Origin of the sequence: Rhizobium sp. RU36D (assembly GCF_900176345.1) — a bacterium.
GTDB lineage: Bacteria > Pseudomonadota > Alphaproteobacteria > Rhizobiales > Rhizobiaceae > Allorhizobium.
Genome location: NZ_FWXU01000010.1, coordinates 54,120 through 111,210 on the forward strand (window position 1 = coordinate 54,120; position 57,091 = coordinate 111,210).

At 62.3% G+C, this 57,091-nt stretch carries 51 protein-coding genes (1 of these 51 running past the window's edge); 24 read left to right on the forward strand and 27 right to left on the reverse strand.

What is annotated here, in order from left to right; translation table 11 throughout:
* From B9A97_RS14265 to B9A97_RS14280, 4 genes are all read left to right on the forward strand, one after another.
* On the forward strand, positions 1–2,559 hold the 3' portion of the coding sequence (locus B9A97_RS14265; protein WP_084366019.1) for a bifunctional diguanylate cyclase/phosphodiesterase. Its footprint begins 591 nt before the window's first position; only the last 2,559 of its 3,150 coding nucleotides appear in the window; the start codon falls outside the window, past its left edge; its stop codon occupies positions 2,557–2,559.
* 115 nt (positions 2,560–2,674) lie between these two features.
* Positions 2,675–3,769, forward strand: a complete 1,095-nt coding sequence (aroC, locus tag B9A97_RS14270; RefSeq protein WP_084366020.1) for a chorismate synthase — start codon at positions 2,675–2,677, stop codon at positions 3,767–3,769.
* A 9-nt stretch (positions 3,770–3,778) separates the two neighbouring features.
* Positions 3,779–4,879, forward strand: coding sequence for a 3,4-dihydroxy-2-butanone-4-phosphate synthase (ribB, locus tag B9A97_RS14275; protein ID WP_084366021.1), 1,101 nt, complete (start codon positions 3,779–3,781; stop codon positions 4,877–4,879).
* A gap of 29 nt (positions 4,880–4,908) precedes the next feature.
* A complete protein-coding gene (locus B9A97_RS14280; RefSeq protein WP_084366022.1) occupies positions 4,909–5,415 on the forward strand; it encodes a DUF1993 domain-containing protein in 507 nt (168 codons plus the stop codon).
* Between the two features lie 27 nt (positions 5,416–5,442).
* Here the strand turns inward: B9A97_RS14280 and B9A97_RS14285 are convergent, their stop codons facing one another.
* The 5 genes from B9A97_RS14285 to B9A97_RS14305 form a co-directional block, all read right to left on the reverse strand.
* Positions 5,443–6,312, reverse strand: a complete 870-nt coding sequence (locus B9A97_RS14285; protein ID WP_084366023.1) for an aldose 1-epimerase family protein — start codon at positions 6,310–6,312, stop codon at positions 5,443–5,445.
* 68 nt (positions 6,313–6,380) lie between these two features.
* Positions 6,381–6,701, reverse strand: a complete 321-nt coding sequence (locus tag B9A97_RS14290; protein ID WP_084366024.1) for a YnfA family protein — start codon at positions 6,699–6,701, stop codon at positions 6,381–6,383.
* 62 nt (positions 6,702–6,763) lie between these two features.
* Complete coding sequence (locus tag B9A97_RS14295; protein ID WP_084366025.1) at positions 6,764–7,018, reverse strand: BrnA antitoxin family protein; 255 nt, start codon at positions 7,016–7,018, stop codon at positions 6,764–6,766.
* Positions 6,996–7,265, reverse strand: coding sequence for a BrnT family toxin (locus tag B9A97_RS14300; RefSeq protein WP_084366026.1), 270 nt, complete (start codon positions 7,263–7,265; stop codon positions 6,996–6,998). Before B9A97_RS14300 ends, B9A97_RS14295 begins: the two co-directional genes overlap by 23 nt.
* A 60-nt stretch (positions 7,266–7,325) precedes the next feature.
* Positions 7,326–8,519 (reverse strand): winged helix-turn-helix domain-containing protein, encoded by a 1,194-nt coding sequence (locus B9A97_RS14305; protein ID WP_084366027.1) that lies wholly within the window; start codon positions 8,517–8,519, stop codon positions 7,326–7,328.
* Between the two features lie 150 nt (positions 8,520–8,669).
* On the opposite strand from B9A97_RS14305, the gene B9A97_RS14310 reads away from it, so the two are divergent.
* Genes B9A97_RS14310 through B9A97_RS14320 form a run of 3 tightly spaced genes read left to right on the forward strand, consistent with a single transcriptional unit; the run spans position 8,670 to position 10,550 of the window.
* Positions 8,670–9,350 (forward strand): energy-coupling factor ABC transporter ATP-binding protein, encoded by a 681-nt coding sequence (locus B9A97_RS14310; protein WP_084366028.1) that lies wholly within the window; start codon positions 8,670–8,672, stop codon positions 9,348–9,350.
* Entirely contained in the window at positions 9,347–9,949 is a 603-nt protein-coding gene (locus tag B9A97_RS14315) for an energy-coupling factor transporter transmembrane component T family protein (RefSeq protein ID WP_084366029.1), read from the forward strand. The genes B9A97_RS14310 and B9A97_RS14315 overlap by 4 nt, the downstream gene beginning before the upstream one ends.
* Before the next feature lie 40 nt (positions 9,950–9,989).
* Entirely contained in the window at positions 9,990–10,550 is a 561-nt protein-coding gene (locus tag B9A97_RS14320; protein WP_084366030.1) for a biotin transporter BioY, read from the forward strand.
* A 21-nt stretch (positions 10,551–10,571) separates the two neighbouring features.
* On the opposite strand, the gene B9A97_RS14325 is transcribed toward B9A97_RS14320, so the two are convergent.
* Complete coding sequence (locus tag B9A97_RS14325) at positions 10,572–11,861, reverse strand: hypothetical protein (protein ID WP_084366031.1); 1,290 nt, start codon at positions 11,859–11,861, stop codon at positions 10,572–10,574.
* Between the two features lie 151 nt (positions 11,862–12,012).
* On the opposite strand from B9A97_RS14325, the gene B9A97_RS14330 reads away from it, so the two are divergent.
* The gene (locus tag B9A97_RS14330; protein ID WP_084366032.1) at positions 12,013–12,930 is read left to right on the forward strand and encodes an aminoglycoside phosphotransferase family protein; all 918 of its coding nucleotides are present in this window, start codon (positions 12,013–12,015) and stop codon (positions 12,928–12,930) included.
* On the opposite strand, the gene B9A97_RS14335 is transcribed toward B9A97_RS14330, so the two are convergent.
* Positions 12,915–13,316: an acyl-CoA thioesterase gene (locus B9A97_RS14335; protein ID WP_084366033.1), complete on the reverse strand. Its 402-nt coding sequence runs from the start codon at positions 13,314–13,316 to the stop codon at positions 12,915–12,917. The genes B9A97_RS14330 and B9A97_RS14335 overlap by 16 nt on opposite strands.
* A gap of 168 nt (positions 13,317–13,484) precedes the next feature.
* Here B9A97_RS14335 and B9A97_RS14340 point away from each other — a divergent pair, with 168 nt between their 5' ends.
* The 6 genes from B9A97_RS14340 (at position 13,485) to dxs (ending at position 18,474) form a co-directional block, all read left to right on the forward strand.
* A complete protein-coding gene (locus B9A97_RS14340) occupies positions 13,485–14,420 on the forward strand; it encodes a histone deacetylase family protein (protein ID WP_084366034.1) in 936 nt (311 codons plus the stop codon).
* 2 nt (positions 14,421–14,422) lie between these two features.
* Positions 14,423–14,671 (forward strand): exodeoxyribonuclease VII small subunit, encoded by a 249-nt coding sequence (locus B9A97_RS14345; RefSeq protein ID WP_084366035.1) that lies wholly within the window; start codon positions 14,423–14,425, stop codon positions 14,669–14,671.
* Positions 14,672–14,715: 44 nt separating this feature from the next.
* Entirely contained in the window at positions 14,716–15,024 is a 309-nt protein-coding gene (locus B9A97_RS14350; protein ID WP_084366036.1) for a nucleotidyltransferase family protein, read from the forward strand.
* Positions 15,014–15,370: a HepT-like ribonuclease domain-containing protein gene (locus B9A97_RS14355; protein ID WP_244564228.1), complete on the forward strand. Its 357-nt coding sequence runs from the start codon at positions 15,014–15,016 to the stop codon at positions 15,368–15,370. The genes B9A97_RS14350 and B9A97_RS14355 overlap by 11 nt, the downstream gene beginning before the upstream one ends.
* A gap of 6 nt (positions 15,371–15,376) precedes the next feature.
* Positions 15,377–16,300 (forward strand): pirin family protein, encoded by a 924-nt coding sequence (locus B9A97_RS14360; protein ID WP_084366037.1) that lies wholly within the window; start codon positions 15,377–15,379, stop codon positions 16,298–16,300.
* Positions 16,301–16,554: 254 nt separating this feature from the next.
* The gene (gene dxs / locus B9A97_RS14365; RefSeq protein WP_084366038.1) at positions 16,555–18,474 is read left to right on the forward strand and encodes a 1-deoxy-D-xylulose-5-phosphate synthase; all 1,920 of its coding nucleotides are present in this window, start codon (positions 16,555–16,557) and stop codon (positions 18,472–18,474) included.
* A gap of 111 nt (positions 18,475–18,585) precedes the next feature.
* Here the strand turns inward: dxs and B9A97_RS14370 are convergent, their stop codons facing one another.
* The 5 genes from B9A97_RS14370 to B9A97_RS14390 form a co-directional block, all read right to left on the reverse strand.
* Positions 18,586–20,088, reverse strand: coding sequence for a PQQ-dependent sugar dehydrogenase (locus B9A97_RS14370; RefSeq protein WP_084366039.1), 1,503 nt, complete (start codon positions 20,086–20,088; stop codon positions 18,586–18,588).
* Positions 20,085–20,525, reverse strand: a complete 441-nt coding sequence (locus B9A97_RS14375) for a DUF2231 domain-containing protein (RefSeq protein WP_084366040.1) — start codon at positions 20,523–20,525, stop codon at positions 20,085–20,087. The genes B9A97_RS14370 and B9A97_RS14375 overlap by 4 nt, the downstream gene beginning before the upstream one ends.
* 172 nt (positions 20,526–20,697) lie before the next feature.
* Positions 20,698–22,647 (reverse strand): methyl-accepting chemotaxis protein, encoded by a 1,950-nt coding sequence (locus B9A97_RS14380; RefSeq protein ID WP_084366041.1) that lies wholly within the window; start codon positions 22,645–22,647, stop codon positions 20,698–20,700.
* A 210-nt stretch (positions 22,648–22,857) separates the two neighbouring features.
* Positions 22,858–23,865, reverse strand: a complete 1,008-nt coding sequence (locus B9A97_RS14385) for a DUF4424 domain-containing protein (protein ID WP_084366042.1) — start codon at positions 23,863–23,865, stop codon at positions 22,858–22,860.
* Positions 23,866–24,040: 175 nt separating this feature from the next.
* Positions 24,041–25,951 (reverse strand): methyl-accepting chemotaxis protein, encoded by a 1,911-nt coding sequence (locus B9A97_RS14390; RefSeq protein ID WP_084366043.1) that lies wholly within the window; start codon positions 25,949–25,951, stop codon positions 24,041–24,043.
* Between the two features lie 220 nt (positions 25,952–26,171).
* Between B9A97_RS14390 and B9A97_RS14395 the strand changes: the two genes are divergently transcribed.
* Both B9A97_RS14395 and B9A97_RS14400 read left to right on the forward strand, forming a co-directional pair.
* Positions 26,172–26,951, forward strand: a complete 780-nt coding sequence (locus B9A97_RS14395) for a TlyA family RNA methyltransferase (protein WP_084366044.1) — start codon at positions 26,172–26,174, stop codon at positions 26,949–26,951.
* Positions 26,948–28,198 (forward strand): class I SAM-dependent RNA methyltransferase, encoded by a 1,251-nt coding sequence (locus tag B9A97_RS14400; RefSeq protein ID WP_084366045.1) that lies wholly within the window; start codon positions 26,948–26,950, stop codon positions 28,196–28,198. The genes B9A97_RS14395 and B9A97_RS14400 overlap by 4 nt, the downstream gene beginning before the upstream one ends.
* A 38-nt stretch (positions 28,199–28,236) precedes the next feature.
* Here B9A97_RS14400 and B9A97_RS14405 read toward each other — a convergent pair whose 3' ends face one another.
* From B9A97_RS14405 to B9A97_RS14420, 4 genes are all read right to left on the reverse strand, one after another.
* Positions 28,237–30,333, reverse strand: coding sequence for a methyl-accepting chemotaxis protein McpU (locus B9A97_RS14405; RefSeq protein ID WP_084366046.1), 2,097 nt, complete (start codon positions 30,331–30,333; stop codon positions 28,237–28,239).
* Between the two features lie 202 nt (positions 30,334–30,535).
* The gene (locus tag B9A97_RS14410; RefSeq protein ID WP_084366047.1) at positions 30,536–30,811 is read right to left on the reverse strand and encodes a hypothetical protein; all 276 of its coding nucleotides are present in this window, start codon (positions 30,809–30,811) and stop codon (positions 30,536–30,538) included.
* A gap of 92 nt (positions 30,812–30,903) precedes the next feature.
* Positions 30,904–31,665, reverse strand: coding sequence for a crotonase/enoyl-CoA hydratase family protein (locus B9A97_RS14415; protein ID WP_084366048.1), 762 nt, complete (start codon positions 31,663–31,665; stop codon positions 30,904–30,906).
* A gap of 313 nt (positions 31,666–31,978) precedes the next feature.
* Positions 31,979–33,754, reverse strand: a complete 1,776-nt coding sequence (locus B9A97_RS14420) for an acyl-CoA dehydrogenase (RefSeq protein WP_084366049.1) — start codon at positions 33,752–33,754, stop codon at positions 31,979–31,981.
* A 251-nt stretch (positions 33,755–34,005) separates the two neighbouring features.
* On the opposite strand from B9A97_RS14420, the gene B9A97_RS14425 reads away from it, so the two are divergent.
* A complete protein-coding gene (locus tag B9A97_RS14425) occupies positions 34,006–35,916 on the forward strand; it encodes a PhoX family protein (protein WP_084366050.1) in 1,911 nt (636 codons plus the stop codon).
* A gap of 333 nt (positions 35,917–36,249) precedes the next feature.
* Here the strand turns inward: B9A97_RS14425 and B9A97_RS14430 are convergent, their stop codons facing one another.
* Positions 36,250–36,816, reverse strand: coding sequence for a DUF6101 family protein (locus tag B9A97_RS14430; protein WP_084366051.1), 567 nt, complete (start codon positions 36,814–36,816; stop codon positions 36,250–36,252).
* Positions 36,817–37,100: 284 nt separating this feature from the next.
* On the opposite strand from B9A97_RS14430, the gene B9A97_RS14435 reads away from it, so the two are divergent.
* From B9A97_RS14435 to modC, 4 genes are all read left to right on the forward strand, one after another.
* Positions 37,101–40,007 carry a DUF1217 domain-containing protein gene (locus tag B9A97_RS14435; protein WP_084366052.1) on the forward strand — a complete coding sequence of 969 codons (2,907 nt, stop codon included), beginning with the start codon at positions 37,101–37,103 and terminating at the stop codon, positions 40,005–40,007.
* Positions 40,008–40,112: 105 nt separating this feature from the next.
* The gene (modA, locus tag B9A97_RS14440) at positions 40,113–40,901 is read left to right on the forward strand and encodes a molybdate ABC transporter substrate-binding protein (RefSeq protein ID WP_084366053.1); all 789 of its coding nucleotides are present in this window, start codon (positions 40,113–40,115) and stop codon (positions 40,899–40,901) included.
* Positions 40,902–40,913: 12 nt separating this feature from the next.
* Positions 40,914–41,606 (forward strand): molybdate ABC transporter permease subunit, encoded by a 693-nt coding sequence (gene modB, locus B9A97_RS14445; RefSeq protein WP_084366054.1) that lies wholly within the window; start codon positions 40,914–40,916, stop codon positions 41,604–41,606.
* Complete coding sequence (gene modC / locus B9A97_RS14450; RefSeq protein ID WP_084366055.1) at positions 41,603–42,697, forward strand: molybdenum ABC transporter ATP-binding protein; 1,095 nt, start codon at positions 41,603–41,605, stop codon at positions 42,695–42,697. Before modB ends, modC begins: the two co-directional genes overlap by 4 nt.
* On the opposite strand, the gene B9A97_RS29395 is transcribed toward modC, so the two are convergent.
* Positions 42,682–43,032, reverse strand: coding sequence for a hypothetical protein (locus B9A97_RS29395; RefSeq protein WP_143530464.1), 351 nt, complete (start codon positions 43,030–43,032; stop codon positions 42,682–42,684). The two genes, modC and B9A97_RS29395, sit on opposite strands and share 16 nt — an antisense overlap.
* Positions 43,033–43,244: 212 nt before the next feature.
* Here B9A97_RS29395 and blaOXA point away from each other — a divergent pair, with 212 nt between their 5' ends.
* Positions 43,245–44,063 (forward strand): class D beta-lactamase, encoded by an 819-nt coding sequence (gene blaOXA, locus B9A97_RS14460; protein WP_084366057.1) that lies wholly within the window; start codon positions 43,245–43,247, stop codon positions 44,061–44,063.
* A 268-nt stretch (positions 44,064–44,331) separates the two neighbouring features.
* On the opposite strand, the gene B9A97_RS14470 is transcribed toward blaOXA, so the two are convergent.
* The 3 genes from B9A97_RS14470 to B9A97_RS14480 form a co-directional block, all read right to left on the reverse strand.
* Positions 44,332–44,688 carry a winged helix-turn-helix domain-containing protein gene (locus B9A97_RS14470; protein WP_244564232.1) on the reverse strand — a complete coding sequence of 119 codons (357 nt, stop codon included), beginning with the start codon at positions 44,686–44,688 and terminating at the stop codon, positions 44,332–44,334.
* A gap of 135 nt (positions 44,689–44,823) precedes the next feature.
* Positions 44,824–46,251, reverse strand: coding sequence for an FAD-binding oxidoreductase (locus B9A97_RS14475; protein ID WP_084366135.1), 1,428 nt, complete (start codon positions 46,249–46,251; stop codon positions 44,824–44,826).
* A gap of 38 nt (positions 46,252–46,289) precedes the next feature.
* Complete coding sequence (locus B9A97_RS14480; RefSeq protein ID WP_084366136.1) at positions 46,290–47,264, reverse strand: L-threonylcarbamoyladenylate synthase; 975 nt, start codon at positions 47,262–47,264, stop codon at positions 46,290–46,292.
* A gap of 224 nt (positions 47,265–47,488) precedes the next feature.
* Here B9A97_RS14480 and B9A97_RS14485 point away from each other — a divergent pair, with 224 nt between their 5' ends.
* Positions 47,489–48,562 carry a GGDEF domain-containing protein gene (locus B9A97_RS14485; RefSeq protein ID WP_084366059.1) on the forward strand — a complete coding sequence of 358 codons (1,074 nt, stop codon included), beginning with the start codon at positions 47,489–47,491 and terminating at the stop codon, positions 48,560–48,562.
* 6 nt (positions 48,563–48,568) lie between these two features.
* On the opposite strand, the gene B9A97_RS14490 is transcribed toward B9A97_RS14485, so the two are convergent.
* A complete protein-coding gene (locus B9A97_RS14490) occupies positions 48,569–49,216 on the reverse strand; it encodes a DUF6656 family protein (RefSeq protein ID WP_084366060.1) in 648 nt (215 codons plus the stop codon).
* A 329-nt stretch (positions 49,217–49,545) separates the two neighbouring features.
* On the opposite strand from B9A97_RS14490, the gene B9A97_RS14495 reads away from it, so the two are divergent.
* Positions 49,546–49,929, forward strand: coding sequence for a BA14K family protein (locus B9A97_RS14495; RefSeq protein ID WP_244564233.1), 384 nt, complete (start codon positions 49,546–49,548; stop codon positions 49,927–49,929).
* A gap of 268 nt (positions 49,930–50,197) precedes the next feature.
* Here B9A97_RS14495 and B9A97_RS14500 read toward each other — a convergent pair whose 3' ends face one another.
* The 5 genes from B9A97_RS14500 to B9A97_RS29400 all read right to left on the reverse strand — a co-directional run bounded on the left by B9A97_RS14500 (position 50,198) and on the right by B9A97_RS29400 (position 56,963).
* Positions 50,198–51,193, reverse strand: a complete 996-nt coding sequence (locus tag B9A97_RS14500; RefSeq protein ID WP_084366062.1) for a transporter — start codon at positions 51,191–51,193, stop codon at positions 50,198–50,200.
* Between the two features lie 135 nt (positions 51,194–51,328).
* Entirely contained in the window at positions 51,329–52,303 is a 975-nt protein-coding gene (gene ubiA / locus B9A97_RS14505) for a 4-hydroxybenzoate octaprenyltransferase (protein ID WP_084366063.1), read from the reverse strand.
* A gap of 858 nt (positions 52,304–53,161) precedes the next feature.
* Entirely contained in the window at positions 53,162–53,959 is a 798-nt protein-coding gene (locus B9A97_RS14515) for a MipA/OmpV family protein (RefSeq protein WP_084366065.1), read from the reverse strand.
* A gap of 471 nt (positions 53,960–54,430) precedes the next feature.
* The gene (locus tag B9A97_RS14525; protein ID WP_084366066.1) at positions 54,431–56,743 is read right to left on the reverse strand and encodes a Tex family protein; all 2,313 of its coding nucleotides are present in this window, start codon (positions 56,741–56,743) and stop codon (positions 54,431–54,433) included.
* A 64-nt stretch (positions 56,744–56,807) separates the two neighbouring features.
* Complete coding sequence (locus tag B9A97_RS29400; RefSeq protein WP_143530466.1) at positions 56,808–56,963, reverse strand: type II toxin-antitoxin system HicB family antitoxin; 156 nt, start codon at positions 56,961–56,963, stop codon at positions 56,808–56,810.
* Positions 56,964–57,091: the final 128 nt, after the last annotated feature.

Sequence of the window (57,091 nt, forward strand, 5' to 3'; positions counted from 1 at the left end):
CGTTTCGATGGCGTCCCGAGTGCCGCACCGCTCGGCCTCGACTATCTGAACATCGCCATCCGCGAGCTGAATGCCGATCGCGCCAACCTGCCCTTCTTCGGATCGGGCGATTTTGGCAGCCGCCAGCCGGTATCCAAGATGCTGGCCTATCCCGGCGGCGCATGGGAAATCCTTGTCGCGCCGAAGGAGGACTGGCAGCCGCCGGCCGAAAGCCAGTTCCCGTTCCGGCTGGTCGCCGTCATCGCCGCCATCTCGATGATCATTCCGATCTTCATCGCCAGCATCCTGATCACAGAGCGTAATCGCAACATCAGCGAATTGAAGCAGCGCGAGGAAAAGCTGATCGAACTGTCGAAACGCTTCAACCTGGCCATGGAAACGTCCAATATCGGCATCTGGGAAATGCGCGAGAGCGACCAGAAATTGATATGGGACAGCCGCGCGGCGGCCCTGCACGGGATCGAGGACGAATGCGAGGAAGGCCTGGATCGTCTTGCGCAATGGACGACGTCCGTCCATCCGCTCGATCGAGACATGGCCGAGGCCCATTTCTTCCAATGCGCATGCCATGATGCCTCAGGCACCTGCGAGATGGTCTACCGCGTGCTGGGCAAGAATGGCGAGGCACGATACCTGCGCTCGGTCGGCTCCTATTCCGGCTCGGCCGGTCAGGGCCGCATCATCGGCATCGTCTGGGACATCACCGCCGACCGCATGGTCACCCAGACGCTGCGCGAAGCCAAGGAAACCAGCGACATCAAGAATGCCGAACTGGAACTGGCGCTCGACGAATTGTCCAGCCGCGAACACGAGCTGGAGGAGCTCTCCAGCCGCTTCGATCTGGCATTGGCCTCCTACAATTGCGGCACCTGGGAAGGTGACCCGGTCAGCGGCGGCGCGGTGTGGGACGAGCGCATGCACCAACTCTACGGCCTGCCCTATACCACCGGGCATGTCAGCGAAGAGATATGGCTGAGCTGCCTGCATCCCGACAGCCGCAAGAGCGTGCTGGCCGATACCCGCAGGGCGATTGCCCGCTCAACAACGCTGCAGAGTGTCCAGCATGTGGTTATGCCCGACGGCAGTTTCCGCTTCGTGCGTTCGGTCGGCCAGATGCACACCACCCGCGACGGCCAGCGCAAGGTCATCGGCATCGGCTTCGACGTCACCGCCGACATGCTGCTGACCGAGGAATTGAAGGTCGCCAAGGAAGAGGCCGATGCCCGCAACCACGAGCTTGAGCTTGCCAAGAACCGCATCGAATACAATGCGCTGCATGATCCGCTGACGGGCCTTGCGAACCGCCGCAAGTTCGACCTTGAGCTTGACGAGATGACCCGTGCAGCTCAGCGGGGACGGGTCAAGTTCTCGATCCTGCATCTCGATCTCGACCGCTTCAAGGAAATCAACGATACGCTGGGCCACGCGGCCGGCGATGCGATGCTGGTGAACGCCTCGAAGATACTGGCGCGCAACGTGCCGGAGGGCGACCTGGTTGCCCGTATCGGCGGCGACGAATTCGTCATCCTGGCCAAGAGCACCACGGACCAGGTGCATTTGGCGGAACTTTGCGAGAAGATCATCCACGAGATGGGTCAGCCCATCGATTTCGAAGGCTTCTCCTGCCGTTGCGGCGTCTCGATCGGCATCGCCCATGGACAGGGCCAGGGGACGGATGCGCGCAAGGTGCTGATCAATGCCGACCTCGCGCTCTACGAGGCCAAGGACCACGGCCGCAATTGCTACGAATTCTTCTCGGAGAACCTGCAGGCCAATATCATCAGCTCGAAGCGAATGGCCGACGAGATCCTGTCCGGTCTCGACAATGACGAGTTCACCGCCTGGTACCAGCCGCAATTCTGCGCCAACACCATGGAACTGACCGGCGTGGAAGCCCTGGTGCGCTGGGATCACCCCACCCGCGGCATCCTTGCCTCCGGCACCTTCCTCAAGATCGCCGAAGACCTGAACGTCATGGCGCGCATCGACCAGTTGGTCCTGGAGCGGACCCTGCGCGACCGGATGCTGTGGATGGCTCGCGGGATTAAGGTTCCGCGCGTTTCGGTCAACGTGTCCTCGCGCCGGCTGCACGACAAGAGCCTGATCGACAGCCTGGAAACGCTGACGATCGACCCCGGCAGCCTGACCTTCGAACTGGTGGAATCGATCTTCCTCGACGAGAGCGAAGACATCGCCACCGAGAATATCGATCGCATCAAGGCCATGGGCATCGATATCGAGATCGATGACTTCGGAACGGGCCATACCTCGATCGTCAGCCTGCTGAAGCTCAAGCCCAAGCGCCTGAAGATCGACCGGCAACTGGTGATGCCCATCGTCAATTCGCCGCAGGAACGGACGCTGGTGCGGTCGATCATCGACATTGCCCGCTCGCTCGGCGTCGAGACGGTGGCGGAGGGCGTGGAAACGCGCGAGCACGCCATGCTACTGCGTGATCTCGGCTGCGATTTCCTTCAGGGCTATGCCTTCGCCAAGCCACTGTCGTCGGAGAATTTCCATCGCTTCGTTGCCGGCGAGGAGTGGCGCAAGGCCTCCTGAGCCGCGCCAAACGCCGCGCGAAAAGGCTTTTGCCTTTACCGGATTTACACTAATAGTGTGCCGCGCCCTGCGGCCCCTGCCCCAGGCAAACCTTATGATGCCCGGTTAAGAAAACATGTCCCATAACACCTTCGGCCACCTCTTCCGCGTTACCACTTGGGGCGAAAGCCATGGTCCGGCACTGGGCTGCGTCATCGACGGCTGCCCTCCCGGTATTAAGCTGACCCTGGAGGATATCCAGGGCTTCCTGGACAAGCGCAAGCCGGGACAATCCCGCTTCGTGACGCAGCGGCGCGAGGATGACCTGGTGAAGGTGCTCTCCGGCGTGATGCCGGGGGATGAGGGTGTGATGATCACGACCGGCACCCCGATCTCGCTGATGATCGAGAATACCGACCAGCGCTCCAAGGACTACGGCGAAATCGCCAAGCGCTACCGCCCCGGCCATGCGGACTTCACCTACGACGTCAAATACGGCATCCGCGACTATCGCGGCGGCGGACGCTCATCGGCGCGCGAGACCGCGGCGCGCGTGGCGGCCGGCGCCGTTGCGCGGCTCGTCGTGCCCGGCGTGACCATTCGTGGCGCGCTGGTGCAGATCGGCAAGCACAAGATCAACCGCGCCAACTGGGACTGGGCGCAGGTGGACCAGAACCCGTTCTTCGCCCCGGACCCCGAGATCGTTCCGGTCTGGGAAGACTATCTCGACGGCATCCGCAAGGCCGGCTCCTCTGTCGGCGCCGTGGTCGAAGTGGTGGCCGAGGGCGTGCCGGCGGGGCTCGGCGCCCCGATCTACGGCAAGCTCGACCAGGATATCGCGAGCCTGCTGATGTCGATCAATGCCGTGAAGGGTGTCGAGATCGGTAACGGCTTCGGGGCGGCCGAAATCACGGGCGAAGAGAATGCCGATGAAATGCGCATGGGCAATGACGGCAAGCCGCTGTTTCTGTCCAACCATGCCGGCGGCATCCTGGGCGGCATCTCCACGGGGGAGCCCATCATCGCCCGCTTCGCCATCAAGCCCACATCCTCGATCCTGACCGAGCGACAGTCGATCGATTCGGATGGAAACAATGTCGATGTCCGCACCAAGGGTCGCCATGACCCTTGCGTCGGGATACGCGCCGTACCGGTGGGCGAGGCCATGCTTGCATGCGCCATTGCCGATCACTATCTGCGGGATCGTGGCCAGACCGGCCGACTGAAGTGAGGGTCCAGAATGGCGTATGACCAGAAGCGTGTCGTCGAGGCGATCAGGGCCTTCGAAGCCGGCGAAATCGTCGTCGTGATGGACGATGACGGGCGCGAGAACGAAGGCGACCTGATTGTCGCGGCCGTGCATTGCACCCCGGAAAAGATGGCCTTCATCGTCCGCCACACCTCGGGCATCGTCTGCGCGCCGATGCCGAAGGAAGAGGCCAAGCGTCTCAACCTCTCCGCCATGGTGGCGGAAAACGACAGCGCCCACACCACGGCCTTCACCGTGAGCGTGGATTTCAAGCACGGAACGTCCACCGGAATTTCCGCCGACGACCGCACGCTGACAGTGCGCAACCTGGCCAATCCGAATGTCGGCGCCAGCGATTTCGTGCGTCCAGGCCATATCTTTCCGCTGGTGTCGCGCGAGGGCGGCGTGCTGATGCGCTCCGGACATACCGAAGCGGCCGTGGATCTCTGCCGGCTTGCGAGCCTGCCGCCGATCGGGGTGATCAGCGAACTGGTCAACGATGACGGCACCGTCATGCGCGGTCCGGAAGTCTCCGCCTTTGCGGAAAAACATGGGCTGAAGCAGGTCTCGGTGGCCGACCTGATCGCCTACCGGCAGCGCAAGGAAACGCTGATCCAGCTACATTCGACCTTTGACATCAACACCGTCCATGGGCGGGCAAAGGGTCACAGCTACTCGCTGCCCTGGGACCCGATGCAGCACCTGGCGGTCGTCTTCGGCGATATCCGGGACGGCGTCGATATTCCGGTCCGGCTGCACCTTGAAAACGTGGCGGCCGATGTCTTCGGCGACAGCAGCCAGCTCGACGCCATCATGAAGCGGATTGCCGAACAGGGCCGCGGCGTGATCGTCTATCTGCGCGAGGGTTCGGTCGGCGTCGGTGTTTCCACCACAGCGCGGGCGGGCAAGCATGATCGCGAGGCCCATAGCGAGGCACAGCAGCGCGAAAGCGAATGGCTTGAAATCGGCCTGGGTGCGCAGATCCTGAAGGATCTCGGCGTGACCTCGATCCGCCTGTTTGCCTCCCGCGAGCGGCATTATGTCGGCCTGGAAGGGTTCGGCATCAAGATCACCGGCACCGAACTCTGCTGACATCCTCCATCTCACAGGAAAATCGATCCATGGCCTTGTCTCTCTACGATGTCAGCGTGCCCGTCTTTATCAGGGGTTTCGACAATCTCGCGGCCATCCTGAACAAGGGTCGCGCCCATGCGGCCTCGACGGGCATGAGCGAGAGCGACCTGCTGGAAGCCCGGCTGTTTCCCGATATGGGCAATCTGATCACCCAGATCCAGCGCGCCAGCGATACGGCAAAGTTTGCCGCCGTCCGGGTCGGCCAGGTGGAAGGACCCGCCATGGCCGACGAAGAAACGACCTTCGACGACCTGCAGGCACGCATCGCAAAGACCGTGGACTTCCTGAAATCCGTGCCGTCAAGCGCCTTCGATGGCCGCGAGGGTGCCCAAGTAGAGCTGAAGAACCGCGGCGGCTCGCGCATGTTCACGGCGGAAGATTATCTTCTGACTTTTGCCCTGCCGAATTTCTTCTTCCATGTCACGACGGCCTATGCCCTGCTGCGCCACAAGGGCGTGCCGGTCGGCAAGGCGGATTATCTCTGGGGCGGGTGAAGAGGCCGCGCCCATCTGCCGGCCGCGTCAGGCCGGCAATTCCACGGTGAAGGCGAAACGCGCGGTGACGCCGGGGGTCAGCATGACGCCATAGGGCCGGTCGGCGATCTCATGGGTGCCACCCAGTTCCGCCGCCATGCCATGCCATGGCTCGACGCAGAGGAAGGGCGCACCCGGCTTGGTCCAGAGCGCCAGGTTCGGCAGGTTCTCGAAGCGGAACTTTAGCGCCGGACCGCCATCCACGCCGTAGCACAGGCCATCCCCCGCACTATCAGGGAATATCATCGCGTCGGCCTCGAACAGCTTGTGGTCAAGCACGATCTCGCCCGCTGCAAACGGCGATGGCAGGCGCCCTGTCAGCAGCAGGCCAGACTGCAGACGCGCCAAGCTGGGTTCTGCACCATTGTCGAGCCTGATCGTGTGGGGTTTTCCCTCCGCACCCGGCAGCGGCCAGACGAAGGCGGGGTGGAAGCCAAGGCCGAAGGGCATGGGCCTGCTATCCCGATTGGTCACCTCGGCCGCCACGGTCAGCGCCCGTCCGTCGATGGAATGTTCCAGCGCCAGCAGGAAATCGAAGGGGTAGACGGCGCGGGTGGCATCGGAGGCCTGGAGTTCATGGCGGCACAGGGTCGCCGTCGATGCGGCAAGCGCAAATTCGCTGCGGCGGGCAAAGCCGTGCTGCGCCATGGGATAATCGACGCCATCGACCGCAACCTTGTCGTCCGGCGCCTTGCCGACGATGGGAAACAGCACGGGCGAGCGTCCGCCCCAGAAGGCGGCATCGCCATGCCACAGCCAGGAACGACCATCGGACGAGGTCAGCGACTGCATTTCCGCGCCAAGCGAGGAGACCTCGACGGACACGTGCTGGTTTCCGATTCCGACGGTGCTTGGCATCCATAATCCTCTGCGAGTCGCTTCTGCAGACGACCATAGACGTGGAAAAAGCCCGTGACCAGCGAAGGTCAGACCCGCGACGGCAGGAGAATGATCGCCGCGCCGATGAGGCATACGGCGGCGCCGGCAAGATCGAACCGGTCCGGCCGCTGGCCCTCCGCGAGCCATGCCCAGATGAGCGACATGGCAATGTAAATTCCGCCATAGGCCGCATAGGCCCGACCCGCGACCGTCGTCGGCACCAGGGTCAGGAGATAGGCAAACAGCATCAGCGAGAGGATGCCGGGCGCCAGCCAGACACCCGATTTCCCCAGGCGCAACCAGGCCCAGAAGGCAAAACAGCCGGCAATTTCGGCGAGCGCAGCGGCGATATAGATTCCGTAGACCATCGGCAGGTTATGGCATAGCCGGGGTCAGCCTTCAAACCAGCGCCAAAGCCATGTCGGTTTGCTCAGAGTCCGGCGATCTTTCGCAACTCGCTATCGATACGCGACTGCCAACCTGGTCCAGTGGCCTTGAAATACTCGACTACTTCGGGGCTGAGACGCAAGGATACCGGAATTTTCGTGGGCGCCTTCTGCGGACCCCGTGTTTTCGGAAAGAAAGCAAGCAAATCCGCGGGCAGTTCAGTGCCCGGCTTCGACAAGGCAAAATCTGCGTCGGACCACTCCGGATTTTCCTGATCAATCCCTGTCTTCGGCGACATAACGGTCAAGCTCCTTCTTGTGAGCACGCCTGAGGCTGATAACTCTCACTCTTGAATCGCGGCAGGTAAAGACGAGGCAGTAGGCTTCGTTATCGACAAGACCCCATGCTCTGCACCGCGCTTCACCATAGGCTTTACGCTCATCTTCAAGAAAGCGCAGAATGTTCATGTCACGAGCGCGGGCGAGCGAAATCCCGTGTTTATTAACATTTGCCTCGTTCTTCGCTTCGTCAAACTCGATATCCATTTATGTAAGCCATATCCGAGCTGACTTCAATCTAATCGTACATACAATAAACCCAGGCAATCACGCGCGCCAGCCAGGCAGGTAGGTGACACGCTCGACGCCGGCGAAGCGGGCGACGCGGTTGAGTTCGGCATCGAGTTTTTCCAGCCGGCCGGCGGAGGGGCGGACGCCTTTTTCCAGCCAGAGGCGCTTGACGTCGAGGCTGCCGGTTTTGCGTTCGGCCTTCATGTCGATGCGGCCGATCATCCGGTCGCCTTCCAGCAGCGGGAAGACGTAGTAGCCGTATTCGCGCTTGGGCTCCGGCACGAAGATTTCGATGCGGTAGAAGAAGCCGAACAGGCGTTCCGCCCGGTTGCGGTCGCGCAGCAAGGGATCGAAGGGTGAGAGCACCCGGACCCGCGCCGGTGGCTCTGGAATATAGCCGAGATGATCAGGAAAACCTGACAACGCAAAGGAAGCGCGGTTCTTTTCGCCATCAATCGATGTGACCTGGATTTCCTCCAGTTCATCCCGGTGAATCTCCACCCAGGTTTTCGCTTCCGTCGGCGTGACAAGATGCCAGAAGGCGGCGATCTCGCCGGAGGTGGCAAAGCCCAGCCGCTTCAGCGCTTCCCGGCAGGCCCAGTCGACGAAGACCTCATGCGCAACTTCGGCCTGGTGATGCTCTGAAGGAATGACCCGTTCGGAGAGATCATAGACCTTCTGGAAATTCTCGCGCGCGGCGATCGATACCCGCCCGGTGCGCCAGAGGAATTCCAGCGCCGTCTTGCTGGGATGCCAGTTCCACCAGCCGCCCGACTTATGGTCTTCCGTCTTCATGTCCCGCGACATGACCGCACCGCCCTCGGCGATGCGCGCATAGGTCTCCTCGAAGCTTTGCGGGTTAAACCCCTCCCCCTGCCACTTGCTCCAGGCCTGCCGGATGCGGGCCTCCTCCCGGATAAATCGATGCTTCCAATAGGGAAAGAAGGCAGAGGGCAGTATCGACGCGTCATGGGTCCAATGCTCGAACAGGGCGCGGTCCTGCTCGATGAGGGCCTGAAGGTCCTCGCGCCGGTAGGTCTGGTTGCGCGAGAACAGGATCTGGTGATGCGCCCGCTCGACCCACTGGATGCTGTCGACCTGGACGAAACCGAGATCATGGATCAGCTGCAGCAGCCCTGCCTTGGACAGGGCGAGATGCGGCGGCCGGGAAAGCCCCTGCCGCTCCATGAAAATGCGCCGCGCCTCGGCATTGGAAAGTAGAATCGCCATGGAACGAGGCTAGGGCATGTTCGCGGTTTGTTCAATGGACTCCTGGACTGCCAGCGGGGCAATCGATGTGGTTGAAGCCGACGGGTGGCCATTCCCCTGCCCTGCCCCGCGGTTTATAGAAGCCGAGTGACGATACTCGAGGGGCACCGCTTGCAGATTGACTTCCATCAGGCCGAATTGCGCTTTGGCGACCGGTTGGCGCTTCGGCCGCTGACGTTATCGCTCCGTGAGCGGCGCATTGGCGTGATCGGTCTCAATGGCTCGGGCAAGACCTCGTTTGCGCGGCTGATCAACGGGTTGGCCAAGCCGAGCAGCGGGCACGTGACGGTGGATGGGCTCGATACAGTCAAAGACTGGAAGGCCGTGCTGGGGCGGGTTGGCTACATCTTCCAGAATCCGGCCAACCAGATCATCCTGCCGATCATCCGCGACGACATTGCCATGGGGCCGAAGGCGCGGGGGCTGAAAGGTGCAGAACTCAACGCCGCGGTGGATGGAGCGCTTACCCGCTTAGGCATCGCCCACCTGGCAGACCGGCGGCCGCACGAGCTTTCCGGGGGTGAGTTGCAGCTTGCGGCTTTGGCGGCCGTCACGGCAACGCGGCCCGATCTCGTCATCTTCGACGAGCCGACGAACCAACTGGACCTGAAGAACCGAGCCCTGGTGGAAGCGGCAATCCGTGACATGCCGGAACAGGCCGTCATCATCAGCCACGATCTCGACCTGGTTTCGGGTCTCGACCGGGTGCTGGTCTTTCACGAGGGAGGCATGGCCTTCGACGGCGCTGCCGCCGCGGCCATCGCCCGATATCGGGAGATTGCACGCACGTGAGGAGCCTCTACCACCAGGGCGACAGCCTGCTGCACCGCCTCCCGGCTCCGGTGAAGATCGCGGGGCTGGCTGCGGCCGCAACGGCGTTGTTTTTCACCCGCGATCCCGCGTGGCTGGTGGCAGCACTGCTAGCGGGCATCGCGCTCTATGCCAGCCTGGGACAGAGGATTGCGGCCGCATTTGCACGCTTGCGCCCCATCCTGCTGACGATCCTGTTGCTTGGGGTGTTTCTGCTGATCTTCTCATCCGCCGAAGAGGCTTTGGTCACGGTCCTGCGCCTGTCCACCCTGATGCTGCTCGGCGCGGCCGTGACGGCCTCGACCTCGATCCAGGCCTTCATGGAGACGATCACTCGCGCGGCAGCACCGCTCGAAAGGCTGGGATTGTTGAAGGCGGCCGATATCGGTCTTGCCGTCGGGCTCGTGCTGCGCTTCGTGCCGGAAGTCCTGGCCCGTTACGAAGATATCCGCGACGCCCATGTGGCGCGTGGCCTCAAACCCCGGGCTTCCACGCTGATCGGACCGCTGATCATTTCAACCCTCAAGGATGCGGATAACATTGCCGCTGCCATTGACGCCCGCGGCATCCGGGGTCAATGAGTCAGGCTCCCGGACTTGAGGGAGCAAGAGGAGTGACCGCATGACCACCCGAGACCTCGTTCTGACAGCGCTGTTTGCCGCCATCATCGTTGCGCTTGGCGTGGTGCCGCCGATCATGCTGCCGCTCAACGTGCCGATTTCGGCCCAGACGCTCGGCGTGATGCTGGCCGGTGTCGTTCTTGGTTCCAGGCGCGGTGCCTTGGCGCCTGTGCTCGTCATCCTGCTGGTTGCCATAGGCCTGCCGGTGCTTTCGGGCGGACGCGGCGGTCTTGCGGTTTTTGCCGGGCCCACCGTCGGCTTCCTGATCGGCTGGGTGCCCGGCGCCTTCGTGACCGGCCTGATCGCCGAACGCTTTGCCAGGCGCGGCATGGCCGCCCTACCGCAGACCCTCGGTTTCCTGGCCGCCTCCATCATCGGCGGCATCGGGGTGATCTATCTCTTCGGGATCGGCTACCTCGCCTTCGGCGCAGGCCTTGGCCTGGAAAAGGCGTTCCTCGGATCGCTGGCCTTCATACCCGGTGACGTGATCAAAGCCGCCATCGCCGCCCTGGCCGGCCGCGCCGTCATGGTCGGCTATCCGCTGCTGCCGTCTCGGGCTTGAGCCGGTGGGCGCAGATCGACATCAGTCGAGCGCCGCAAAATAGCGAGCGCCGGCCTTTGTGAGCAACGGCCTGCTATCCTTGAGCGGCACTTCCACTAGGTCCTCCGTGCAGGCAAAGATCACGTGCGGAAGGCCCTTGAGAGTGAAGACAAGGCTATCCTGCTTGAAATAGACGCCGAGATGGTCCGCCAAGAGATCGTCATAGCCGCAGTCGGCCTCCGTCGCCGCGTCGCTGTGCACGCGGTTGGCCTTGACATAGGCTACCAGTTCCTCAGTTGGGCCGAACCGCAAGGTCTCGCGGTCTATGCCTGCAGCGTCGGGATCGGGTACGACCTTGCCGTCGGGATCGGTATAGACAAAGCCGCGCAGCAGCGTTTCGGGAACCAGGGCCTGCCCAGTCACCGCATCCGCGAGGCGGTGATCGCCGAAATTGTGAGGATGGGCGCCACCGCAATAATAGCTGCCGGATTCCATGAGCCCCATGAGGCGGGGCGTCAGATGCTCCGTCGTCACCGACCAGTTGCCGTCGAAGCCATTGGTGCCGCCGGCTTCCTGGCCATTCCAGCCGAAGCCGAGATAGGCATAGGAGAGACACGAGAAGGCCGGCATCTGCGCCTGCAACCTTTGTTGCGCCAAATAGGCGTTCAGCGGACCGATGTCGACGCCTGCAAGCTTCACCACCACGGGATAGTCCATGCCGACGCGGGGATCGGTATCCATGCGAAGGGTGGCGTCGCCGAAGTCCTGCGTTGGCCCTGCCTTCAACGGAACCGTCATCTTCAGCATGTCATAGGGCAGGCTCGCGGCAGATAGCACGGGCGGATTGCCGATAACGCCGGTGTTGGAATAAAGCGGGTTGAGCGCCTCAAATGGGGCTTCCGGGCTCTCCTCCAGAGGGCGGCGCCCCTTGAACGCGAGGTTGACGGGCAGTTGCCGGCCAGTATCGGGATTGCGCCAGGTGCCGCTGAGAACGGGGTCTCCCACCCGGCCCTTGATGCTCCAGGCGCCTCCGAGCGGTGCATCCGAAACCGGCGCATCGTCCTTGCCCATACACAGTTCCGGAGTACAGGGCTTCTCCTCTTGCAGCGCCAGCCCTGCGGTCTCTCCATTGGCCGGATGCAGCGGAATATCAACGCCCTTCGACAGATAGGCATAGCGACCGAAAGGGCTTCCGCCATCCTCGGGAACCACCAGTTCAACGACAACAGGCAATTTGCCGAGGGTGCCGGAATAGGTAACGGCATCCGCCAAAGCAGGCGTTGCCACCGCAAATGAAAAGGGCAGGAGCAGCACGGATCTTACCAGTTGCATCGGGATATTCCGTATTCGGGTGGAAGAGCGCCGAAGCGTCGATAAGGCATACGGCAGAATCGCGGTCGAGGGAACGGACTTCGTCAGACGGCGCTGTGAAAGACCTGACATGATCAGGGCATAATCACCATCGCCAACAGGGAGCGACCAAATGGCGGACGACCGCCTCGATATTTCAACACCCCTGGTCCGCGCGCTGATTGCGGACCAGTTTCCGCAATGGGTCGATCTGCACATAGCGCCTCTCGTGCCCGGTGGCTGGAACAACAGGTCGTTCCGGCTGGGAGAGGCGATGTCCGTGCGCATGCCCAGCGCCGAGCGATATGCCGCACAGGTCGAAAAGGAGCAGACCACCCTACCCAAGCTGGCGCCGCATCTGCCGCTACCGATCACCAAGGCCATCGCGATGGGCAAGCCAGGGCGCGGCTATCCCTTTCCCTTCGGGATCTATGGCTGGATCGAAGGCGAGACTGCTAAGCGGGACCGCATTCACGACATGGGCCGCTTCGCGCTCGATCTAGCCCAGTTCCTCAATGCCTTGAGGGCGATCAATGCCAGCGATGGTATCCCGGCAGGTGCGCACAACTTCTTCCGCGGCGGCGATCTTGCCGTCTATGAGGCCGAGGCGCGAGCGGCGCTGGCCCTTTTGGGTGAGCATCTCGACCAGAACCTCCTGACCGAGATCCTGGACCTCGCGCTTTCAAGCCGCTGGCAGCACCCGCCCGTCTGGGTACATGGCGACATTGCCTGGGGCAATCTCCTTGTCCGCGACGGACAACTCGCAGCCGTGATCGATTTCGGTAGTTGCGGCACGGGCGACCCGGCATGTGACCTGGCGATCGCCTGGACGCTTTTTGACGGCGAAAGCCGAGCGGTGTTTCGCAAGGCGCTGGGCCTTGAGGCTGACGTGTGGCAGCGGGCGCGTGGCTGGACGCTGTGGAAGGCGCTGATCGTGCTGGCCCAGGAGCAGGACAAAACCTCGGCGGTGGCCGCCGAGCAGCGAGAGGTCATCCAGGCGCTGGCCGAGGACCATGTGCAGGAGCGAGATGGCGCTCAGGGCAGATACTGATACAGCCAGTCGCGGATATCTTCCGGCAGCGGCACCGGATCGCCGGTCTCGCGGTCGGTTGCGCCCCAGATGAAGTCGATTTCGGCAGCGGTACGGTTGCCGCGATCGAACACGACATTGAAGCCGACGGACTTGCCACCGATCTTGTCGACGCGCACCGTCAGCCGCAGCTTGTCGTCCAGGTGGATCGGCTCGTAGAAGCGGCATTCGATCTTCAGGGGTGCGAAGATCGGCTCATCCTCCAGGGGTGGGCGGTAGCGCCAGAAATGACCGATCGCCATCTCTGCATGCTCTATCGAAGCTGATGTGCGCATCCGGCCATTCATATCGATGTCGCGGAAGGGAATAACGACCTCCGTTACTTCCACGCGCTCAACATCATCCATGTCCGACCCCTCGAAACCAGCATTTTGCTGCAGCTTATACAATGCTTTACGGAGGGGAAAGGGCGCCGGGCCAGATACATTCCGACTGTTGACAATGGCTGGCGCCCGGCCTTCCCCTGTGGACCATGACGGTGCGGCGCCCTATGTTGCCCGGCAAAGGGAGAAGCCATGACGACGCGCCTCTACGAAAACACGGTGTTTCTGGAACACATCACGCCCCCCGGCCATCCCGAGCGGCCCGACAGGTTGCGTTCGCTCAATCTGGCGCTGGAACATCCCAATTTCACGGCCCTGAAACGCATCGAGGCCAAGGTTGCCAATGAGGATGCTGTTCTCCTGGCGCATCCGGAATCCCACCTGTTTGGGGTAATGCGGCAGATTCCCGAAGAGGAAGGCGAGATCAACCAGCTCGAAGCCGATACCTATGCCTCATCGAAAAGCCTGCAGGCGGCGCTGACGGCGATCGGCGGGGCGATGGCTGCGGTGGACGACGTGTTTACCGGTGTAGCCGACAATGTCTTCGTCGCATCGCGCCCGCCGGGACACCATGCGGAGAAGGACAAGGCCATGGGCTTCTGCTTCTTCAATACGATCGCGATCGCGGCGCGTCATGCACAGAAGGTTCACGGCGCCGAACGGGTGGCGATCGTCGATTGGGATGTGCATCATGGCAACGGCACCCAGGACATCTTCTGGGACGATCCCTCCGTGTTGTTCTGCTCCACCCACCAGATGCCGCTCTATCCCGGCACCGGTGCCAAGGACGAGACCGGGGTGCACAACAATATCGTCAATGCCCCGCTCTCGCCGAATGTCGGGTCCGACCACTTCCGCGAGGCGTTCAAGTCGCGGGTGCTGTCTGCCGTCAAGGATTTCTCGCCCGACCTGATCCTGATCTCTGCCGGCTTCGACGCGCATCACCGCGATCCGCTGGCGCAGATCAACCTGGTGGGTGATGATTTCGACTGGGCGACCGCACGGCTGATGGAACTCGCCGACCGCAGCGCCGGCAACCGGGTCGTCAGCCTGCTGGAGGGCGGCTATGATCTTGAAGGCTTGGCCGAGTCGGCTGGCCTGCATATCCTGAGACTGATGAAGGGTTGAGTATGACGGACAGCGCCAACGATATCACCAGCTACTCCTTCGAGAAGGCGGTGGCCGAACTCGAAAGCATCGTGGCCCGCCTAGAGCGCGGCGACGTGGCGCTGGATGAATCCATCGCCATCTACGAGCGCGGGGAGCTTCTGAAGAAGCATTGCGAAACGCTGCTTAACGCCGCTGAAAGTCGGATCGAGAAGATCAGGCTCGACCGCGCCGGCAAACCTGTAGGCGTGGAGCCGCTGGATCGGGAGTAGAGGGCGCTCTCGACGGCTGCGGGAAATATCCCTATATTGGTTGCATGGAAAAGGACGCTGTCATTGCCAAGTTGAGGGAGCATGAAGGTGAGCTGCGGGCTGCCGGGGTTCAGGCTTTGTCGCTTTTCGGCTCCGTTGCAAGAGGCGACGCTAATGAACAGTCAGATGTCGATGTCGTGGTTCAGTTGGATGACGATGTCATGGGACGCGGGTTCGATTACTTCGGCTCATTGGCTGCCTTGAAAGAAAAGCTTGAATTCATCCTTGGAAAACCGGTTGATATCGTATCAGAACCGATCCATAAGCCGCGACTCGCCAAGGAAATAGCGAAGGATAGAACGCTTGCCTTCTAGCCGCCCTTGGGTGAGAGTTGAGGATATTTTAGAGAATGCCAGCGCGGTTCTCGAATACACGCAAGGCATGAGTCACGACGACTATCTAGCTGATCGAAAAACGGTGGATGCTTGCGAACGATGTCTCTCGCGAATATCTGAAGCCGCAGTGAAGCTTGGTTCGTTTGCCGAGGAAAGATTGCCTGGCCACAACTGGATCGGCATCCGAAACATCGGGAACATACTTCGTCATGAATATGACCAGCTAGAAGCACCGACCATCTGGGACGTCATCACGATTCATCTGCCGCCCTTGATTGCGGATGCCAGGGCTCTGCTGGCGAACGAAAGACCAGCCGAGAGTTAAAAACCCATGTCCTTTTTTCCCGGAAATGATCCCGAAGCGGGTGATGCCTTTGCCTGCGATGCCATTGAGCAGCTGATCATCCCGCGTTCCAGCGATATCGGCGGCTTTGCTGTGCGGCGGGCCTTGCCGACGGTGCGGCGGCGTCTCGTGGGACCGTTCATCTTCTTCGATCGCATGGGGCCTGCGGTGTTGCGGGCGGGCGACGCGCTTGACGTGAAGCCGCATCCGCATATCGGCCTTTCCACCGTCACCTACCTTTTCGATGGCGAGATCAAGCATCGCGACAGTCTGGGCACCGAACTGGTGATCCGTCCCGGCGACATCAACCTGATGACGGCAGGGCGCGGCATCGTGCATTCGGAGCGCACGCCGGAAAACCTGCGCGGCACGGCGTTTTCCGTTTCAGGCCTCCAGACCTGGCTTGCGCTGCCCGATGACAAGGAAGAGATCGACCCCGCCTTTGCCCATACCGGCCGCGACAACATGCCCGAGTTCGACGACCAGGGCGCGCGTGGGCGGGTCATCATCGGCGCTTTCGAAGGCTTGCGGTCGCCGGTCAGCGTGCTGTCCGACACGCTTTATGTCGACCTGACGCTCGATGCGGGGGCACGCTTCCCGTTTGCCGCGGCGCATGAAGAGCGCGCCCTCTATATTCTCTCAGGCGAACTGGTTGTCGCCGGAGACCGCTTTGCCGCAGACCAGCTGGTGGTCTTCCGCCCCGGAGACGCGATCACGCTGGAAGGTGGCACCGGGGGGACCCATGTCATGCTGTTTGGCGGCGCTGCGCTCTCCTCCAAGCGGCATATCTGGTGGAATTTCGTCTCCTCCTCCAAGGAACGGATCGAGCAGGCCAAGGAGGAATGGCGCACGGGCCGTTTCGACATCGTGCCCGGCGACGAAGAGGAATTCGTGCCCCTGCCCCAAGGGTGATCGCAAGGCCTGCGCGCCAAGGTATTCTGCCATCATTTTACCCGGATCTGCGCCGAGAGCAGCCGCGCGATGGATTTGCAACCTCTGCTGATGGCTCCGCCTCGGCTTTCTCGCTTTAACCCTTTGCGTGAATTGGCTTAAGCCTTATAAAGGAGGGCATTTCGATTGCGCATGAACAAACGCTCCTGCCTCGTCGGAACATCGAACCGCCGAGCCATCGTCGGCCAAGACACAGCAAACAGAGGCAATAGCCCGTGACATCAATGCCCGAGACGCCCTTGCTGGACCAGGTGAAGCTGCCGGCGGATCTTCGCCTTGTGAATGACCGCGACCTGCCGCAACTGGCCCGTGAACTGCGCGACGAGATGATCGACGCGGTCTCGAAGACCGGCGGCCATCTGGGCGCGGGGCTGGGCGTGGTGGAACTGACCATCGCCATCCACAAGGTTTTCGACACGCCCAGCGACCGGCTGATCTTTGATGTCGGGCATCAGTGTTATCCGCACAAGATCCTGACCGGCCGCCGCGACCGCATTCGCACGCTGCGCCAGGAGGGTGGTCTCTCCGGCTTTACCCGCCGCGCGGAAAGCGAATACGACCCGTTTGGTGCCGCCCATTCATCGACATCGATCTCCGCCGGGCTCGGCATGGCCGTCGCCGCCGATCTCAGCAAGACCGACCGCAAGGTGATTGCCGTCATCGGCGATGGTGCGATGTCGGCGGGCATGGCCTATGAGGCCCTGAACAATGCGGGCGCACTCGATGCCCGGCTCATTGTGATCCTCAACGACAACGACATGTCGATTGCGCCGCCAACCGGTGCCATGAGCGCCTATCTGGCGCGGCTGGCCTCGGGCCGGACCTATATGGGCTTCCGCGACTTCGGCAAGAAACTGACCGCCTATCTGGGCAAGACCGTTGATCGCGCCATCACCCGCGCCGTCGAGCATGCGCGCGGCTACATGACCGGCGGCACCATGTTCGAGGAACTCGGCTTCTATCATATCGGTCCGATCGATGGTCATTCCTTCGATCACCTGCTGCCTGTGCTGCGCAATGTGCGCGACAACGGCAAGGGGCCGGTGCTGATCCATGTGGTGACGCAGAAGGGCAAAGGCTATGCGCCCGCAGAGGCCGCAGCCGACAAGTATCACGGCGTCAACAAGTTCGACGTCATCACCGGCGCCCAGGCCAAGGCCAAGCCAAATGCGCCGGCCTATACCTCCGTCTTTGCCGATGCGCTGGTGCAGGAAGCGACCCATGACGAGAAAATCGTCGGCATCACCGCCGCCATGCCGTCCGGCACCGGGCTGGACAAGCTGGCTGAACTCTTCCCCAAGCGCACCTTCGATGTCGGCATTGCCGAGCAGCATGCGGTGACCTTTGCGGCCGGCCTTGCGGCGGAGGGTTACAAGCCGTTCTGCGCGCTTTACTCCACCTTCCTGCAGCGTGGTTATGACCAGGTGGTGCATGACGTTGCGATCCAGGGCCTGCCAGTGCGCTTCCCGATCGACCGCGCCGGCTTTGTCGGGGCTGATGGGCCAACCCATGCCGGTTCCTTCGATACCGGCTTCCTGGCATCGCTGCCCGGCTTCGTTGTCATGGCCGCGGCGGACGAGGCGGAACTGAAGCACATGGTGCGCACCGCGGCGGCCTATGATGCCGGCCCGATCTCCTTCCGCTATCCGCGTGGCGAAGGCGTGGGCGTGCAACTGCCGGAGCGGGGCGAGATCCTGGAAATCGGCAAGGGCCGGGTGATGAAGCAGGGCTCCAAGGTAGCGCTGCTCTCCTTCGGCACGCGGCTGGCCGACAGCCTGCTTGCCGCGGAAGATCTCGATGCCGCGGGCCTGTCGACCACCGTGGCAGATGCCCGCTTCGCCAAGCCGCTGGATCACGAGCTCATTCGCCAGTTGGCCCGCAATCACGCTGTGCTGGTCACGGTCGAGGAAGGTGCCGTTGGCGGCTTCGGCAGCCAGGTCCTGCATTTCCTGGCCAGCGAGGGGCTGCTGGACAACGGGCTCAAGGTTCGGTCGCTCGCCCTGCCCGATGTCTGGATGGAACAGGCCAAGCCGGAAGCCATGTATGCCAAGGCCGGGCTCGACAGCGCCGGGATCGTCAAGACGGTGTTTGCCGCACTCGGTCAGAAGGCGATCGGCATCGGCGCCGCCGGCTGAGAGCGATACATTCTCGACGTTGAAACCCGGACCGCCCGTGAACTTACCCCCGAAGTTGCGTTTCCAACTTCGGGGGTAAGTTCACGGGCGATCCGGGTTTTATTTTTGGCATCAGGGCTGCTGAGCCGGAGGTTGCACCGCCGCGGGGGCAATATCGGTTTGCGGCGGGGTTGTCGGCCCACCTGCGGGCGGCGGGTCAGCCGGGCTTGGTGCCGTGCCGGCGGCCTGGGCGCCGGCGGGCATTTGGTCGGTCGCCAGGGGTTCCGGGAGGGTCGAACCATCCGCATTGGCCACGCGCCAGACGGTATTGCCGGCATCATCAGCCACGAGCAGCGCGCCGGTGCCATCGAAGCCGACGCCGACGGGACGTCCGCGCGCCCTGTCGCCGGAGATGAAGCCGGTCACCACGTCAATCGCCATGCCAGCGGGCTTGCCGTTTTCAAAGGGCACATAGGCGACCTTGTATCCGTTGAAACTGGTGCGGTTCCAGCTGCCGTGCTCGCCAATGAAGGCGCCGTTGGCATATTGCGCCGGCATGGCGGAGCCGTTGGTGAAAGCCAAGCCGAGGGCAGCGACATGGCTGGACAGGGCGTAATCCGGCACGAGGGCCTTTTCCACTAAATCAGGTCGCGGGGGATGCACTCTGTTATCGACGTGGTTGCCGAAATAGCTCCAGGGCCAGCCGTAGAAGCCGTTTTCCTGCACCGAGGTCATGTAGTCGGGCACCAGATTGGGACCCAGTTCATCCCGCTCGTTGATCACGGCCCAGAGCATGCCGCTTTCGGGGTTGAAGGCGAGGCCGTTGGGATTGCGCAGGCCCGAGGCAAAGACCTTGGACGCCCCCGTCTGACGGTCAATCTGCCAGATCGCTGCCCTGCCCTTCTCCGCTTCCAGTCCTCGCTCTCCGGCATTGGAGTTCGACCCGACCGAAGCATAGAGGAAACGGCCATCGGGGCTGAGCGCGAGGTCCTTGGTCCAGTGGTGGTTGATCGGTCCGCCCGGCAGCGGGGTCAGGACCCGTGGTTCGGTTGCGATCTGGGTTTCTCCCAGCTTGTAGGGATAGGCGAGGATGGCATCGGCGGCGGCCACGTAGAGCGTGTCGCCGGCCCAGGCGACGCCGAAGGGCGACATCAGCTTGGTCAAGAGATCATGGCGTTCATCGACCGTTCCGTCGCGGTCGGTATCCCTGAGCAGCGTGATCAGGTTGCTCTCCTTGGAGGCACCGCCGCCGCCCTGCGCCATGGACATGATCAGGCCGCGGATGAAGTCCTTGGGGCGCTCCAACGGTTTTCCGCTGGGCGACTTGCCCTGCACAACCAGCACATCGCCATTCGGCAAGGTATGGACGGTGCGGGGATTGGCGAGATCCTTGGCGTAGACCGAAACCGTCAGACCCTCGGCCACAACGGGCATCTCGCCTTCCTCCCAGCCAACGACCTCGGCGACCTTCATATCCGGCAGAAGCTCCGTCTGCGGCTCCGGCAACACAGGATCCGGGCCGATCTGCTGGTTGATGTCGAACGCTTCATCGGAATCGCTGCAGCCAGCAAGCGCCAGTGTCAGAACGGCTGTCGATGCGAGGATCAGCCTTTTGAATGTCGGACCTTGCATCATGCGACCCTCCAGAAGCTGAGCGCCCGGTAGCGCGCGGCGATCGTGACGGTGATCAGGATCAGGACAAAAGTGACGGCCGACAGGATCAGCCCGTTGGGCACAACCGCCGGCCAGCCATCGGCGGCATGGACCAGGCTGTTCAGAATGGCGAGGCAGAGGATGACGATGTAGATCAGGCTGGCGAGGAAGGAGGGCCTGAGGCCGCGGGTCCTGGGCCTGAAGATATCAATCAATCCCGCGACCAGGGCCAGTGCACCAAAGACGAGCCCGGCAAACAGCAGCCAGGACGAAAAATGTTGCCACATCAGATGGGATGTCTGCCAATAGGCGATGTCCGTGATGAGGGCCAGCGTGAAGCAGACCAGCGGAAAGGGAACGAAGATCCCGGAGAACGGATAGCTCCGCATCACCACGGGTTCGGCGTGGACGGTCGTCATGTAGGCGCGCCTCAAATCTACAGGTTGTCGGTGGACCCATACGGCTCAAGGCCAGGTTTTGTTCCCTGCGCTCCGCTTTTCCTGATTTCGAGGCATCGGCGACTGCAAAATATAACGGGCCCGGCGCATGACGCCGGGCCCGCATGTATCTGGTACCATGATCAGAAGCGGATCAGAATTCCGACCATTCCTGCTTGACCGCAGCGGCAGAGGACTGACCGCCGCCGAAGGCCTTGGTGAGGCGACCGGCCAGCGCACGGGCCGGCGAGGCAACGGGCGCAGACGCGCGGTGCGCGGGCTGCGGTGTCGCCGCCCGTGTGGGCTGGTGAGTAGCCGAACCGCCAAAGCGGAACTGCCGCAACAGGTCGTTCAGGGCGCCGGCTTCCGAAGCGAGCGTATGGCTGGCGGCCGTCTGTTCCTCGACCATGGCGGCATTCTGCTGCGTGCCCTGGTCCATGGAGTTGACGGCGGTGTTGATCTCCTGCAGGCCGGTGGACTGTTCGCGGCTGGCGGTGACGATGGCCGCGACATGGCCGCTGATTTCCTGCACGGCAACCACGATCTTCTGCAGTTCCGTGCCGGTCTCGTCGACCAGGGCCACGCCGGCTTCCACCTGGGCGCTGGAGGTCGAGATCAGTGCCTTGATCTCCTTGGCCGCCTTGGCAGACCGCTGGGCGAGCTCACGAACTTCCTGGGCAACTACAGCAAAGCCCTTGCCGGCTTCACCGGCACGCGCCGCCTCTACGCCGGCATTGAGCGCCAGCAGGTTGGTCTGGAAGGCGATGTCTTCGATCACGCCGATGATGTTGCCGATTTCGCCGGAGGATTTTTCGATCTGCGTCATCGCGGAGACGGCGTTCTGCACCACATTGCCGGAGCGCTCGGCGCCTTCGCGGGTGCTGGCCACCAGTTGGCCGACATCCTCGGCGCGCTTGGCGGTATCCTTGACCGTCTTCGTCACCTGCTCCAGCGCGGCTGCGGTCTCTTCAACCGAGGCGGCCTGCTGTTCGGTGCGCTTGGCGAGATCGTCGGCCGAAGCGCGGATTTCCGCGGCGCCGGCATTGATGGCCGCGGCATTGTCGCCCACGGTCTTGAGTGCCTGTTCCAGCTTTTCCAGCGAGTTGTTAAAGTTGACGCGCAGCGCGTCGAGCTGCGGCGCAAAGCCCCTGTCGATGCGCACGCCGACATTGCCATCGGCGAGCGCGGCCAGGCCGGCTGCCAGTTCCTGCACGGCAAACGATACCTCCTCGGCTTCGCGGGCCTTCTCCGCTTCCGATGCGCGTCGGTCCTCCTCCGACTTGCGGCGCATGGCATCGGTTTCGCCCGAAAGGCGCAGCTTCTCGACGGCGGCATCCTTGAACACCATGACGGCCTTTGCCATGCGGCCCACTTCGTCGCCACGATCCTGCGCGGGAACGTCGATATCGTGCTGGCCATCGGCGAGGCGTGACATGGCGTCGGTCATGCCGACGATCGGCGTGACGATCGACCGCGACAGCAGCCAGATCAACACAACGGCAACACCGCCCGCGACAGCGCCACCCAGCAACAATGCCAGTTCCAGATTGGCATGGGCACTTTCCTGCGCCCGGTGGTTCTGGGCCGACTTTTCGGCGACATAGGCCTTGATCTTGGCGGCCGCCTCGCGGAAGGCGTCAAGCTGGCCCTTCGAGGCGTTGCGGCCGATCTCGATGATCTCGGAAATCGGGGCTTCCGTCGTCTTGCGGGCGGCGAGCTGCGGCTCGGTCAACTCTTTGTGGAATACATCGGCAGCGTTCTTCATCGCATCGAGCGCGGCGATCAGCGTGGCGTCGCCAGCGGCGACCTGCCTTGCCTCGGCGATGTAGTTCAGCATTTTTTCGCGGTGGGCGAAGACGTCCTTGTAGGTGCTGTCGCTGCGAAACAGCAGGAAGCCGCGCTGGTTGACCGCCTGCTCGAGCATGGATTCCAGGGCGTTATCCGAAAGGATCAGGATCTTTTCCTGTTGCTGCTGAGCAAGGGCCGCCTGCTTGGCGTTGTAGGCCTGCCAGAACACAACGGCGGATGCCACGAAGCAGCCGGCCATGATGGCACAGAAGGTGAGGATGAGTTTGTGGCTCAGGGAGACGTTCTTGAGAGACATGTCGCCTTACTTTCTCGCTTTGGGAGGACAAGCGACCGCGCACGCGCAGATGCCCGCGCGCGGATAGGAGGAGGAACATGATGCGGTTCGGCCCGGGGCGCTGCCGTCATGGCGCACCGGTCAAGAGAGGCGTGTCCGGCAATCCGCCGCACATTGCCACGACGTGACTAACGAAACGTTTGCGTAAACTAAAATATTAGCTTGGCGGAATCAATTCAGGTCGGTCGGCACCACCAGCAGGATATGCAGGTCCTTTTCCGGATAAAAATCGGTCGCCGTCATTTCGAAGGTGGTGGGGCCGACCTTCTTCACGTTCTGGCCGCAGAAGCTGATATAATGGTTGGGGCTGCCCTTATCGACGGTCAGCTTGAACTTCTCGATCGGTCCCGACCAGTTGGCACCCGTCGTCAGGATGTAGGAGAGCCAGCGCTCGAAATAATATTTGCCGGCATCCGGGTTCTGCTCCTTCTCCAGCTTTGCCGCCGTCTTCATGAAGGCATCGTCGATGCAGTAGCGTTCCTTGTATTCATTATAGAAATCGGTCGGCTTACCATCCTGGATGAAGACCATGGCCACGGTGCCACCCACGCTCGGGCGGTAGCGATGGCTGACGGAAACCTTGGAGTCGCCCGGAAACGTCGTCTTCCACCAGAAGACCGACTTCAGCGTCCAGAGCGGATAATATTCCGGCTTCACCGGGGCGCCTTCCGAACTATAGGCGGCGTTGACAATGATGCCGCGGGTCTCCCAGTCCTTCTGCACCGCCTCGGGCAGGTTGGCGATCTGGGTGATCGCCTTCTGGCTGACCGGCATCAGGGATACGCCGGCCGCGACGATGTCGTCGGTCACGTCGATGCCGCTGACGGTCGCGCGCTGCTGCAGCTTGGGCTCGATCGGCTTGCCGTCCTGGGACACCGTGAAGCCCATGAAGTTGTCGCTTTCTGTGTCATCCATGCCGCCCATGAATTCCATGCTGCCGCCGATCTCTGGCATGGGAAAGGCAACGACCGTTTCGAGGTCGGTCTCCGCTTCGTTGCGGAACACATAGTCGACGCGGACCTCCTTTTCGGAGATGAACAGGTCCTCGCTTTCCATGGCGATGTTTTCCTGGCGGGTGAAGACCAACCCGCCGGCATCGAGAACCGCCGTCGTATCGTTTGCCCAGACTGGCATTGCGAAAAGCTGCGCTGCCAACAACGCCAAGACAGACTTTCTCATCGCCGATATCCCCCTTCAATCACCCGCTTCGAGCCTTTGCGGAATTAGAGGCCATTCCCGGGATGAGTCAATCTGGTGGCATGGCCATATCAGGGCCTTTCCAGCACAACAGAGAGGCCGCGAATCTGTGGATACGCGGCCTCGGTCAATTGTCCTGTGGGGAGCAGTCGGGGCTTTAGAACTCCGACCATTCCTCCTTCAGCGCGGTGTTTCCGGCGACCGCCGGCATGGGGCGGCGGGCAGGTTGGCTGGCCTGCGGGCGCGAGGCCGGGCGTGACGCCGCGAGGGCTGGCTGGGCATGACCGCCCGGCAGACGGAACTGGCCCACCAATTCGCGCAGGCGCGCCGCTTCCGAGGCAAGGGCAGCCGAGGCCGCGGTGGACTGCTCCACCATCGCCGCATTCTGCTGCGTCGTCTGGTCCATCTGGTTGACCGCCGTGTTGACCTCTGCCAGGCCCGTCGACTGCTCGCGGGCCGAGACCGCAATCGCATCCATCAGCCCGTTGATCTGCACGACATAGTCGCCGATCGCCTTCAGCGCCGTGCCGGTCTCGCCGACCAGCGACACGCCGGAACTGACCTGCGTGCTCGAGGCCGTGATCAGCGCCTTGATCTCCTTGGCCGCCTGGGCGGAGCGCTGGGCCAGTTCGCGCACTTCCTGGGCGACGACCGCAAAGCCCTTGCCGGCTTCACCAGCACGCGCTGCCTCGACACCGGCGTTCAGCGCCAAGAGGTTGGTCTGGAAGGCGATCTCGTCGATCACGCCGATGATGTTGGAGATCTGCTGCGAGCTATCCTCGATGCGCTTCATCGCATCGACGGCTTGCGACACGACCTGTGCAGACTTGGCGGCATTCTGGTTGGCGAGCACCGCGACGCTGCGGGCTTCTTCGGTGCGCTGCGAGGAGTTGCGGACGTTGACGGTGATCTCGTCCAGGGCTGCGGCCGTTTCTTCCAGGGCGGCGGCCTGCTGCTCGGTGCGCTTCGACAGGTCGTTGGCGCCATCGGAAATCTCGCGGGTGCCGCTGTCGATACTGGTGACCGTATTCAGGACCGAACCGATGGTCTGGGCAAGCTGCTGCAGGGAGGCATTGAAGTTCTGGCGCAGCGGCTCGTAATCGGCGGCGAAGGCTTCGTTCAGCTGGAAGGAAATGTCACCGGAGGCAAGGCGCTGCAACGCATCTCCAAGGCTTTCCGTCGCAAAGCGAAGCTTCTGGGCCTCCTCTTCGACACGGCGCTGGTTTGCAATGCGGGTGGCCTCGGTTTCGCCACGCGCCACAGCGGCGGCGTCTTCCAACTGCTTGTTGGCAATCGCATTCTGGCGGAAGACCTCAACGGCCGACGCCATATCGCCGATTTCATCCTGGCGGCCGGAATACGGGATCTCGGTGGCGGTATCGCCGCTCGACAGGTTCTTCATGGCGTCGGTGATGCGATTGACCGGGTTTGCGACGCCCTTGATGGCAAAGAGGATCGAGCCGATGGCAATGATGGCGGAAAGTGCGCCAAGGCCGATCATCAACAGGATCATATTGGCATAGGTGTCTTCGCTGGATGTGACATAGCCACCGGCGCGTTCAATGACATAGGCGACGAGTTCGTCGACTTTAGCATTCACTACGCCGGTCTGGGCTGCCATGTCACCCTTGAAAAGAGCAACGGCCTCGGCGAGATTGCCTTCTGCCTGCAGCTTTACCATGCCTTCGGCCATCTGCAGATACTTGCCGGCTTCGGCTTTCACCGCATCAATGAGTTGGCGCCCTTTTTCCGTCCGGACACCGGCGTCATAATCAGCGATGGCCTTGTTCATGTCGGCCTTCCGGTCTGCGATGAATTTGACTTCAGCCGCCACTTCCTCTGGTGTCGTCGCTAGCAATTCCTTGGCATAGCCCAGACGAATGAGATTGAAATTGCCCTTGATCTCGCGGGCGGTGACCATGCGCTGCATCCAGTATTCGCCAATCTCAGTTGTATTGGCTTGAAGCCGGGACATTCCGGAGAGGGACATAACCGATAGGGCGAGAATAGCGGCAGTCAACAACCCAACCATGCTGATAAGGGCCGTCTTGATCGTCGGTCTTTTCATAGGATATCTCCGGGATTTCTGCAGAACCAGTTTCGGGCGACCGTGATCAAAGAAGAAACAAATCAAGGCACCCTTGAATAATCAGCATAATATCGATTCGGATTAATAAGTGCCTAAAGCCTAATATTTTAAACAACTAACCAACCTCACAGACGCGTGATCGCGACCGGTGGCCAACAAAATGCTTGCATCGCAGCGCCTGGACCGCCATTGACAGGCCATGTCAAATCCCATTGAAAACCAGCGCCTGGACCAGCTTCTGGTCGCCCTTGATCTTTTTGCCAGCCGCTCGCGGGCGCGCGATGCCGTGCAGCGTGGCACCGTGCGCGTGGACGGGCGGGTGGTGACCAAGCCGAGCCTGACCTTTCCCGCCAATGTGACCATCGAAATCGACGATCCCGCACAGGATTACGTCTCCCGGGCCGCGCTGAAGCTGGTGGCGGGCCTCGACCATTTCGGCCTTGATCCTGAAGGTCGCGACTGCATCGATATCGGCGCCTCGACAGGCGGATTTACCGAAGTGCTGCTGAAGCGCGGCGCGGCCTCGGTCATCTCGATCGACGTCGGACATGGCCAGTTTCATCCGAGGCTGGACGCCGATCCGCGGGTGACCAATATCGAGGGGCTGAACGCCCGCTATCTGGAGCCCGAGGATATCGACGACAGGTCTTTTGACTTCGTCGTTTCCGACGTCTCGTTCATCTCGCTGAAACTGGCAATCGCGCCGGCGCTCGAGATGGCCGAGCGGGGCGCTCATTGCCTGCTGCTGGTCAAGCCGCAATTCGAGGCTGGGCGCGATGCGATCAGCAAGGCGGGGCTGCTGAAGGAGCCGGAAACAGCGCCGGCCGTGGCCGCCGAACTGGAGCGCTGGCTGACGGAAGAAATGGGCTGGACGAGCCTCGGGCTCATCCCCTCGCCGATCGCCGGCGGCGACGGCAACGAGGAATTCCTGCTGGCCGGCGTGAAACCGGACGACGATGCCGAGGGGGATGAGGCATGAGCGCGCTCACTGTCACGATCCAGGGTCTCGGTGCGGCCGGCGATGGCCTGGTGCATGGAGCGGATGGCCCGCTTTATGTGCCTTTCGCGCTGCCGGGCGAGACGGTTTCCGTCGCGCGCGTCAAGGACCGCGGCACCATTATGTCGATGAGCACCATCTCGCCGGAGCGGGTGACCCCGCGCTGCCGCCATTTCGGCCCCGAGGGGAAGGGCGGCACCTGCGGCGGCTGCTCGCTGCAGCATATGTCGGCGCCGCTATACAACGATTTCAAGCGAAACCTGGTGATTTCGGCGCTTAAATCCAAGGGCATCGACGCGGATGTCGCTCCGCTCGTCACCGCCAGCCCCGGCGAGCGCCGGCGGGTGGTGCTGGCGGCGCGACGGACTGAGAAGGAATTGCTGCTCGGCTTCAATCAGGCCGAAAGCCATCACATCGTGCCGATCGAGGAATGTCCCATCGCCTCGCCCGGCATCGTTGCGAGGCTTGAGGCCATCCGCCAGATCGGCAGCGCTATCAGCGCCAGTGCCGATCCGTTCCGCATGACAGTGCTGGAAACGCTGACGGGGCTCGACATAGCGATTGATGGGGTGAAGGCGGCGGACAAGCAGCGGCGTGCGGTGACGGAGACCGTGCTGGCGCTGCGCGGCATTGCCCGCGTCTCGCTCAACGGCGAAATCATCATCGAACCGCAGAAGCCGCTGCTCGATTTCGGCGGCATCAAGGTGGTCATTCCACCAGGCGCCTTTACCCAGGCAACGCTCGCGGCCGAGGAGGCCATGGCAACGCTGGCGTCGGCCCATATCGGCAAGGCCAAGCGCGTGGCGGACCTGTTTGCCGGCTCCGGTAGCTTCTCGCTGCGGTTGGCGCGATCGGCCCAGGTCCATGCCGTCGAGTTCGAGGACAAGGCAGTCAAGGCTCTGGACCATGCGGCGCGCCATGCCCAGGGGCTGAAGCCCGTTAGCATTGAGCGCCGGGACCTGTTCCGCCGCCCGCTGATGGCGCAGGAGATGAAGACCTTCGATGCCGTCGTTTTCGACCCGCCACGCGCCGGGGCCGAAGCGCAGTGCCACGAGCTGGCGAAATCCGCCGTCAAGAAGATCGTCGCCGTCAGCTGCAATCCGCTGACGCTTGCCCGCGATCTCGCCATCCTGATCTCAGGCGGCTACAAGCTGAAGAGTGTCACACCGATCGACCAGTTTCTCTGGTCGCCGCATGTCGAAGCGGTCGCGACGCTGGTCAAGCGCTGACTGACACGCACTGAGCACTCTGCCCTTGAGGGGCAGGCTCACGCCGCTCGGCGCTGTCCTGAGCCGGAGCCTCCCTTGGTGGATTGGTGGTCAATCTGGAATTGCTCCAGCAGCGCCGTCAGCGCTGCCGCTTCGGAAGCCAAGCCATGGCTCGCGGCGGTTTGCTCTTCAACCATCGCGGCGTTTTGCTGGGTGCCCTGATCCATGGTGTTAACGGCGGTATTGATCTCCTGAAGACCCGTGGATTGTTCATGGCTTGCGGTGACGATCGCATTCACATGCCCGTTGATCTCCTGCACATCGCGAACGATCACAGCGAGTGCCTTGCCGGTCTGATTGACAAGATCGACGCCGGCCCGCACCTGCTCTCCGGACTTGTGGATCAGCCCCTTGATTTCTTTGGCAGCCTGAGCGGACCGCTGCGCAAGCTCGCGAACTTCCTGCGCGACGACGGCAAATCCCTTGCCTGCCTCACCCGCGCGGGCTGCTTCGACGCCGGCATTGAGCGCCAGCAAGTTCGTCTGGAACGCGATCTCGTCGATCACGCCAATGATGCTGGAGATTTCGGCTGCGGAGCTTTCGATGCCCTGCATGGCACCGACCGCACGCTGAACGATATCGCCGGAATCTTCGGCGCCACCGCGCGCTCTGGACACCAGCTGACCCACTTCTTCCGCACGACGCGCACTATCCTTCACAGTCGTCGTGATCTCTTCCAGAGCCGCGGCGGTCTGCTCGACGGATGCCGCCTGCTGCTCCGTACGGCGAGCAAGATTATCAGCGGATGACCGGATCTCCGCAGCGCCGCCATCTATGGCCTTGGCGTTGCGTCCAATAGTGGCCAAGGCGTCGTGAAGTTTGGCAACGGAGTTGTTAAAGTCGATGCGAAGACGATCGAGATCGCCTGAAAACGGGGTGGAAATCTGCTGCAACAGGTCGCCATCAGACAAGCGCTGAAGGCCATCGGCGAGTGCGTGGATCGCAAAAGCGACCTGTTCAGCCTCAGCCGCTTTCAGAGCTTCGCGCTCGCGACGCTCCTGCTCCGACAGGGAACGATTCTCGTCGGCCTCCCGGGCGAGCCGGCCGCGTTCGATGATATTGTCACGGAAAACCGCAACCGCCGCCGCCATTTCTCCGATCTCATCCGTGCGCGCTGTACCGGGGATCTCGGCAGACACGTCTCCCCTGGCGAGCTTGCCCATCACGCCGGTCATCTGCGTGACGGGCGCCACGACAAGTCGGGACAGCAGCGCTGCAAGGATGGCAATCATGGCAATCACGCCGATGATGGTGGCAACGGCGGCAGCGGTGCGGAATGTGCCGACGCCCGCATAGGCGAGATCGCGATCAATCTGAACGCCCAGATACCAGTCCTGGCGCGGCAGGCCCTTGATCGGCAGGAAGGACACCAGGACGTGCTTGTCAGCAAAGCTCGTTTCCGCAATTCCGGCACCGATGGTCGGCGTCGCGTTAGGGAACACGTCCTTCAGCGTCTTCGTGACCATGGCGGAGTCATGGTGGACAAGTATCGTGCCATCCTGCTTGACCAGGAAAGCAGATCCTTTACCGCCCATATCGACCGAGTTGACCATATCGACCAGCGACTTCAACGAAAAGTCGGAGGCGGCGACGCCGTAAAGCTTGCCGTCTTTCTTCACGGGAATTGCGGCGCTGATGATCAGGTTTCCGGTGGAGGCGTCGGCGTAAGGATCTGTCAGAACCAGCTTATCCGCTTTGACAGCATCCTGGTACCACGGGCGCTTGCGCGGATCATAACCTTCCGGCAGCGGCTGCACAGGAACGCTGGTGAAGACACCCTGCTCATCACCGACATAGGTCGACATGAACTCACGGATCAGTACAGGGTTGTCGAAAGCCGCCGATATGGCGGCCGCGTCTGGGGCCTTGGCAGCCGCGTTACCGGCCAGTTCCGTCAGCATGACGCGAGCACCGAGCCAGTTGGCTATGCTCTGGGATGCCTGAAGACCGGAGCTGTCGATTTCGCTCTTCACGGCTGCGCTCGTGGCCTTGCGTTGCAGGCTGTCGATATAAATGGAAAAACCGGAGAGTGCCGCCACCACAACGAGCGAGGCTACCACCAGAATCTTAGTCATCAGATTAGCACGAGCACCCATGCTTGAACCCCACAAGCTCATGGAAGACAGTCGTTGCGACCGCTTTTGGTTTAAGGCTTAAGGATACGATTGGCGGGCCGGCGCGCTTGGTGCCCACGCGAGTGTATCCGCGTAAGCGATTTATCACATCCGAACATAAAGATTATCTTAATTAGAATTCGAGAAATATCCGCCGCAGCTCTGTCTTGAGGACGGTTTTTGATCAATAGGCGATGAGCCGACCGCCGCCGGTCTGGTTGGAGCAGCGACAGCGCTCGCCGACGCGACCGGCGCTCTGGGGGCAGCCGCCGCCATTGTCCAACTGGCAGTAATAGCGGGTGCGCCGCTCCCGCGACTGCGTGGAGCCCTGCTGGCCGGAGCGGATGATCACATCACCGGATTGTGCCAGTTCCATCGCGCCGGGCCAGCGGGACTGGTTCTCGGCCGAAAAGGCCGCCTGCGGCAGCACCAGAACCAAGGCCAATACGATCTTCAGCATGTGGCGTCTCTCCTGATGTGATGGGCAGGCCCTGGGCCCTGTGGCAATACTACCTAACCCGAAACATCCGCGGGTCAAAGCAGCTACCGATATCAGCCTTTCCCCTTCATGAAGGCCTGGAAGGCGGCCATGGCTTCGGCGCTTTTCAGCTGGGCGACAAAGTGTTTCAGCTCCTCGTCCATGCGTGCGAGAAGTGCACTGCGGTCGCCGCGCACGAGATTGCGCGCGATCCGCATCGCTTCCGGCGGTTTGGCGGCGAGCGATGCGGCGAGTTTGAGGGTTTCCGCCTCGACCTCGGCCGCCGCAACGACCTTCCAGATCAGTCCCGCTTGCCGCGCCTGCTCGGCAGAAAAACCTTCGCTGGCGGCGAGCAGGGCGAAGGCCCGCTGGTGGCCCATCATGGCAGGGGCGAGCAGGCTGGATCCGGCCTCCGGCACTAGCGCCAGGTCGACGAAGGGGGTCTTGAACAGGCTGCGATCGGAGGCAATCGTCATGTCGCAATGCATGTGGATGGTCGTGCCGATACCGATCGCCAGGCCATCGACGCCGGAGACGACGGGCTTCGTGGCGCCGGCCAGCGCCTTCAGGAAGCCGAAGGCGGCCGGTTCACCCACAGCGCCGGCCATGGCAAAGCCCAGGAAATCGGCCATGTCATTGCCGGCGGAGAAACAGCCTTCGGTGCCCAGGAAGGCGATGGTGCGGATCGCTGCGTCACCTTCTGCCTGTGCCAGGCCTTCCGTCATGCGCTGGTACATGGCCTGGGTGATGGCATTTTTCTTTTCCGGCCGGTTGAAGCGGATCACCAGCACGCCGGGATAGGCTTCGGGACGTTCAATCAGGATGTGGTCGGTCATGGGTCGTTTTCCCGTTTGCATCTTTGCCTCTTGATGGGAATTATGTCCCTCTCTGCCCTGCCGGGCATCTCCCCCACAAGGGGGGAGAAGACTCGTGGTGGCCGCTCGCTCAACTAGCTCAACATCGTCGGCTGGTATCGCGAGCTGAGCCTCCGAATAAGCACCTAACCTCAGCAAAAAAACGATGGCTTAATCGAACCTATCCCTCAAACGCTGGGATCGAGCGGTTTCGGCTGGGTCTTCTCCCCCCTTGTGGGGGAGATGCCCGGCAGGGCAGAGAGGGTCTTTTTCACCCGCACCGCCCGCGCAGACCTCAAACCAAAATCGCCCGTGCCGCGGTCAGGCTGGCCTCGCCGTTGATCACGCGGTCCTTAAGTGCCGAGGTTTCGGCGATCAGGTTTTCGGCGGTAAAGTGGCAGAGCGCGATGCGATTTTCGACGCCGGGCTCATCCACGAGCGCGCCCTTTGCGAGATAGCAGCCGGTCAGCACGAGACCGAACAGGCGCTGGTAGGGCGTGGCGCCAGCCAGCGCGGCGGCGGTATTGCCGGCGGCGAGCTGCGCCAGCATCCAGCCGGTGGCCTCTTCGAGATCGGCAAGACTTGCCGCCAGCCGGTCCGCCGTCTCGCCGAAGCCGGGGCGATTGGAGACCTTGACGGAGGCTGTGATATCCATCAGTTCGGCGATAAAGCCCTTGACGTGCCGACCCTCTGACAGCGGCAGCTTGCGGGTGACGAGGTCGATGGCCTGGATGCCATTGGTGCCCTCATAGATCGGGGCAATGCGGGCATCGCGCAGATAGCGGGCGGCGCCGGTTTCCTCGATGAAGCCCATGCCGCCATGAACCTGAATGCCCAGCGACGCGACCTCGACGCCGGCATCGGTGGCAAAGCTCTTGGCGATCGGGGTGAGCAGCGCGGCGCGCTCCGCCCAATGGGCGGCGTCCGGGCCGTCGGCGTGATGTGCCATGTCGGTGGCATGGGCGCAGGTGTAGCAGATGGCGCGGGACCCTTGCGTCAGCGCCTTCATCGTGACCAGCGTGCGCGCCACGTCAGGATGCTCGATGATCGGCGACATGCCCTGCCCGGTCCAGCCCGGCGCCTTGCCCTGGGTGCGGTCCTTTGCATATTGGATCGCCTTCTGGGTGGCCGCCTCGCAGATGGCGACGCCCTGCATGCCGACGGCCAGGCGGGCATTGTTCATCATGGTGAACATGCAGGCGAGGCCCTTGTTTTCCTCACCGATCAGATAGCCGATGGCGCCGGGCTCCGAGCCAAACTTGCCGTCACCATAGATCATGGTGCAGGTGGGCGAGCCGTGGATGCCGAGCTTGTGCTCAAGGGAATGGCAATGCAGATCGTTGCGGGCGCCGATCGTGCCGTCATCACCAACAAGATATTTCGGCACCAGGAACAGCGAGATGCCGCGCGTGCCTGCCGGCGCGTCGGGCAGCCGTGCCAGAACGAGATGGATGATGTTGTCGGTGACTTCGTGCTCACCCCAGGTGATGTAGATCTTCTGGCCGAAAATCCTGTAGGTGCCGTCTTCACGGCGCTCGGCGCGGCTCTTCATGACGCCGAGATCGGAGCCCGCGTGAGGTTCTGTCAGGTTCATGGTGGCCATCCATTCGCCCGAGACCATCTTGTGCAGGAATTTCTGCTTCAACGCGTCGCTGCCATGGGCGGCCAGCGCATCGACCGCACCCATGGTCAGCGTCGGACCGAGGGCGAAGGCCATGGAGCCTGAATTCCACATTTCGAGCGCGGCGACGTTGAGCATATGCGGCAGGCCCTGCCCGCCAAATTCCTCCGACGCCGTCAGCGAGTTCCAGCCGCCTTCCGACCAATGCCGGTAGAGATCCGCCCAGCCATCGGGCACCTGAACCTTTCCATCGATCAGCCGCGCGCCCTGCTTGTCACCGATTTCGCCAAGCGGCGCCACTTCATCGGTGGCAAATCGGCCGGCTTCTGTCAGAATGGCATCGACGAGATCGTCGCTGAGATCACCAAGCTTGCCCTGGTCAAGCGCGGGGCCTAGACCTGCGACATGCTTCAGGGTGAAGGCGATTTCGTCAACGGGCGCGGTGTACATGGCTGTTCCTCCTCAGGCGCTGCACCATCCGAAGCCGCCACCCCGGCAACGGATCAAGGCCAATTCTGGCTAATTGATTTTTACGTAAACGTCAAACTTTTTTCTTTCGCCGGTCCGGCTCGTGGGGACAAGGTTGGCGTTGACCGGCGACTGTCATAGACGTGTGATTTAAGGGCCTTACCGTCGATTTCGAGGCATTCCAATATTCAATTTCCGGAATGTTCCCTTGATATCAACGGTGGAGAGAAACCATGACCAATATCGACACAAGCCGCCTGTCTGCGGACGAGTGGGACGAGCTGCAGAACCCGCCGCCGGAAGTTACCGATTTCGACCGCGTGGTCGAAAGCGCCGTTTCCCGCCGTGGCTTTCTCGGCGGCCTGCTGGCCTTCGGTTCGGCCGCCGCCGCCATGGGCACGCTCGGCAACCTCATGAGTTCGACCTCGGCCCAGGCGCAGGAAGCCGCGTCGCGCTTCTCGTTCAAGCCGATCCCGATTGCGACCGACAACACCATCCATGTGCCGGAAGGCTATAGCTGGAAACCGCTTGCCAAATGGGGCCAGCCGCTGTTCCCAGGCGTGCCGGATCTCGACCCGGTCAAGGGCGTATCGGTCGAAAATTCCGACAAGGTCTTCGGCGAAAACACCGACGGCATGGAATTGTTCGTCATCGGCGACCGCCAGGTGATCGCCGTGAACCACGAATATGTGAACAATGAAACCAATCTGCCGCATGCGCCCAAGGGCATGCCGCAATCCCTGGATGACGTGAAGATCCTGCAGCACATGCAGGGCGTGACGGTCATGGAAGTGGCCGAAGGCGCAGACGGTTGGGAGATCGTGATCGACAGCCCGCTGAACCGCCGTATCCACCACAACACGCCGATGAAGCTTTCCGGTCCCGCCGCCGGTTCCGACCTCGTCAAGACGGCCGCCGATCCCAATGGTGTCGACTGTCTCGGGACCTTCAACAATTGCGGCGCCGGCAAGACGCCGTGGGGCACGTATCTGACCTGCGAGGAAAACTTCAACGGCTACTTCGGCTCGACCAATGCCGAGTTCAAGATGCCTGCCGACTACAAGCGCTACGGCATCGTCGCCGAGACGCGCTATGGCTATGAAAAGTTCGACGAGCGCTTCGACGTTTCCAAGAACCCCAACGAGCCGCGCCGTGCCGGATATGTCGTCGAAATCGATCCGTCGGATGCCTCCTCGACGCCAATCAAGCGCACCGCACTTGGCCGCATCAAGCATGAAAATGCCGCCGTGGTTATCGCCCGCGATGGTCGCGTGGTTGTCTATATGGGCGACGACGAGCGTGGCGAGTTCCTCTACAAATATGTCTCCAACGGCATCTACGTTCCGGGCGGCGACACGTCCAGGCTGCTCGACGAGGGCACGCTCTACGTCGCCAAGTTCTCCGACGACGGCAATGGCGAATGGCTGGCGCTGACGGAGGCAAGCACGGGCATGAAGATGGACGAGATCTGCGTCTTCACCCGCCAGGCCGCGTCCAAGGTCGGCGCAACCACCATGGACCGTCCGGAATGGGTGGCGATCAACCCGATCGCCATCGAAGCCTATTGCGCGCTCACCAACAATTCGAACCGCGCCGTCACGAAGGACGGCAAGATGCGGACGAATGCCGGCGGCGACGTGATGGATGTCAATGCCGTCAACCCGCGTGCCGGCAATGAATACGGCCAGATCGTGCGCTGGTATCCTGCCAATGACGACCATGCCGACGGCAAGTTCACCTGGGACCTGTTCGTCATGGCCGGCAACCCGACCGTACACAAGGACGCCTATGCCGGTTCGGCGAACATCAACGAAGGCAATATGTTCAACTCGCCCGACGGCATGATGTTCGATTCCACCGGCCTTCTGTGGATCCAGACCGATGGCGAGGACACCAATGAGGGCAATTTCCTCGGTCAGGGCAACAACCAGATGCTGGCAGGCGATCCGGCCACCGGCCGTATCGAGCGCTTCCTGACCGCGCCCAAGGGTGCGGAAGTCACCGGCCAGACCTGGTCGGCCGACAAGCGCACGCATTTCGTCGGCATCCAGCACCCCGATGCCCCCTTCCCGGACGGCGAAGGCAAGCTGCCGCGTTCGACGGTTGTCGCCGTCAAGCGCAACGACAACGCCATGATCGGCTGAGCCGTAATACGGTGTGACGCCTGACAACAATGAAGGCTCGGTGCTCGCGCGCCGGGCCTTCAGCTTGCTGACAAACTGTCACTCCAGATCTTTCGACGTTGGTTTTGACCGAAAACCTCGCCGTCATCCCGGCCTCCGAGCCGGGATCCAGCGCAATCAAGTCCTTGATTGCGAATGACTCTTTTCACGGCGCAGACGCGCCGTGGCTGGATTCCGGCCTTCGCCGGAATGACGGCTGAAAAGGGTCTGGCAGAAACCTTGTCATAAAACAGAAGGCCCGGTGCATGCGCACCGGGCCTTCTGCCTGTGTCTTTTTGGAGCGCGGTGTGCCGTTTAGCTACGTGCGATGATTTCCTTGCCGGAAATCTTCATGGTTACGCCGAGGCTGCCGGTGGTGCGGCGCACCAGAAAGCGCGGGCGGCGGGCGGCGAAATAGGAATGGCGGCGCCGGGGCTGCGACTTGCGGACACGAACGTCGCCAATATGATCCTCCAAAGGCCGGGCGATGCCGTCGGCTTCGACCATCAGCATGGGAATGCCATAGGCATCCGACCAGCCGCGCCAATCCGCGGCGATGTCGCAGAGGTCATGGGCAACCAAGAGCGGGATGCAGAGGTCCGGATCCTCGTGATGCAGCTCAAGCGTCACCGTCACTTCGCCATCACCGTGGTCAATGGCGCGTGCGGCAACGCCCTTGAAGGCGCGGGCCGGAAGGGCAAAGGACAGCGGAAGACCGCTGGAGGGGAGGATCTTGCGCAGGACGGCGCCACGTTCGTCGATGGTTATCGTCACATCGCCATTGGTCTCACGCAATGCGTAGGTGACCTGCTGGGGAAAGCGCGCGGGGTCCAGTCGCAATGTCGATCCGGCCCATGTCGGCTTCAAAACCATGTTCGTCATAAGTCTGCTACCCTTGTTTTACCTGAGAGCCGTTTTCCGGTCTTCTCCTCGGGACTTTGCGTCCTCTGAGGCTCAAGATACCCGCGCCCCCTTCGCCGGAGCTTAAAAATCGCGGTTAAAAAAACTTTGCGTGGGCAAATGGTTAGCGAATTGGCGCCCGACAGGGTTGCGTTTTGGTGAATGCATGCCCGCCGATCTGTGCCGGCGCGCCACAGGTAAAAGCCACGGACAAGGCTCGCGCGCTATGGAGGCCCTGTAATCGGCAACCTGTGCGGGGTAGAAAAATGGTATCGACCTATCTGAGCTATGACCTGGTGACGCGGGACATCAAGCAGGCCACGACGCGCATTGCCTCGACGGTGCAGGTCAAGCGGGAAGCGGAATATTACGAGGAAAACATCAAGAAGGTCACGGATCTCGACGACTTTCTCGACGACTACCGGCTCTATTCCTATGCGATGAAGGCCCATGGCCTTGAGGACATGATCTATGCCAAGGCCTTCATGAAGAAGGTGCTGGAAAGCGATCTGACCGACGAGAACAGCTATGCCAACAAGCTGACGGACGAGCGCTACCGCAACTTCGCCGCCGCCTTTACCTTCACCTCGGCCACCAAGATCCCGCAGACCGAAGCCCAGACGGACGAGTTGATCGGGCTCTACACGGCCCGTATCGAAGACCTGGACGAGACGATCAGCCAGGATACCGCCTATTACAAGGCTATGATGACCAAGGTGACGAGCGCGGACCAGTTCCTGGCCGATCCGCGGCTGCGCAACTACTTCTTCACCGCCTTCCAGATCGACGAGAAGACCTATGACCGCACGCTGATCCGCGGCCTGCTGACCAGCAATCTTTCCGACCCCACCAGCTATTTCAACACCGAGATCCTGCCGAAGGTCATCGACGCCACGGCCGTGATCCAGGGCAATACGCCGACGCTGAACGCGATCAACAACCGCGCTGCCGCAATCACCGCCAAGGCGAACCTGCAGACCACCTATGACAGCATTGTCACCGCCCGCGCCAGCATTGCCACCAAGCAGACGGAAATGACAGCGCCCGGCGCCGATACCGTCAAGCTGCAAGGCGAGATCGACGCGCTGAACCGGCAGATCGAAGATAGCTTCACCAGCGTCGTGACCAGCAAAATTTCCCATTGGACGGCCGAGATCGCCAAGCTGACGGAGCAGAAGTCCGAACCGGGCGCCGACGTCACAGCCCTCCAGGCGCAGATCGATGCAATGCAGGCCAATGTTACCACCTGGACGGCCGACCGGACCACGCGCAACTCGATTGCCACCAAGTGGAGCGAGGTCGCCACACTGGAGGCCTCCAAGACCGCAGTGGGCGCCGATGTGGTTGCCATCCAGGCGCAGATCGACACGCTGAAGGCGGACATCACCACCGCCACCGGCACGCTCCAGCCGCTCGACCTGGCCGATATCACCGCCCATATGAACGAAAAGCAGGCGCTGATCGACGGCTACAACGCGATACTGCCGCCTGTTGGCGCTGAAACGGATGCGCTGAAGGCCTCGATCACGGCGACGGACGGCAAGGCCGCCAATTATCTGGCAGCCGCCGCCAAATACGAGCAGATCGTTGCCGCCTTCGATTTCAACGGCGATGGCAGCGTGCCGGCAAGCGGGCCGATGACCGCGTCCAACCTGGCTTCCATCACGACGGACTTTGTGTTCCGCCAGGAACGCACTACACGCGCCGGCGCCCTGCTGAACGACGAATACTATAAGTCCAAGATCGGCACGATCACCAAGGTATCGGAGCTTCTGGCCGATGCCCGCATGGTCGAATATGTGAAGGCCGCCTTCGGCCTGACCAGCGGCGCGATCGTCAGTTCGACGCTGGAATTCGCGCTGACCAGCGATCCGGATGATCCGGCCAGCTATCTCAACACACAATACAAGGGCCGTGCCTACTATCCGAACCTGGTCGCCTTCGCCCGCGCGTTCAACTTCGATGCCGATGGCAACCTGCCCTCGGGAACGCCGGCGCAGACCGCCGAGCAGATCGCGGCGACATCGGGCGGATACTTCACCGGCTACAATGACAAGGCCGACGAAGCAGACGAAAAGGCGATCGCGGCCTATAAGAGCGCGATGAAGGCGTTCAATTCGGAAGGCAGCAAGATCACGACGATCGATGAACTGCTGGCGAACAAGAGCGTCTATGAATTTGCGATGAAGGCCGTGGGACTGGACCCGGACGAGGTCTCCAAGCTCACCATGAAAAACGTGCTGAAGAGCAATCTCGACGATCCCAAGAGCTTTGCCAACCGGCAGAAAGACGATCGCTATATCGAATTCGCCAGGCTGTTCAACTTCGACAGCAATGGTGACCTGAGCTGGCCGGCGATGGCACAGGACGAGGCGACGCTGAAGGACTTTGCCGCCGACTACATCGTGCAAAAGACCCGATTCCTCAAGGACGAGGAAAAGACCGCCGCCAAGAAGAAGGCCGAGACAGAATCGGAATACTACCAGGACAAGATCGCGACGCTGAAGACCAGGGACGAGTTCCTGAAGGATCGGCGGCTGGTGGACTTCGTGCTGGTCGCCCGTGGTATCGATCCCGCCACCGTCACCGACGACTACATGAAGCAGATCTTCATCTCGGATCTGTCCAACCAAGAGAGCTTCGCCAATACGGAGAAGGATACGCGGTTTGCGCAGATCGCCGCCTCGTTCAACTTCGATGCCAGCGGCAAGGTGGTGCGGGCCTCCACCGAGGGCATCCAGTCCAATGGCGAGATCAAGGAAACCATGGACCTGTTCCTGCGCCAGACGCTGGAAACCAACGAAGGCGAGGCCAATGCCGGTGTGCGCCTGGCGCTCTACTTCGAGCGCATGGCATCGGGCATCACCTCGGCCTATGACATCCTCGGCGATACCGCCCTGCTCGAGTTCTTCCGCACGACCTATAGCCTGCCGCAGGAACTCAGCAACATGGACATCGACATGCAGGCCAAGATTGTCGAGAAGAACCTGACGCTGGCCGACCTCGCCGATCCCGACAAGCTGGAGAAGCTCATCCGCCGCTTCACCATCATGTATGACCTGGCCAACGACACCAGCGTTTCACCCGCCCTGTCCGTGCTGTCAGGAAGCGGCAGCGTCGGCATCAGCGCCGACCTGATGCTGTCGATTTCGCAGCTGCGGGCCGGCGGCTGACGGGCGCGCCCAAACTCCGAGATTGCGGCCCGGCGGAACTTGCCGGGCCGTTTTTTTTGGTCTATCGATATATCCGTTGAGATATATCGATTTCGGGAGGCCGTTGTGAATTTCCACGCCATCAAACACTTTGCCCGCCACGCGCTGATCCTCGGTGCCCTTGCGCTGGCGCCCCTGCCGGCGGCTGCCGAAAACCTGACGGTGTTTGCCGCCGCGAGCCTGAAGGACGTGCTGGGCTCGATTGCCGGGGAATGGAAGGCCGCTGGCCATGGCGAGGTTACGCTCTCCTTTGCCGGCAGTTCGGCACTGGCCAAGCAGATCGAGCAGGGCGCGCCGGCGGACATCTTCCTTTCCGCCGACCTGCAATGGATGGATTACATCGAGAAGGCCGGGCTGCTGGCAGACGGCACGCGCGTCAACCTGCTGGGCAATTCCATCGTGCTGATTGCGCCGAAGGACAGCACCACGGAACTCAAGATCGCCGACGGTTTTGCGCTGGTCGATGTGCTGGGCAATGAAAAGCTTGCCATGGCCAATACCGATGCCGTGCCGGCAGGCGTCTATGGCAAGGCGGCGCTGACCAGCCTCGGGGTCTGGGACAAGGTGAAGGACAAGGTGGCGCAGGCGGAAAATGTGCGGGCGGCGCTGCTCTTGGTTTCCCGCGCCGAGGCGCCGCTGGGGATCGTCTACGAGACCGATGCCAAGGCCGATCCCTCGGTGAAAATCCTAGACCGGTTCCCCGAATCCAGCCATCCGCCGATCGTCTATCCCGGCGCCGTGCTGAAGGAATCCAAGAGCGCGGAAGCGAAGGAGTTCCTGGCCTTCCTGAGCGGGCCGAAGGCGGTCGAGATTTTCAAGGCCGCCGGCTTCACGCCGCTTGCCGCCACCAACTGAGGCCGCAACGCCTTGGGCCTGTCCGATGAAGAAATGACGGCCATGCTGCTGACCCTCAAGGTCGCCAGCGTGGCCGTTCTCTGTTCGCTGCCGCTGGCCGTGGCGGTCGCCTATCTCTTGTCGCGCGGGCGTTTTCCCGGCAAGGCGCTGCTGGACGGTTTCGTGCATCTGCCGCTGATCATGCCGCCCGTTGTGACCGGCTACCTGCTGCTTTTGACCTTCGGCCGGCGCGGGGCGGTCGGCAGCTTTCTCGACGAATGGTTCGGCATCGTCTTCTCGTTCCGCTGGACCGGGGCGGCGCTGGCAGCTGCCGTCATGGGCTTTCCGCTGATGGTGCGCGCTATCAGGCTGTCGCTTGATGGTGTCGATCGCGGCCTTGAGGCCGCCGCCTCGACGCTGGGCGCCAATCCTCTCTGGACCTTCCTCACCGTGACCCTGCCGCTGATCCTGCCGGGCATTGCCGCCGGCATGGTGCTGGCCTTTGCCAAGGCCATGGGCGAGTTTGGCGCGACCATCACCTTCGTCTCCAACATCCCCGGTGAGACCCAGACGCTGGCCGCGGCGATCTATACCTATACCCAGGTGCCCGGCGGCGAGGCCGGCGCTTTCAGGCTGACGGTGATTTCCATTGTCATCTCGCTCGGGGCGCTGATCGCGTCCGAACTGATTTCACGCCGTCTATCTGCACGGATGCTTGCCGCATGAGCCTCAGCCTCGACATCGCCCATGATCTGCCGAGCTTCGAACTGCGCGCCGATCTCGATATCGGGCCGGGCTTGACTGCGCTGTTCGGTCCCTCGGGGTCAGGCAAGACGACGCTGATCAATCTCGTGGCGGGGCTTATCCGCCCTGACCGGGGCAGCATCCTGTTCGATGGCGAGGTCTGGGCCACTGTCGATGGTGGCGTGTTCGTGCCGCCGCACCGCCGGCGCATCGGCTATGTGTTTCAGGACGGCCGGCTGTTTCCGCATATGAGCGTGGCCGGCAATCTGCGCTATGGCCAGCGCTTTGCCCCGCGCGGCGAAAAGCCCGACAGCTTTACCCGCGTGGTCGACCTGCTCGGCCTTGGCCCCCTGCTCGATCGCCGACCGGCAAAACTCTCCGGCGGGGAAAAGCAGCGCGTGGCGCTCGGTCGGGCACTTCTGGCAAGCCCGCGACTGCTATTAATGGACGAGCCGCTGTCGGCGCTCGACAATAGCCTCAAGTCCGCCATCCTGCCCTATATCGAGCGCATTCGCGACGAGGCCGATGTGCCGATCCTCTATGTCAGCCATTCCATCGAGGAAGTGTCGCGGCTCGCGACGCGGGTGATCTCGGTGCAGGGCGGAAAGGTGGAGGCGCTCGGCGCGCCCGACGCGCTGCTGCAGAGCCTGCCGGCCATCGACGGCCTGAACCGCGCCGGCAGCTTTTTGCATGCCCGCGTGACCGGGCAGAACAAGGCGGATGGGTTGACGATGGCTGCGTGCCGCGCCGGCCAGGTATATCTGCGCCATCAGGACCTGCCTGTTGGGGCCGAGATCCGCGTCTTCGTACCCTCAGGCGATATCATCGTCGCCACCGAACCCGTCGGCGCCGTCTCGACCCTCAACCGCCTCAGCGGCAAGGTCGTCTTGATGGAGCAAACCGGCGCCGGCACCATGCTCCACGTTGATTGCGCCGGCGATCTCCTTACCGCCGAAGTCACCCGCCGCTCGGCCGAGATGCTGGGGCTGGCGCAAGGCCGGGAGGTGGTGCTGCTGTTCAAGGCGCTGTCGGTGGGGGCGGATAGTGTGTTGCATCGTCACCTCAGATCTTGAGATGCCTCGCCAACAGGGCTTGCGTTGCGGAAAATAGCCACAAATGTAATTTCAGGTTGAGACATTCCTCTTTTAAAGGATTGCTCTGCATGCGCTTGGCAGCCATCTCCCTTATGTTGGTGTTCTTCCTCGGAGGTTGCAGCCGATTTATTGCGCCCCTGCTGCTTGAGGGCTCTGCATCCAACGGGAAGCAGTCGATTAGCGTATTGGGAGTGCGGGAGTTTAACGTTTGGCTCACCTTGACGTCGAGCGATGGCCTGATCTGCAAGGCTGTTGTCGATCAGCGCGATAAAGAATACCGCCCGGGGAAGGTCATCTGCAATGATGGCAGCCATGGTCTCATGGCGCTGCTGTGGAAGGACGGAGTGGCGACGGCATAGTTTCTGTTAAAGGTGTCAATTATCGCTTCACTGTGAAGGAAGTCCCCCAAGGACTCCGTCGCTGGTAAAGCGGCATCGCTGGATCGAGGAGTTCCGTCTCAGTTTTGTACGTTTCCCCAGTCATCTGACCCCGCGGAAAATCAAAAACTGATGGAGTTGCAAAAGCAATGCTTAATGAACACCTCTCAGCCGGACTCCTTCTGACTGTCATCGCTTGCTTCACCGCCTCCACCGTCCAGGCCCGCACCATCTGCACGATCATCGCCGATGCCACGGACGGTCGGCCTGTGCTGGAACATGGCGATTGCGCGACGCGCGTGACGCCGGCCTCGACGTTCAAGATCCCGCTTGCGGTGATGGGTTTTGATGCTGGGGTGCTGAAGGATGCGCATGCCCCTCGCCTGCCCTTCAAAAAGGGCTATGCCAACTGGGGTGGGGAGGAATGGCGGCAGCCGACCGATCCTGAGCGCTGGCTCAAATATTCGGTCGTCTGGTATTCGCAGCATATTGCCCGCGATCTGGGCGCTGATGGTCTGACGCGCTACGGCAAGGGGTTCGGCTACGGCAATGCCGATTTTTCCGGCGATCCGGGCAAGAACAACGGACTGGAGCGCTCCTGGATCAGCTCGTCGCTGAAGATCTCGCCTGTGGAGCAGGTGGCCTTCCTGCGCCGGTTGGTGAATGGCGAACTGCCGGTGAAGCCAGACGCGGTGGAGAAGACCCGCGCGGTGGTGGAACGCTTCGATGCCGGCGGTGGCTGGGTGCTGCAGGGCAAGACCGGCTCCGCCTTTCCGCGCAAGGCAGACGGCAATCTCGACCGCGCCGCCGGCTGGGGCTGGTTCGTCGGTTGGGCAGAAAAAGACGGCAGGCGCTATGTCTTCGCGCGGCTTGATCAGGATGAGAAGCGGGAAACGGTTTCGGGCGGACTGCGGGCGCGGGACGCGGTGTTGAAGGAGTGGGGTGGGTTGATTGGTGGGGTGCGGTAGGGCGCGCCGGACTGGGCTGCTTCTACCGGAAGATAATGGGGGCAGTACTCGGCATACCCCCCTCTGCCCTGCCGGGCATCTCCCCCTCAAGGCGGGAGATCGACTCGTCGTACCCGCTCGCTTCGAAGCGTAGGTCCTCGACAGCCACTAGGAGGCGAACGGCCGGCCGTTCTGCCGATCTCCCCCCTTGAGGGGGAGATGGCTGGCAAGCCAGAGGGGGGTATACCGAGCACGACGCTGCGGGATATAGAAGGTTTCTAGCCCCACCCTACTCCTCCGCCACTGCCCCCTCCCCGCTGAAATCCGCCGCTGCGGCCGCTTCCAGCCACTCAAGATCCGCGCTTACCGCCTTCAGGCTCTCCGCCTCCATCTTGCGGCAGCGCGCCAGCAACGTCTCCCCAAAGTCGGTCAAGCCCGCCCCGCCGCCGCTTTTGCCGCCGTGGCGGGTGAAAATCGAGGGTTCGCGGAACATGCGGTTGATCTCGTCGGCCAGCAGCCACGCCCGGCGGTAGGACATGCCAAGCCCCGCACCCGCCGCGCGGATCGAGCCGTGTTCGGCAATGCCGGCCAGAAGCTGCGCCTTGCCGGGACCGAGCCGGGCGCCGTTGGTGAGGTCGATGCGCAGGGTGACACGCGTTGGCTTGGCGGTCGGCCTTGCCGCCCCGCTGACGGCCTGCTCATCGGCTGTTCCGGCGGCTCTGCTGCTCGCCAGCCGATCTGGGTGTTTGCCAGCGCCTTGGTCGCCCGCCTTGCCCATCCCTTAGCCGATCACCTTGCCGGGGTTGAGGATGCCTGCGGGGTCGAAGGCCTGCTTGATGCGGTTCATCAGCTCGGTTTCGATGGCGGGCCGGGTGGCGATCAACTCGTCGCGCTTCAACTGACCCACCCCATGCTCGGCCGAGATCGAGCCGCCATGGGCCTTGACGATGGCGTGCACGATGGCATTGACCTCGCGCCACCGGGCGATGAAGGCGGCCTTGTCGGCGCCGACGGGCTGGCTGATGTTGTAGTGGATATTGCCGTCGCCCAGATGGCCGAAGGCGCAGATGCGGGCACCCGGCACCGCGGCCATGACCGCCGCATCGGCCTCGTGCATGAAGGCCGGCACGCGCGACACCGGCACCGAGACGTCGTGTTTGATCGAACCGCCCTCCGGCTTCTGCGCATCCGACATGCTCTCGCGCATGTGCCAGATCGCTTTCTGTTGGGCGACGGAGGAAGCGATCACGGCATTTTCGATCAATCCGGCCTCGAAACCCTGTTCCAGCAGCGCCGCGACCATGGTTTCAGCCGTTTCGGCGGAATCTGACGTGGAGATGTCAATCAGCGCATACCAGGGGTGGACGGTGTCCAGCGGATCGCGCACGCCGGGCATATGGCGGGTGGTGAATTCGATGCCGATGCGCGGCATCAATTCGAAGCCGGTCAGCGCCGTGCCGCACAGCGTAGAGGCCTTGTCGAACAAGGCCAACGCGTCTTCCGTCGATTTCAGCCCGGCAAAGGCCACCTGGTGGCCGAGCGGACGCGGAAACAGCTTCAGCACCGCCCCGGTGATGACACCGAGCGTGCCTTCAGAGCCGATGAACAGGTCGCGCAGGTCGTAACCGCTATTGTCCTTCTTCAGGCGTCGCAGCCCATCCCAGACTTCGCCTGTCGGCAGGACCACTTCAAGCCCCAGGCAGAGCTGACGCATATTGCCATAGGCCAGAACCGCCGTACCACCGGCATTGGTGGCGAGATTGCCGCCGATGCGGCAGGAGCCTTCAGAGCCGAGCGACAGCGGGAACATGCGCTCCACAGCGTCTGCCGCCTTGTGCACATCCGCCAGCACGCAGCCGCCATCGACCACCATGACATTGGCAACCGGATCGACTTCCCGCACCCGGTTCATGCGCTCCAGCGACAGCACAATATCGCGCCCGCCATCGCGCGGCACATGGCCGCCGACAAGCCCCGTGCGGCCGCTGGCGGGCACGACAGATGTTCCGGTCTCAGATGCAAGCTTCAGCAGGGCCGACACCTCGGCCGTGGAGCCGGGCTTCACCACCAGCGGCGTGGCACCGTGATAGAGCCCGCGGCCTTCCGTGAGATAGGGGCTGACATCGGCCTCCGCCGTCAATGCGTTCGCGGTGCCAACGATCGAGACGAACCTGTCGATCAGATCCTGCGGATAGGTGCCTGCGCTCATGTCCATTGTCCTCACCATGCCGACCATCGCGGCACCTGTCATTCCCGAGGGGCTGCGGCCCGCGCCAGCCGGTCGTTGATCGCCTCGCCAAGGCCGCGATTAGGGATCGGCACCACGGCGATGGCGCGCGCGCCGCTGGCATCGGCCTTCTTCATATAGGCAAAGAGATTGGCGGCGGCCTCTGCCAGATTGCCGCTGGGGCTCAAGTCTAGCACCCGCCGGGCAAGATGTTCTCCCTCGACCGTCGCCCGGGCAAAGGTGATCAACACCTCGTCTTCGGCAACGCTGGTGGCGCCAAGCCGGATCGGCCGGTCCGGTGCGTAATGGGAAGCCAGCATGCCGGGCGCCTCAATGGTCGCCCCGGCTTTTTGCGTGCGGATCACGGTCTTGCCGGTCGCGGCTTCCAGCGCCTCGACCGAAATGCCGCCCGGCCGCAGCAGGCGGATGCGGCCATCCTCGACCTTGACGATGGTGGATTCGACGCCGACAGGGCATTCGCCGCCATCGATGATCAGTTCGATCCGGCCCCCGAGATCACCCTCCACATGGTCGGCGCTGGTCGGGCTGATGCGGCCCGAGCTGTTGGCGCTGGGGGCGGCGAGCGGCCGGCCGAATGCGCTGATGAGACCGCCGGCGAAACCGCGCGGCACGCGGATGCCGACACTATCCAGCCCCGCCGTTGCCAGCGGATGGATGGCGCTATCGGCGCGCAGGCGCAGAATGAGGGTCAGCGGCCCGGGCCAGAAGCGCTCGGCCAGCCGTTGCGACAAGGGATCGAAGATCGCATGCCGCTCGGCCATCGCGAGATCGGCCATGTGGCAGATCAGCGGATTGAAGCGCGGGCGGCCCTTGGTTTCGTAGATCGCGGTGATCGCCGTGGGATTGGTGGCATCCGCCGCCAGCCCGTAGACCGTTTCGGTCGGGATCGCCACCGGCAGGCCGCGGCGCAGCACATCCACCGCTGCCGTGATCGCCTCCTGCGGCGCGCTGTCAATCGCTATGCGTCGTGCCATGGTCTTTCCTGGCGCCTTCATATGCGCGGCGCCCATCGTCAAAGCCTGTGCATAGCGCGTCCAGGGGCTCTCGATCAAACGGTCTTTTGCCGTTTTCGGCGGTGGACCTGAGACTTCTCGCCGAAGGATAAAGTTTTACGGATCGACGTAAGGGAATCCCAAAATGCTATGGGTTACGGTCGTCTCCGAGTGAATTTTCGTCTTCTCTCCGGGAATCGAAACCAATGCAGCCTTTGAAGAACCCTGCCTCCAGCGTTGCCCTTCGTGTCGCGACTGCCATGCACCAGATGGGCATAGACGGCCTGCCGCGCAATTACGAACTGGTCTACGAGGCCTATGCGGGCAGCAATCCCGACCTGGTCAGGGAGTTCATCGCGCTCGGCAAGGCGAAGACCCAGGAGGCACTGGATGCGCTCGGTCGCAAATACCTGCCGCACCATCATGAAGACGGGTTGCTGAGCCGCCAGAACCATCGGGTGCGGGCGGAGATGAGCAGCTTCATCTCCATGCTGAACGAGGAGAAGACCTCGCTTTCGGATTACGGCCGGCTGATTGGCGATGCCTCCAAGGTCATCCTGGCCGATGGCGAGATCGATCATGCCGAACTCGGACAATCGATCACGGCGCTGAAGCAGGCGACGGAAAAGCGCTCCACCCAGAATTCGAGCGTGGTCCGCGCCGTCGTCAACCAGACCGCAGCGTTGGCCGACCTGCAGCGCGAGACGGAGGCCGCCGACAATGCCAAGTTCATCGACCCGTTGACCGGGCTCGGCAGCCGTCGCGCCATGAACCGGGCGCTTGCCAAGATCTATGCCAATCCGGAAATGCCCGTGCTGAGCGGCCTCGCCATCGGCGAAATCGATGAATATGCGCGTATCGCCGACATGATGGGGCCGGCGGCGGCCGATCGCTTCCTCAAGCAGGCGGCAAAGGTGGTGCAGTCTGTGACCTCGGGCGACGATATCGCCTGCCGTTTCGATGCCGGTCGCTTCGGGCTGTTGTTCTACACCTCGGACGAAGGCGAAATCGTCCGCCTTGTGGATCTGGTACGCGCGCGGCTCAGGGCAACGGCGGTGGTCAATAGCGGCTCGGGCCGCACACTCGGCCAGATCGCCACGTCCTTCGGCATCTGCCTCTCGCCCCAGGCGCCCAATGCCTTCGATTTCATGAGCCATGCCGAAAAGGCGCTGGCGACCTCGAAGGCCGCCGGCGGAAATACGGTCACGGTCTATGGTGCGGCGGACCCGACCTTCGTGCCGAAGGACTGGCTGATCTACCAGCGCGAGGCACGCGGCTGACGCCTGCTATTCGGCCGCCATCAGCGTCGGATTTGCCTCGAACACCTTGGCCACGGTCTTGCGCAGTTCCGGCGTCTTGGCGCCCAGCATCAGCACGTTGCGGAAGGCCTCCTTGGGATCCTGCGTGCGGAACAACAGGCCATTCTTCCTGATGGTCCGGTCGATCAGCAGCTTCTTGTCGACCTTGTCCGTCTTGTTGGGCTGCAGCGCGACCGCGAAATACATGCGGGAATATTGCGGCCGGATGTGTTCGAAGAAATGCTCGCCATCGCCGATTTCGGCAAAGAAATTTGCGATGTAGAACGACCAGCGGACATCGGCAAACTTGGCGAAATCGGTCTTCGCCGCCGTGACGTGACAGTAGCCGAGATGCGGCCGCTCCGATAGCGTGCGGTGAAAGATGAGCTTGGGAAACCGGATGGCGCGATGGAAGCTGTTGATCCGCTTGTGGGTCGTGGCGGCGGCGGCGTCCAGCTTGCGGCCAGTGGCCTCCGCGACCTCTTCATACGAGAGATAGCGGCGCTGCTCCACCAGCCAGCGCGCGCCGTCACGGGAAATGCGCCCGGTGCGAAGAAACTCTGAGTGAAACGCCTGCGGCAAAATCTCATCCGGTTTCTTCTCGTCCCCGGCAGCATAATATCTAAGCTTCTGCATCTGTGCTGTTCAACCCCGGCAGCCGTCGGCACAACAAGCCGACGAATTGATCACATCGGAAAGATCATTGCGCACAATGGTTACGCGAGGCTTGTCGCATGCATGGGAACGTCCCGCCCCCTTTCGCGTTAATGTGAGGTTCAGGATCATTAAATTAGGGTAAAGTGTAAGGCGAGCAGGAGCGATGACAGGCTCCTTGCGGCCGATTGTTTAACGTCATGCTGCCGCCGGGCGGCTGGGGATTGGAGAGTGACATGAGCATCTTGAGGAAACACCTGCCAATGATGGCCATGGTCGTGGCCGCTGCCCTGACCAATGTGACGCCATCCATGGCCATGCCGCGCGTTGCGGTACCCGCGGCACCTGCAAGCGATGTGGTGAACGTTCAGTACTACGATGGCTATTACGGCCGCCGCCACTACCGCGACGACGGCTATTACTATCGCGGCCATCGCGGCTATCGGGAGTATCGTCCGGGCTATCGGCGCCACGACAACGGGATGTGGTTCCCGCTGGCAGCCTTTGCCGCCGGAGCGCTCATCGCAGGCGCCGTCGCTGCCCCGTCCGCACCGCGCCGCGTCTATGGCAATGGCGGCCTGAACCCGCGCCATTACGACTGGTGCCAGGGTCGCTACCGCTCCTACGACGCCTATAGCAACACCTTCCAGCCCTATAACGGGCCGCGCCAGCAATGCTACTCGCCGTTCTACTAAGCGGCGGATTGAGGTCTCAAGGCCCGGCCCAGCGCCGGGCCTTTCGCGTTGTTGACAAACCTGTGGCCGAAGCCAGTAGCGGGGTCGAACGCCAGTCTCCCTCTCCCCGCTTGCGGGGAGAGGGCTGGGGTTAGGGGCGGTATTTTCGGCTACCTGCCCATCATCCGGCTGCCGCCACCTTCTCCCCGTGGTGACGGGGAGAAGGGAACCGCGGCGACATCGTGCTCCTTTCCAAGTGGCTTCTTCGCAAGCATCAGACCGTATCGTTCTACAAAATGCCCGTGCGCCGCAGGATCCACCAGGAGAGCGCAATCGATAGGGCGATGAAGCCGAAGGCGTGCAGTGTGCCGCCCATGCCATTCGAGAAAGGCAGGCTCGTCGTGTTCATGCCGAAAAAGCCTGTCACCAGCGAGGGTGGCAGCAGCAGGGCGGTCATCAGCGAGAGGATATAGAGGTGGCGGTTGGTTTCAGCCGATAGCTTGGAGTCCAGCTCTTCATGCAAGAGTCGCGCCCTGTCCTGCAGGGCATAGACATCCTGGTCCACCGCCTCCAGCCGGCTGGACAGGCGGCGCAAGGAATCCTCGAAGCCCGAGGGCATCTCGTCCTCATCGACGGCGGCGGCGCGGCGCATGATCACCAGCATGGTCCTGAGATGCCGGTGCAGCCGCACGATCAGCCGGCGCACGGGAGCGAGCCTTCGCCGCTCATCGCGCAGCTCGCTGTCATAGACGAAATCCTCGATCTGGTTCAGCTCCTCCGTCAGTTCCAGCACGATGGCGATGAGGCCGCGCTGGAACTCGACGACAAGCGTTTCGAACACATGCAGCGGCGTGGAATAGCGGGCAGCGTTCTTCTCGATGGCGGCCCGGACCTTGTCCACCGAGCGAATGGGTTGCAGCCTCGTGGTGATGATGAACCTGTCCGACAGCGCGAAATGCAGCCAGCCGATATCCCGCGTGGCGCTGTCGAATTCCCGCTGGAAATCGATGAGCGTTCCAAACAGCAGATGTTCGTCCACCGTCAGGGCCGCATGGGTGTCGTGGGTGGTGAGTGCGGTTCGCGCCTCCGCATTGAGGCCGGCGAACTGCTCGAGGAAAGGTGCGACGCGGCTATCGGCGAGGTTGAGATGCAGCCAGACGAAGCCTTCGCTGCTCATGATCCCGGTCGCGGCGACATCGGCGGCGAGTCGCTCGACGCGGCCTTCCTCCGGCAGGAAGCGATAGGCCCAGACTAGGCCGGGAATCGCGGTGCTCAACCGAAACATGAAGGGCAGGCTCCTGAGACGCAAACGCACGCATGGCACAGCATCCGCTTGGAGCACGCACACGCATGCATCCGCCAATAATCCTGGTATGTGACAGTTTTTACATCGCCTGAGGTAGACCCGCGCGATGCAGCGTCACGCCGGCGAAACGAAATGGATCGACAGGAACAGACCGGCAAACAGGATGAGACCCACGCGCCCGTTGAACTTGAACAGATAGAGGCACTGTTCGGGATCGTCGATATCCAGCATCAGGATCTGGTAGGCAAACATCACGACCGCTGCGAGCAGGCAGAGATAGGCCGGAAGGCCGACGCCCGCGAGAAGGAAGGCGGTGAGCAGCAGCACCGAGGTCAGCCCGTAAAGGCCGATCAGCCAGGTCCGGGTCTTGTCGCCGAACAGGCGCGCGGTGGAGCGGACGCCGATGAGTGCATCGTCCTCCTTGTCCTGATGGGCATAGATGGTGTCGTAGCCGATGGTCCACGAGATGGCCGCGAGATAGAGGATGCCCGCCGCCAGCGACAGCGTGCCGGTGAGCCCGGCCCAGCCCATCAGCGCGCCCCAGGAAAAGGCAAGGCCGAGGAAGAATTGCGGCCAGTTGGTGAAGCGCTTGGCGAAGGGATAGATGGCAACGATCGCCAGGGACGCGATGCCCAGAAGGATCGAAAAGCTATTGAAGCACAAGAGCACGACAAGCCCGATCATCGCCTGGGCGACGAGAAAGACCTGTGCCTGGTGGCGAGTGACCCGGCCCGACGGCAGCGGCCTGGAGCGGGTGCGCGCCACCTTCTCATCGATCTCGTGGTCAATGAGGTCGTTATAGGTGCACCCGGCGCCGCGCATCGCGACCGCGCCGATGAAAAACAACACCAGTTGGAAAATGAACGTGCCGTAGGATAGCTTGCCCTGGGCGGCGAGAAAATTCGCGGCCAGCGCCGAAGACCAGAGGCAGGGCCAGAGCAGCAGTTCCCAGCCGATCGGCCGATCCCAGCGCGCCAGCTGTGCATAGGGCCAGGCCTGGCGCGGCAACACCCGGTAGACCCAGTTATCCGACGGCGCATCGGCGACGCGACCGGTATCGACAGGTTTTTCGGCTGCGGTGTCTTCCATGTGCTTTCCCTCGGCGACGCTGTTTGCGGCGCGCCATTGAACGCGAAAATCCGGGATCGAATCAACGCGACAGTTTGAACACGATCTGTGTTGGGGGCGGAAGAGTCAAAGATGGGGGGCGTGAGCGGTTGCGACAAAGCGAATATCTCAACTACCGTATCGCGCGAAGGCCGAATTCACGCTATGTTATACCTATGACAAAAGCAGAGTTTCGACAGCAATCAAATGGCGAGTGGCAGGTGCGCGATTCAAATAGCGGCCGGTTCGTTAGCGTGCGCGGCGCGGATTCGATGAAGTCATCAAAACTTCCTCTTAGGAAGGGCGTCGATCTGACGAAACCCATTGCGGAGCAGGCGCTAGCGGAACCGGCGCTAAAACCGCGGCGGCAATCTGCGAAGAACTAGATTTTGCCGGGCGCGCTACTCGATACACATGCGTTCTATTGGCTTGTAACCGCCGCCGACACACTGTCCGAAGAAGCCTTGATTGCCATAGGCGACAACCAAGCGACCCGGTCTCTTTATGTATCTCCGATAACGGCTTGGGAATTGGCGATAGCCTCTCGCAAACCTGCTCACAAAGATCCGCCGGACCTTGGGCCCTTTAATCCGGAGATATGGTTCTCCAAAGCTGTGGCCGCCACCGGAACAAGAGTTATTCCGATACATCAGCGCATTGCCTGTGAGGCCGCCGCCGTCGTGGCCGCTACAGGGCATAAAGACCCGGGCGATTGCTACATGATTGCGACCGCCAGGATTAAAAGGATACCGATCATTACACGCGACGCGATCCTGTGGGATTTGGCATCGCAAGGCTATCTTGACGTAATAGCATGCTGATCGGGCGACAACCCGCCCCTCAAAGCCCGAAATTGAACTTGTACGCCGCCGATACGCCGAACATCAGCTGATTGCGGTTGCCGCGTTCGCGCACGAGGCTTGAATCCGCCGCTGGGCCGGTGAGGCGGGAATATTCGGCGAAGGCGCTGGCGGAGAGGTTGTCGGTCATGGACCAGGTGAGTGCGGTGCCGACGCCGACCGATTTCCAGCCGCTGCCGGGCGTGTAGCGCGACAGGCCCGAGGCGGCGGATTCGGTCGCGTCGACGCCGTAATAGGCGTCGTAATAGCCCTTGGTGGCATAGGTGGCGCGGGGGCCGGCGGAAAGACGCAGGCCGGGTGCAAGATCGGCAAAGGCATCGGCGGAGATGTCTCCGACGACGCCATCATGGCTGACGATGCCGTGGCGCAACTCGCCGCGCAGGCGCATCCAGTCCGTCGGATAAAGCTCGGCGAAACCGCCGAGTTCGCCGCCGAACTTCACCGGCGAGAGGCCACGCAGGTCGGACGACGTGGAGCTGTCGCGTTTCCACAGGAGCTTTCCGGAAATACCGGCGCGGAAGATCTCGGTCTCGAGGATGCCGATGGAGGGGCTGTCATTGCGCGAGGAGAAGCGCGCCTCCCTGCCCTGGCGTCCGACCGAAATGATCGGAGAAATGGAGAACTTGCGGCTGCGCGAACCTTCGAAGGTCGGCGCGAAAATGCCGGCGGCACCGGCGCGGATATACCAGTTGCCCGAGAGAAAGCTGTCAGCCGCCGCGGGCGTGGCGATCAGGCCGATGCAGGCCGAGCACAGAAGGGTCTTCGAGCGAGACAACATGGAGGCTCCAAACGCAAAACAAGAAAGTCGCCCTCACCGGGCTCGCGCCCCAGCCCGGAGCGATATCTCAAATTCTCATATTGCCGTTACCGGAGGATTAACCACGACCTATGCGGGATGGGTTGGGGGGTGCTGCGGTTGACGAGCAAACAAGGCCATAGAAATCTCTGGGAAAGGAATCCGGTGGCGCGCCACGATGTTGCGTTTGAGTGTGCGGTACCCCCCTCCGCCCTGCCGGGCATCTCCCCCTCAAGGGGGGAGATCGACCAAGCCGCGCCGCCCCGGCCTCAAGAACCCAAGCCGGTATCAACCCATGACGTTTCCGATGACGGAACGACAAATGGGTGGCTGCGGCGGTGCCACAATCAGATCTCCCCCCTTGAGGGGGAGATGGCCGGCAGGCCAGAGGGGGGGATTAGCGCTCGCCTAACTGTCGTGAACGTAGCACGCTGCCCAGACCTATAAGCCCCACTACTTCTTACGCATGGCCTCGGCAAGGGCTGCACCCAGGCCACCCATGGCGGGGGCTTCGGGCTTCGATGATTTCGGGTTGGCGTGACGCATAGCGCCCGGTCCGCGGTTGTCGCGGCTTGATGGCGGTGGGGCCTCGCCGCCGTCCTTGCGCATGGTGAGTGCAATGCGCTTGCGCTTGGCATCGACCTCGACCACGCGGACCTTCACCACGTCGCCTGCCTTGACCACCTCGTGCGGGTCCTTGACGAAGCGGTCGGCCAGTTGGGACACGTGGACCAGCCCATCCTGGTGCACGCCGATATCGACGAAGGCGCCGAAGGCGGCGACGTTGGTGACCGTGCCTTCCAGCATCATGCCGACCTTGAGATCGGAAATCTCCTCGACACCTTCGGCAAAGGTGGCGGTCTTGAAGCTCGGGCGCGGGTCACGGCCCGGCTTTTCCAGTTCGGCGATGATGTCCTTCACCGTGGGCAGGCCGAATTGCTCGTCGATGAATTTCTTCGGGTCGAGCGCCTTGAGTGCGGCGCTGTCACCCATCAGCGAGCGGAGATCGCGGCCGCAGGCAGCGACGATCTTCTTGGCGACGCCATAGGCTTCCGGGTGGACCGAAGAAGCGTCCAGCGGCTCCTTGCCATTGGGAATGCGCAGGAAGCCGGCGCATTGCTCGAAGGTGCGGGCGCCAAGACGCGGCACTTTCAACAGATCCTTGCGGCTCTGGAACGGGCCAGTCTGGTCGCGATGGGTGACGATCGATTCCGCAATCGAGCCACCGAGACCGGAGACCCGTGCCAGCAGCGGCACGGACGCCATGTTGAGATCGACGCCGACCGCGTTCACCGCGTCTTCCACGACGGCATCCAGCGAGCGGGCAAGCCGGCCCTGGTCGACATCGTGCTGGTATTGACCCACGCCGATCGACTTCGGCTCGATCTTGACGAGTTCCGCCAGGGGATCCTGGAGACGGCGGGCGATGGAGACGGCGCCGCGCAGGGAGACGTCGAGCCCCGGGAATTCCTTGGCGGCGAGTTCTGAAGCCGAATAGACCGAGGCGCCGGCTTCGGAAACGATGACCTTGGTGGGCTTGGGGCCGGTCGCGGGAAACTGCGACAGCATGTCCGCCACCAGGCGCTCCGTCTCGCGGCTGCCGGTACCATTGCCGATGGCGATTAGTTCGACCTTGTGCTTGCGGATCAGCGCGGCAAGTTCGGCCTGGGTGCCGCGGATGTCGTTCTTAGGCGGGAAGGGATAGACTGTCGTGGTCTCCAGCAGCTTGCCCGTACCATCGACGACGGCGACCTTGACGCCGGTGCGGATGCCGGGATCAAGCCCCATGGTCGGGCGCGAGCCGGCCGGTGCCGCCAGCAGCAGGTCCTTGAGGTTGCGGGCGAAGACGTGGATCGCTTCCTCCTCGGCGCGCTCGCGCAGGTCGCGCATGAGGTCGAGCGACAGCGACATGGAAAGCTTGACGCGCCAGGTCCAGCCGGCAACCTCCATCAGCCACTGGTCTGCAAGACCCTTGCCAGCGATCTGGTAGGCCGAAGCGATGGTGCGCTGCGCCGGCTTCACCGGGGCCGGATCGTCGCGATCCATTTCGATCGACAGCGTCAGGAATTCCTCGTTCCAGCCGCGCAGCATGGCCAGCGCCCGGTGGCCGGGAACGGTGGCCCAGCGTTCGGAATGGTTGAAATAGTCGGAGAATTTCTCGCCGGCGGTTTCCTTGCCCTCGACCACCTTCGAATAGAGGATAGCGCGGTCCTTCATGTCATTGCGCAGGCGACCGATGAGATCGGCGTTTTCCGAAATGGCTTCCGCAACGATGTCACGCGCGCCTTCCAGCGCCGACTTTACGTCGGGCACCTCCTCGGTGATATAGGCGCTGGCCAGCTTTGCCGGATCGGCGGCGCGATCGGCCCAGATGGCATCGGCCAACGGCTGCAGTCCCTTTTCGCGGGCGATCTCCGCGCGGGTGCGGCGCTTCGGCTTGAAGGGAAGATAGATGTCTTCCAGTTCGGCCTTGGTGGTGACGCGGGCGATCTTGATCGCCAGTTCGTCGGTCATCTTGCCCTGTGACGTGATGGACTCGAAGATTGCCTTGCGACGGGCACCGAGTTCGCGAAGATAGATCAGCCGTTCGGCAAGATTGCGCAGTTGGGTATCGTCAAGACCGCCGGTGACTTCCTTGCGGTAGCGGGCGATGAAGGGCACGGTGGCGCCTTCATCCAGCAGGGCGACGGCAGATGCCACCTGGTCGGGGCGGGCATTGATCTCGGAAGCGATGATCGCGGCGATTGTCTTGCTGTCGTCGGCCATGGGAATCCTGTCTCCGTCTTCGTGGGCGCGGACCATAGCGGTGGATTGCGGCAAAGCAAGAGGCTCAGCCCGCCAGTTTCCGCCGGACCGCATCCGCAATGAAGCCCGACCGGGTATAGCCCTGGCGCTCGGCAGCAGTATTAAGCCGCTGAAGCAAATGCTCTTCCATGGTTATGGTGACCTTCACCGAGCGTCCGGGCCTATCCACAGGCAAAAGCATGACCAGTTCCGGTCAGGCTCCTCCGACTACTCTGACAGACCTCTCATGACAGATCTCCGTAATTTACGTCAACAGAACCCGCCAATAATTTATTTCCACCTATACGACATCCCAGAAAGATATCAACG

Excerpts from the sequence above, each read along its gene's own strand:
- aroC (WP_084366020.1), top strand. The coding sequence starts at position 2,675 with ATGTCCCATAACACCTTCGGCCACCTCTTCCGCGTTACCACTTGGGGC.
- ribB (WP_084366021.1), top strand. The coding sequence starts at position 3,779 with ATGGCGTATGACCAGAAGCGTGTCGTCGAGGCGATCAGGGCCTTCGAA.
- B9A97_RS14280 (WP_084366022.1), top strand. The coding sequence starts at position 4,909 with ATGGCCTTGTCTCTCTACGATGTCAGCGTGCCCGTCTTTATCAGGGGT.
- B9A97_RS14285 (WP_084366023.1), bottom strand. The coding sequence starts at position 6,312 with ATGCCAAGCACCGTCGGAATCGGAAACCAGCACGTGTCCGTCGAGGTC.
- B9A97_RS14290 (WP_084366024.1), bottom strand. The coding sequence starts at position 6,701 with ATGGTCTACGGAATCTATATCGCCGCTGCGCTCGCCGAAATTGCCGGC.
- B9A97_RS14295 (WP_084366025.1), bottom strand. The coding sequence starts at position 7,018 with ATGTCGCCGAAGACAGGGATTGATCAGGAAAATCCGGAGTGGTCCGAC.
- B9A97_RS14300 (WP_084366026.1), bottom strand. The coding sequence starts at position 7,265 with ATGGATATCGAGTTTGACGAAGCGAAGAACGAGGCAAATGTTAATAAA.
- B9A97_RS14305 (WP_084366027.1), bottom strand. The coding sequence starts at position 8,519 with ATGGCGATTCTACTTTCCAATGCCGAGGCGCGGCGCATTTTCATGGAG.
- B9A97_RS14320 (WP_084366030.1), top strand. The coding sequence starts at position 9,990 with ATGACCACCCGAGACCTCGTTCTGACAGCGCTGTTTGCCGCCATCATC.
- B9A97_RS14325 (WP_084366031.1), bottom strand. The coding sequence starts at position 11,861 with ATGCAACTGGTAAGATCCGTGCTGCTCCTGCCCTTTTCATTTGCGGTG.
- B9A97_RS14330 (WP_084366032.1), top strand. The coding sequence starts at position 12,013 with ATGGCGGACGACCGCCTCGATATTTCAACACCCCTGGTCCGCGCGCTG.
- B9A97_RS14335 (WP_084366033.1), bottom strand. The coding sequence starts at position 13,316 with ATGGATGATGTTGAGCGCGTGGAAGTAACGGAGGTCGTTATTCCCTTC.
- B9A97_RS14340 (WP_084366034.1), top strand. The coding sequence starts at position 13,485 with ATGACGACGCGCCTCTACGAAAACACGGTGTTTCTGGAACACATCACG.
- B9A97_RS14345 (WP_084366035.1), top strand. The coding sequence starts at position 14,423 with ATGACGGACAGCGCCAACGATATCACCAGCTACTCCTTCGAGAAGGCG.
- B9A97_RS14350 (WP_084366036.1), top strand. The coding sequence starts at position 14,716 with ATGGAAAAGGACGCTGTCATTGCCAAGTTGAGGGAGCATGAAGGTGAG.
- B9A97_RS14360 (WP_084366037.1), top strand. The coding sequence starts at position 15,377 with ATGTCCTTTTTTCCCGGAAATGATCCCGAAGCGGGTGATGCCTTTGCC.
- B9A97_RS14370 (WP_084366039.1), bottom strand. The coding sequence starts at position 20,088 with ATGATGCAAGGTCCGACATTCAAAAGGCTGATCCTCGCATCGACAGCC.
- B9A97_RS14375 (WP_084366040.1), bottom strand. The coding sequence starts at position 20,525 with ATGACGACCGTCCACGCCGAACCCGTGGTGATGCGGAGCTATCCGTTC.
- B9A97_RS14380 (WP_084366041.1), bottom strand. The coding sequence starts at position 22,647 with ATGTCTCTCAAGAACGTCTCCCTGAGCCACAAACTCATCCTCACCTTC.
- B9A97_RS14385 (WP_084366042.1), bottom strand. The coding sequence starts at position 23,865 with ATGAGAAAGTCTGTCTTGGCGTTGTTGGCAGCGCAGCTTTTCGCAATG.
- B9A97_RS14390 (WP_084366043.1), bottom strand. The coding sequence starts at position 25,951 with ATGAAAAGACCGACGATCAAGACGGCCCTTATCAGCATGGTTGGGTTG.
- B9A97_RS14395 (WP_084366044.1), top strand. The coding sequence starts at position 26,172 with ATGTCAAATCCCATTGAAAACCAGCGCCTGGACCAGCTTCTGGTCGCC.
- B9A97_RS14400 (WP_084366045.1), top strand. The coding sequence starts at position 26,948 with ATGAGCGCGCTCACTGTCACGATCCAGGGTCTCGGTGCGGCCGGCGAT.
- B9A97_RS14405 (WP_084366046.1), bottom strand. The coding sequence starts at position 30,333 with ATGGGTGCTCGTGCTAATCTGATGACTAAGATTCTGGTGGTAGCCTCG.
- B9A97_RS14410 (WP_084366047.1), bottom strand. The coding sequence starts at position 30,811 with ATGCTGAAGATCGTATTGGCCTTGGTTCTGGTGCTGCCGCAGGCGGCC.
- B9A97_RS14415 (WP_084366048.1), bottom strand. The coding sequence starts at position 31,665 with ATGACCGACCACATCCTGATTGAACGTCCCGAAGCCTATCCCGGCGTG.
- B9A97_RS14420 (WP_084366049.1), bottom strand. The coding sequence starts at position 33,754 with ATGTACACCGCGCCCGTTGACGAAATCGCCTTCACCCTGAAGCATGTC.
- B9A97_RS14425 (WP_084366050.1), top strand. The coding sequence starts at position 34,006 with ATGACCAATATCGACACAAGCCGCCTGTCTGCGGACGAGTGGGACGAG.
- B9A97_RS14430 (WP_084366051.1), bottom strand. The coding sequence starts at position 36,816 with ATGACGAACATGGTTTTGAAGCCGACATGGGCCGGATCGACATTGCGA.
- B9A97_RS14435 (WP_084366052.1), top strand. The coding sequence starts at position 37,101 with ATGGTATCGACCTATCTGAGCTATGACCTGGTGACGCGGGACATCAAG.
- modC (WP_084366055.1), top strand. The coding sequence starts at position 41,603 with ATGAGCCTCAGCCTCGACATCGCCCATGATCTGCCGAGCTTCGAACTG.
- B9A97_RS29395 (WP_143530464.1), bottom strand. The coding sequence starts at position 43,032 with ATGGCTGCCATCATTGCAGATGACCTTCCCCGGGCGGTATTCTTTATC.
- blaOXA (WP_084366057.1), top strand. The coding sequence starts at position 43,245 with ATGCTTAATGAACACCTCTCAGCCGGACTCCTTCTGACTGTCATCGCT.
- B9A97_RS14475 (WP_084366135.1), bottom strand. The coding sequence starts at position 46,251 with ATGAGCGCAGGCACCTATCCGCAGGATCTGATCGACAGGTTCGTCTCG.
- B9A97_RS14480 (WP_084366136.1), bottom strand. The coding sequence starts at position 47,264 with ATGGCACGACGCATAGCGATTGACAGCGCGCCGCAGGAGGCGATCACG.
- B9A97_RS14485 (WP_084366059.1), top strand. The coding sequence starts at position 47,489 with ATGCAGCCTTTGAAGAACCCTGCCTCCAGCGTTGCCCTTCGTGTCGCG.
- B9A97_RS14490 (WP_084366060.1), bottom strand. The coding sequence starts at position 49,216 with ATGCAGAAGCTTAGATATTATGCTGCCGGGGACGAGAAGAAACCGGAT.
- B9A97_RS14495 (WP_244564233.1), top strand. The coding sequence starts at position 49,546 with ATGGCCATGCCGCGCGTTGCGGTACCCGCGGCACCTGCAAGCGATGTG.
- B9A97_RS14500 (WP_084366062.1), bottom strand. The coding sequence starts at position 51,193 with ATGTTTCGGTTGAGCACCGCGATTCCCGGCCTAGTCTGGGCCTATCGC.
- ubiA (WP_084366063.1), bottom strand. The coding sequence starts at position 52,303 with ATGGAAGACACCGCAGCCGAAAAACCTGTCGATACCGGTCGCGTCGCC.
- B9A97_RS14515 (WP_084366065.1), bottom strand. The coding sequence starts at position 53,959 with ATGTTGTCTCGCTCGAAGACCCTTCTGTGCTCGGCCTGCATCGGCCTG.
- B9A97_RS14525 (WP_084366066.1), bottom strand. The coding sequence starts at position 56,743 with ATGGCCGACGACAGCAAGACAATCGCCGCGATCATCGCTTCCGAGATC.
- B9A97_RS29400 (WP_143530466.1), bottom strand. The coding sequence starts at position 56,963 with ATGCTTTTGCCTGTGGATAGGCCCGGACGCTCGGTGAAGGTCACCATA.